This is a genomic window from Daejeonella lutea (assembly GCF_900168015.1).
Classification (GTDB): domain Bacteria; phylum Bacteroidota; class Bacteroidia; order Sphingobacteriales; family Sphingobacteriaceae; genus Daejeonella; species Daejeonella lutea.
The window spans coordinates 800,960-858,630 of sequence record NZ_FUYR01000002.1 but is presented as its reverse complement, the minus strand read 5'-3'; the positions used below and the strand labels follow the sequence as shown (position 1 = coordinate 858,630).

Here is a 57,671-nt window from a genome sequence, read left to right as displayed (position 1 = left end):
TATTTTTACGAGTTTGATAATCTTTGGGGTGTTTATTGATATAGTCGGCTACGAAAGGAAGAAACATTGCAAATGTTTTTCCACTCCCCGTCGGGGCATTTAACAATCCCGAGTAACCCTTCAGAAATGCCCGCTCCATTTCCTTTTGGAAAGGAAACTGCTCCCACTGCTTATAGTTAAACCAATCGGAAATTATCTGCTGTCCCGGAGTCATGCTGATTACAAACCTGAAGAGGGAGAAATAGTTTTTAATAAAAAACCCCGCACGTGCGGGGTTTCGATTATTTCAGACTGATGAAATCAGCCATTATCTGGAGACTTTCGTCCCGGATGAAATCGATGTCGTCTTTAGGTTTCGGTTCACCCTTCTTAAGTGGTGCTAAACCTTTAGCAGCACGTCGTTGATTCTCCCTGGCCAAAGTCTTAGCTTCCTGTTCATCACGCTCTTTCTTTAGCTGCGCTTCGTTCAAGGTGATTGTGGTCTCAGCATCGCGTCTGGCATACTCTGCGATATCCTCTTTAAGATTTTTAAATTCCAGCGAAGACTGCATACGCTGGTCATGTAAAGTTTTGAGCTTTTGTTTCGCTGAATTCAGATTAGTTACGGCTGCATAATTACTTGGCGCAATGGTATCCCATGGTAGTGCTCTTGGTTCAGAGCTTTCTCCATACTTATCTTTTGGAAAAACTGTTGGAAACTCAATATCTGGCATTACACCCCTATGCTGAGTACTGCTTCCATTTACACGATAAAATTTCGCCATCGTTAGATTGATCTGCCCAAACTCTGGAACTACCCCACTATTTGGCCTCACCGTAACTCCACCACCACCATTGTTATTATTAGCAGTTTGTGCTGCTTTAAGCATTAATTTATCAGCCGGACCGATAACCCGCTCCATGTTTATGCCTTGCTGCACCGTACCTTTTCCATAGGTTTGGTTACCTATGATAATCCCTCTGCCATAATCCTGGATTGCACCAGCAAATATTTCGGAAGCTGAGGCACTGAAGCGGTCGACCATGACGCCCAAGGGACCTGACCATGCTACAGATGAATCCTCGTCTTCATCCACTTCGATCTTATTTCTACGATCTCGAACCTGAACAACCGGCCCCTTTGGAATAAACAATCCCGTTAAGCTTATTGCTTCCGGAAGAGAACCACCACCATTGCTGCGAAGGTCAAGGATTACGGCGTCGACGTTTTCTTTCTTAAGACTATCTAAAAGGATGCGAACGTCACGTGTAGTACTCTTATAATTTTTATCTCCGGCCTGCATCGCCCTGAAATCAGCGTAAAAAGCTGGCAGTTGGATAATTCCGATTTTGTGCGTTTTACCACCAGAAGTTACAGTTTTAATTATACGCTTTGCTGACTGATCCTCAAGGATTACCTTATCCCTGACGAGCTTAACAATTTTCGGCGCTGAAGACAATTCCTGCCCAGCTGGGATAATTTTCAGTCGGACGGTTGTACCTTTTGGACCTTTAATCTTCGTCACCGTTACATCAAGTCTCCACCCGATGACATCTACAAACTCACCATCATTGCCCTGAGCTACCGCAATTATACGGTCGCCAACCTCAAGTGTTTTTGCTTTAAACGCAGGACCGCCTGGAATAATCTCGGCAATTTTTACCACCTCATTTTCCAATTGAAGACGGGCACCAATGCCTTCAAAAGTACGGGCCAGGTCTTCATTAAAATCCTGAGCCCTTGTCGGGACGAAATAACTTGTATGGGTTTCTACCGAACCAGTTAACGAATTCATGAAAATTTGGAATACGTCCTGATTATTAAATTTCGACGACGTTGATGTCAGATTCTCATATCGTTTCCTGATCGTTTCATTAATTTTTGCCGGATCAGTTCCAGTAATTTTAAGATTTAAAAGTTCATACTTGATTTTCTTTGACCACAGATCATCTGACTCGGCTTGAGATTTCAGCCAAGGCATTTTTTCACGATCATACGTATATGTGTCGTTGGATGCAAAATCAAACTTTTTGTCAATTTGCTTCAAAGCAAAGCTAACACGATCATTATATCTCTTCTGATATATGTTGAATATGTAGAATGGCACACTGAGGTCGCCAGTACGCACATCATCATCAAGCGTGTTTCTATATTTTTCAAAATCGACTATATCGCTCTGTAGAAAGTAATTCCTGCCGGGATCCAGTGATTTAAGAAAATCATCAAAAACTAATGAGGAAATCTCATCGTTGATCTGCACTTTTTTGTAATGAAAGTTTTCTATCAGTTCGACAACTGATTTTGCTTCTACTGATTGCTGAATATCCGGTTTCAAGTCGTTAGGTGAAACTACGGTAGTTATACGCGGATCAGCCTGACAAGCTAAAGCAGCTACAAGAAGAAACGCCAGTGATATTTTTTTTAACATCTCTTTAAATGATTTAAAATCCATTGCAGAATAAAAGGTATCTAATTTGGTACCAAATTTTAAATATAACCACGGTAAATATCGATTTGATATTGCATCCGTGTAACATGTTTGTGTAATGTACAAATTGCGGGTAAAACAGAGAAGCAGGTTGTAAATAAATCCCCCAAATTATTTAGGATTACTATTTAAAATAGCGTCTTTCAAAACTGTAAACTCCGATAATGCAGAGCTTGCAGCACTTTTATTGCCCATTGCTGCGTAAACCTTTGACAGGTCACTCTTTATTTCAACCAACTTAAACCGATATTTGTTTGATATCGAAAGTTGCTCAGCTTCACGCAAATCTGTCAGTGCCAGCTGATGATCGCCGATTGACATTTTAACATGTCCAAGACTGACTAAAGAATTCACAATACCAGATGAGTTATTCATTTTCCTGGCTACCATATTAGACTGGATATAAAACCACTTCGCCTCGGAAAACCGCTTTTGCTGAGCAAAAATTTCAGCTAGCTGGTCATAAGTACGCATAGACCCAATTTTGTCGTGAAGCTTGTATGCGAATAGCGGCAAAGCCTTATTCATGAGGATTGCCTCAGCTTCTTTATATTTCTTTTGAGCTGTCCATATGCTAGCCAGATTAAGGTAGGCCTCACCCAAATAGCGGTTATTACGAACGGCAAGCGCTTCATCCACTATGAGTTGATTGTACTTTAAAGCCTCATTCAAATCTTCTTTATATTTATAAATTCTTGCAAGACTGAAATAGTTCTTAACGACCGCCGGCTTGTTGACAAGTTCCGTATTTATCTTTAGTGCATCGTTAAAAAACATGATCGCCTTATTCAGATTCCCATCCACTGCAGCATTAGTACCCAGAGAACTTAATATTTCTGCCTCTGCCTTCCGATCCCCTAGGTTCCTGTATAACATTAACAACTGATCATCTGCTGTTAAGGAATCCTGCTTAAGAGACCCGTTGTAAATGCCGGCTGAAATTGGGAATGCTGGCAAAGGGTTATCAGAAGATTTCAGTAATTCTTTAAACTGCAATGCGTTAATATAATCCCGCAATGCTTCAGGATTAGCCGGCACAGCTGCTTTTTTAACTTGAATTTTAAGAGAATCATAAACTGAGGTAGGAGCAACCACACTCCAATGGTCAATTCCTGCCAAACTCGCATTATTCACTGAGGCTTTGCCAGAAAAACTGTTAGCCGAAAGTACAATAGCCAAAAAAGCCAGGAATTTTAGTTTCATTTAAAAAAGATTTTTGGTCAGTAAGTGGGAATTTAATCCTCTCAATTTCAGTATTATACTGAATATCAAACGTACGAAGAATTTTAAAATTATGAATAGGAGAAAAATCAGCTAAAAACTGACACTTCTTTGTCATAAGAGGCCCACACCATATACGGGTGCGAATCACAATGATAAATCTCTCCTGACGAAGTTATTCCGATTATGCCCGCAAATCCCTCATAGGGCTTAAGTTCTTCGAAAGATTTCTTTGCCGCCGCCTCCAGACTCATACCATCAGTTACCCGCGTAACTATTTTTACTGAGAGGCCCCCGCTAACAATATCTTCACCAACGCCTGTACATGAAATACCTGCATGAGCGTTGGCGAAATTACCGGCAACTGTTGCTGAATCACTAACCCGTCCCGGGATCTCAAATCCCTTACCTCCTGTTGATGTAGCTGCGGCGATATTTCCTTCCTTATCAAGAGCAACGCACCCTACAGTACCAAGACCGATAGAGGCATTTAATTTTTCTTCATATTCCATTCGTCGTTGCGGAGTTTCAGGATTAAAATATTCAAATCCATTTTGTCTAGCATAGTCTAGAGCACCGCTTCCACTCAAAACACGGTCTTCTTCCACCATTAACTTCTCGGCAACCCTTACCGCATTTTTTACATCCTCAATATTTATGACACCGGAAAATTTCTCAGTTTTACCATCCATTATACTTGCACTAAGCCTGATCTTTCCATCACTCTGGATCTGAGAACCAAGGCCGGCATTAAAAAGATCACAATCCTCCAAAAGCGAAACGGCATATATCGACGTTTCTAATGCTGTATGACGCTCAAGGTACTGATAGGATTTCTGCACTATTTCAGAAAGAGCTTCCTGTTTAGCTTGTTTTACCTCCTGATTTGTGTGAGATTCACTAAAAAATCCGCCGTGTATGATAATCTTTTGTTCCATCAATTATCGTAATCTTTAACTTTCAAAAACACGCCGTCTTCGACTTTCAGAGCTTTCTTGATCTCCAATTCGTGCTTTTCCAAATCATATTTATCGAAAAGCGACATTACATGAACACGCAATCCGTCAATGGAAACGGGAGATCCTATTTCAACATCATAAATGCTCGTTTCGCTGATATGGCGGCCATCGACAAGGATAGTTAAACCTGAGCCAATTGCTTCTAAACAATTTCCGTCAGTAATTAATAAACCGGCATCCTCACCCAAACCAATTCCTAACATGCCAGGATTGCTGGCGACGGCATAAAATAGCCTGCCTATCCGACCTCTTTGCACAAAATGGGTATCCACTATTACTGAATCCACAAAACCTAAACCGGCTGTTATCTGAACCTCGCCTTTTACAAGCGCCTCGCTACTGCTTCCCCGGTAAATCATATTTGTTGAGGAGGCAGCCGCGCCCGCAGAAGTGCCCGCTATGAGAAAATTGTCTTCCTGATAGCGCCTTTTTAAAATCTGTAAAAATGGCGTTCCTCCGAAAATCGAACTCAATCGAAGCTGATCGCCACCAGTGAACATCACAACATCTGCGTTGCTTATTCTTTCAAGGTATTCTTTATTGGCTGCGTCTGTACGTGACCTGATATCCAGGACGTTGACATTATTTACTTGAAGCTGTTTAAAGGATTTAATATACTCAGTCCCAACAATATCAGGTATTTGCGATGCGGTTGTAATTACTTCCACCACCGAGTTTTCTGCTTTGTCTGATTCGACAATTACACGTCTTAAAATCCCCTGTTCAAAGAACTTGATGTAGTGGGGATGGCTGATGTTTTCGTTATAGTTAAGCGAACTTCCCAGATCTACTGCACCACCAATAATAACGAGTTTGCCCTTTGGAACCATAGTAATTACATAAATGTCAACGAAAACCTAAATATATATTGAGGGTATAATAAGTTTAAACATTACTTATTAAACTTTTCCACATATTCCTTTTATAGATATTGTTTGTAAGAGATAAATCTCCACTTCTCCGACTCGCTGTAAAGTTTTCACAGAATTCGGTAAGTTCATGAAACTTTATATCTTGACACTGGTTTTCATACTTATTCAACTCCAACAACCATTCCAACAAATGAATTGCGTGCAAACTTCGACGAGTCAATACGCGAAAATCATCCATTTCAGAGCGTATGGTTGTCTGAATTGTTTATTTTAACCTACAACATAAACTATCACAACATAAAGAAGCGGGATTACCGGCAGGGCAAATTCATCATCCAAAAACAAGATTTAAAAATGAAAATATTAGGCATACAGGTTTTAAAGGGTCCAAACATCTGGTCGACACGCCGCAAAAAATTAATACAAATGCGCCTCGATCTTGAAGAGATGGAACAGCGTCCAACTAACAAGATCGAAGGCTTCCGCGAACGAATTGAAAAACTAATTCCCAGCTTGTACACCCATCGTTGTTCGCCTGGTCATGAGGGAGGTTTTTTCGAGCGTATCGACGAAGGCACCTGGATGGGGCATGTTATTGAACATATCGCTCTTGAATTACAGACCCTTGCAGGCATGGAAACTGGTTTTGGAAGAACCCGTGAAACGAAAACTCCGGGGACTTACAATGTAGTGTTTAATTATATCGAAGAAAAAGTTGGTGTCTATGCCGCTGAAGCGTCGGTAAAGATTGCCCAGGCAATAGTGGATGGCTCTGAATACGATATCGAAAATGATATCATGACAATGAAAAAAATGCGGGAGAGGGAGCGTTTCGGCCCAAGTACTGCATCTATAGTTGATGAAGCGGTAGCCCGTAACATTCCGTTTATCCGCTTAAACAGCAGTTCACTTGTCCAACTCGGATACGGTAAGAACCAGGTTAGGTTTCGTGCTACAATGACCGACAAAACCAGCAGTATAGCCGTTGACCTTGCGGGGAATAAGGATGAGACCAAACGAATTTTAACAGAACAGGCAATTCCTGTCGCAAAGGGTTCTACCATTTCATCACTAGAAGAATTAGATGAAGCCCTAGACAAGATCGGTTTCCCGCTGGTGTTTAAGCCCCTCAATGGAAATCATGGAAAAGGTGCGACTATCAATGTAAAAACTCGTGAAGAAGCATCGGCAGCGTTCGCTTATGCTCAGAAGTACTCACACCGTGTTATCGTCGAACGATTTATTACCGGCCACGACTTCCGCGTTTTGGTTATAGATAATCGGATGGTCGCTGCAGCCCAGCGCGTGCCTGCTCACGTTGTTGGTGATGGCAAGCACACCATCCAACAGCTTATTGACACCGAAAACAGTGACCCACGTCGCGGATACGGACACGAAAATGTTCTTACAGAAATTACAGTCGACCGCGATACACTTGATCTTCTTGAAAAAAGAGAATACACACTTGAAAGCATTCCTCCGCAAAAAGAGATCGTTTACCTAAAGTCTACCGCGAACCTGAGCACTGGCGGAACTTCTATCGACGTAACTGATCTCGTCCATCCACAGAACGTATTCATGTGCGAGCGTATAGCAAGGGTTATCGGCCTTGATATATGCGGGATAGATATCATGGCACAAAATCTAACCGAGTTGCTTACTGACAATGGGGGTGTTGTGCTTGAGGTAAATGCTGCACCAGGTTTCAGAATGCACCTTGCTCCGAGCGAAGGTTTGCCAAGAAATGTTGCTGCTCCGGTAATTGATATGCTTTACCCTCCCGGCAAATCTGCCAGGATTCCGATTATATCAATAACTGGCACCAACGGTAAAACCACTACCACACGCTTGATCGCTCACATTGTAAAAAACAACGGATACAGGGTTGGATATACTACTTCAGATGGGGTCTATATCCAAAATTCCATGCTGCTAAAAGGCGATACCACGGGCCCCTTGAGCGCGGAATTTGTGTTGAAGGATCCTACCGTGGAGTTTGCTGTTCTTGAGACCGCTCGGGGCGGAATTTTACGTTCAGGCCTGGGGTTTGGCCACTGTGATATTGGTGTAATAACAAATATCCAGGAAGACCATCTGGGCATATCTGATATACATACACTCGAGGACCTTGCAAGGGTAAAAGAGGTCGTAATTAAATCGATCAAGAATGAAGGTTGGGCAATTTTAAATGCAGATAACAAGTACTGCGTTAAAATTGGAAAGGATATTCACTGTAATCTCGCCTACTTTACCCTTGATGAAAAAAACCCTGAAGTTCGGGAACATTGTCGTAAAGGTGGTATCGCAGCCGTTTACGAAAACGGTTATATCACAATCAAGAAAGGCGACTGGAAAATAAGAATAGAAAAGGTTACTCATATCCCAATTACCTTCAACGGTACGGTAAGTTTCATGACCCAAAATGCACTTGCTGCCAGTCTCGCTGCATTTGTTTGGGGATTCAAGATTGAAGACATTCGTCTTTCGCTTGAAACATTCATTCCCTCAGCAGCGCACACTCCGGGCCGGATGAATGTTTTTAAAACCAAAGAATTTAAGATTTTAATAGATCATGCCCACAATCCCGATGGCATGAGAGGAATAAAGCAATTCGTCGAGACCCTGGACATCACCAGGAGCATTGGAATAATTTCAGGGACGGGTGACAGACGGGATGACGATATCAAAGAAATAGGCAGGATTTCTGCTCAAATGTTTGATGAAATCGTTATTTGTCAGGAGAAATACATGCGAGGTAGGACACAGGAAAATATCATTTCACTGCTGACAGATGGCTTGAAGGAAGTTAAACCAGATATTAGCATACTCGTGCTAAACAAAGGCAATGAAGCCTTCGAACATACAATGAAAAATGCGCCAGCAGGTTCACTTGTATCTATTATTTCTGATTCAATATCCAATGCAATCGAACTTGTACAGAATTTCCAGGACAAAGAAATTGGGATGTAAATTTGCTTAACAAAATGGCAACAATACCTCCTTTAGCAGAACGAATGCGTCCCGAAGATCTGGACGACTATGTGGGTCAAAAACATCTTGTCGGAAAGGACGCGATCCTCAGACTTGCTATTGAAAACGGGAACCTTCCGTCACTGATATTATGGGGGCCGCCGGGTGTGGGTAAAACCACTCTTGCATTTATCATATCAAGGCAATTGAACCGGCCTTTTTTTAGCCTTAGTGCTATCAATTCCGGTGTAAAAGATATTCGCGAGGTGATTGAGAAAGCCTCAAAACTGAAAGATGAAAACGAGAACTTACCGATACTTTTTATTGATGAGATCCATCGTTTTTCGAAATCTCAACAAGATTCTTTACTTGGCGCAGTTGAAAGGGGGCTCGTCACACTAATTGGGGCGACTACCGAAAATCCCTCCTTTGAAGTCATCTCAGCTTTGCTTTCCAGAAGCCAGGTCTATATTCTCCAAAACTTGTCGGAAGATGACCTTGTAGAGCTTTTGAACAAAGCACTCAAGGAGGACGTGTATTTGAATAAAAAAAAGGTCACGATTAAAGAGCATGAAGCGCTGTTGCGGCTTTCAGGTGGAGATGCGAGGAAATTGTTAAACGTGCTGGATTTGGTTATTAATGCTGTGAATGAGCCCGATGTGGTAATTACCAATGAATTGGTTCTCAAACATATTCAGCAGAATATGGCCATTTATGACAAGGCTGGGGAACAGCATTATGATATAATATCCGCTTTCATCAAATCGATCCGGGGAAGTGATCCAAATGCAGCGGTGTATTGGCTTGCCAGGATGATCGCTGGTGGAGAAGACCCTCTATTCATCGCCAGGCGATTACTCATCTTAGCTTCAGAGGATATCGGAAATGCAAATCCAAATGCACTGCTTCTGGCAAATAGCTGCTTCCAGGCAGTGAATGTAATAGGTTTTCCAGAATCCAGGATCATCTTATCTCAAACGGTTACTTACCTCGCATCTTCACCAAAAAGCAATGCCAGCTACGAGGCAATTGGCAAGGCTCAGGACCTGGTTTCGCGGACTGGCGACCAGTCCGTTCCGTTACATCTCCGGAATGCCCCAACCAAGCTGATGAAGAATATAGGCTATGGCAAAGAATACGAATATTCACATGCTCATGAAAACAACTTCTCGGCACAGGAATATATGCCTGAAAAACTAAGCGGAACTTTACTTTATGATCCGGGAAAAAATGCCGCCGAAGAAAAACTAAGGGAGCGACTCAGAACGCTCTGGAAAGGAAAATATAAGTATTAATCGCCGACACGAACTTCTAATCAGTAGACATCGTCTGATTTTCCCATTTAACCTTGTAAAGACATAGAATTTTCCTACTTTTCCTCTATGACTTTAATTTTCTTATCTCAGCAATGGAAAGCTTTCTGGAGATCACAAAATAAAGGCAAAAGTATAGCTATGAGGATTGTTATGGGCATCCTTGTTGCCTATCTCTTGCTGAATGTTTTGGTTGTAGCGTTTTTCATGGACAAGATCCTGATGAAAACATTTCCCGGGCAAGACCCACTCCAAACTTTCAACAGCTTTATACTCTATTATTTTTTGATGGACCTGATCATGCGTTTCCAACTTCAGGAATTGCCCACCTTAAGTATCAGGCCTTATTTACATCTTCCGATCAGCAAGAATCAGATTGCAAACTACCTGTCGCTTACCTCGCTGGCTACCGCTTTTAATCTGACTCCATTCCTGCTAACCATTCCTTTCCTTGTTAAAGTTTTGATTCCCCAATATGGCGTGGGGGCATTCTGGTCGTACATCCTGGCAATTTTCGCTTTAACGATGCATAACCATTTTTTTAGTCTTTGGCTTAAGCGTAAAGTTAATCTGAACGCTTACTGGATGCTCGGGTTCTTTGCTCTGCTCCTTCTCGTCTGGGCGCTGGAGTTTTATTTTAAGGTGATATCGATTTCGAATGTTTCGAAAGAGCTTTTCAGCGCGGTAATTAAGAATTTCCTTTTATCCCCGATGCTTCTCGGTATCGGCTTGGCGGCATTTCTGACAAATCATAATTACTTAAAAAGTAACTTATATCTTGAGGAATTAGAAACGTCCAAAACTTCTGCTAAGTCAAGTACCGAAATACCATATCTTAATAGATTTGGTTTAGTGGGTGATCTTGCTGCGAATGAATTAAAGCTCATTCTGAGAAATAAACGTCCGCGTTCAGTTTTGGTGATGTGCTTGATGTTTATGCTTTATGGACTCATATTTTACAACAACCCCAAATACGATGGGTATGGACATATCGTATTTTGCGGGATGTTTATGACTGGAATCTTCATCATCAACTACGGGCAGTTTATGTTTAGCTGGCAAAGTGCTCATTTCGATGGAATACTAACAAGCAGGATACAAGCAGAAGATTTTTTCAAGTCTAAGTTTTTAATATTTGATGTTCTGTCAACTTTTTGCTTTCTCCTGACTATACCCTACGTGTATTTCGGCTGGAAAGTAATTATCGTCCATTTAATAATGTACGTCTGGAACCTGGGTGTGAACACGATTCTGGTACTTTACTTTGCCAATCAGAATTACAAACGGATAGATTTGAGTAAAGGTGGCAGCTTCAATTGGGAAGGCGTGGGGGCCTCCCAATGGATACTCTCAATACCGTTATTGATTACACCATTCCTGATCTATTTACCGCTTAGTTATTTTGATTATCCTAAAATAGGCTTAGCAGCAATCGCTATTATCGGTATGATATTTATTTTTAGCCGGGAGTTTTGGCTTAATAAATTAGTTGCCATATTTAATACAAAGCGTTACACCATTGCTGAGGGATTTAGAAAAGAATAACATGATTGAAATTAAAGATTTACAAAAAGTATATAATGGCGTACGGGTAGTTAATATCCCGGAACTGAATATCCGCACCGGAGAAACCATAGGCCTGATCGGTAACAATGGGGCAGGCAAGACCACGTTATTTAGAATGATGCTGGATCTGATACGTCCTGACAAAGGGGTGATTTTGTCTAAGGAAAAAGATGTAGCTCAATCAAACGACTGGAAAAATTACACAACGTCATATTTGGACGAAGGTTTTCTTATCGATTATCTTACACCAGAAGAATATTTTTATTTCACCGGCAGTCTGTTTAAACTTAGTAAAGCGCACGTCGATTCGGAGCTTACTAATTATTCAGAATTTTTTAATGGAGAAATTCTGAATCGTGGTAAGTACATACGTGATCTTTCAAAGGGGAACCAGGCAAAAGTTGGGGTTGTTGCCAGTCTGATGCCGGAACCGGAGCTGCTGATGCTCGATGAACCTTTTGCTAACATCGACCCAAGTACACAGATCAGACTTAAAAATATGGTTAAGGAACTGGGCACTAAGAAGAGGATTACAACGATCATCTCCAGCCACGACCTCAATCATGTAACAGATGTATGTGAACGAATACTTTTGATGGAGAAGGGGAAAATTATCAAGGACATTGCAACTAACTCAAACACCTTAAAGGAGTTGGAAGAATATTTTTCTGTATTATCTTAATATCTGATGAATTTAGATTTAACAGGCAAGCGAGCATTAGTATGTGGAAGCACTCAGGGAATTGGTAAAGCCGCGGCGATTGAACTGGCTTTGCTTGGGGCGCAAATAACACTGCTGGCGCGCAATGAAGAAAGGCTAAAGACTGTTCTTAATGATATACCTGCAAGAGGAGATGTGAGACATGATTACCTCGTGGCGGATTTTTCGAACCCCGACCTTGTAAAGTCTGTAGTTGAGTGTTATGTGAATACTAATCGAGTAGAAATTTTAGTAAATAATACCGGAGGACCACCAGCCGGCGCAGCTTCAGACGCTAAATTAGACGAATATTTATCCGCTTTTAATATCCATCTTATCTGTAACCAAATTTTAGTTCAGGCTGTGATGCCGTGCATGAAGCAAGCCGGCTACGGAAGAATCATAAACGTTATTTCTACGTCTGTAAAAACACCTCTAAAAGGTCTGGGTGTTTCTAACACGATCAGGGGTGCCGTAGCAAGTTGGGCAAAAACCATTGCCGCGGAATTGGGACCTTTTGGAATTACAGTAAACAATGTTTTGCCAGGATATACACTCACCAGCCGCTTTGAGTCATTACGAAGCAGTAAATCAGAAAAAGAAGAAAAATCGGAAGCAGAGATAGAAAAGGAAATGGTTAGTGACATTCCTGCTGGGAGAATTGCAGAAGCATCCGAAATAGGTGCCGCAATCGCTTTCCTAGCAAGTCCGGCAGCATCATATATAAATGGCATAAACCTTCCAGTAGATGGGGGGAAAACGCCATGTCTTTAATCCAGATTTCTATGGTCACAAGCAGAAGTTATTTACTTGGTATTCTTTTCCCATTAAGTCTTCTTGTGATACCGCACGAGAAGGGCATGCAGCCTCGAATTGGTCTTCAGAAGATTGACACAACTTCAAGTTTAGTAGCAGAAGGGGCCACCCCCAGGCTCATTTCGAGTCAGTTTAGTTTTACTGAAGGGCCAGCGGTTGACAAGTTTGGAAATATTTTCTTTACCGATCAGCCCAATGACAAGATCTGGAAATTTGATATCAGGGGCGAATTATCTGTTTTCCTTGATAAAACAGGGCGTTCTAACGGAATGTATTTCGATAAAAAAGGCAACCTGATCACGGCTGCGGATGAAAACAATCAATTTTGGTCGATCAGCCCGGATAAGAAGGTGACAGTGCTGCTCGATAATTATAACGGTCAACGTTTCAATGGCCCCAATGATCTCTGGATAGATAAAAAGGGAGGGATCTTTTTCACGGACCCTTATTATCAGCGCCCTTATTGGCAAAGAAAAAAGCCAGATATGGCTGATGAGCGGCTCTATTATCTGCCGAAAGGCAAAAAAGCAGCCGTGGTTGTAGACAGCAATCTGGTAAGGCCAAATGGGATAATTGGCTCTGCAGACGGCAAAAATTTGTTCGTGTCGGATATAAATGACAGGAAAACCTATAAGTATGACATTTCTAAAAATGGGAATTTAAAGAACAGGCGCTTGTTTGTTTCTATGGGTTCGGACGGAATGACACTTGATAATAAAGGCAATCTTTACCTTACCGGCCAGGGAGTAACGGTATTTGATCCCGATGGAAAGAAAATCTTGAATATTCCTCTACCTGGATGGACTGCAAATGTGTGTTTTGGTGGAATAAACAGAGATCTGCTATTTATAACATCAAGCAAATCAGTTTACACCCTTCAAATGAACGTTAAGGGCATAAACTAAATCATCGAAAATTTTAAGCAAAAAAAAGCATCCGCCAAAAGACGGATGCTTTTTAGGTTTAAGTTCTTTATTCAGCTGCAGCTTCTACTACTTCACCTTTGATATAGATTACCTTTACTGGCGTTTTAGCATTAGACTTAATTGTCAGGCCTTTGCTGAACGGAGCAAGAGCGGCCGCGTTATACGTAACGGTAATTGTTCCGGTTTTTCCTTTAAGTACTGGAGTGTTGGTATACTTAGGCACAGTACATCCACAAACACTTTCAATGTTGTTGATAATTAACGGCTCATCACCAATATTGGTGAATTTAAACTCCACACTAACTGGTTTACCCTGAGGGATTTTACCGAAATCGTAGGTTTCCTTTTCAAATTTAAATTCTGCCTGAGCATCCACCCTGAAGGCAGCAACGGCTGCAAATAAAAAGACAACTCCGCAAAGAATGATTAGTTTTTTCATGTGTATTTAGTTTGTTTTTAAAGGCTATGAAGCTATCATGAGCATAATTCCCTTGTTGGTGAACGCTATGCACATGATGGTTTCATGTTTGTTTTGGTTTGTTTTTTAATTGGTTACTAGAATAAATGTATCACTATTCTATACAAAATATTCTAATTAATCAAATTTACATATTTCGCCCGTCGCTGATAATGAATTAGTAAATGATAATCAAATTGTTACGACGACAGTAATACATAACGAACAGTAAGTAAAACTATTATTCAAATTGAAAGTTTATTAGGCGACACATTTTTTACAATGAAATTAAATTTACTAGTGCTTTCGGCGGTCGCCGTAATATTCAGTTCGTCTTGTCGAAAGCTTGAATACAGTCCTAATCAAAAATTCGACAAGAATACCCCACGAAATATAAATGCGGAGAATCTTAAAAGAATACAAAGTACACCCGGCGATGATACGATCCGATTTGTTCTTAGTGGTGATTCCCAGGCCGCATATGATGATCTTAAGCCGTTTGTTAATAAGGTAAATGCCACACCTGGAATTGATTTTGTTATTCTCAACGGAGATATATCTGATTTTGGCCTCCTCCAGGAATTCAAATGGATAGAGAGTTACTATTCAAAGTTGAACGCTCCCTACCTGGCGGTAATTGGGAATCATGATCATTCTGCGAACGGTGTGTATGTGTATCAAACGATGTATAGCGAGCAACTAGATTTCAGCTTCGTATATAAAGGAGTAAAATTTGTATGCCATAATACAAATAGCAGGGAGTATAAATTTAATGGCACAGTTCCAGACCTGAATTTTCTTAAAACTCAATTTCAACCTGAAGCAGGAATAAAAGGTTATTTTGCTATAGCCCATGTGCCTCCTACCAGTGGAGATTTTGATGAAAAGCTATTTACAGACTACGGTAAGATTTTGACTGATAACGGAAAAGTGTACGCCGTTCTAAATGCACATATAGACAAGGAAACCATCCAATTCCCCTACTCCCCGAACCTCCCAATAATAACCACTAATACCCTATACAACCGACACTTTCTTGTTGTTGAAGTGGTAAATAATAACTTCAAATTTTATGACGTCGAATTCTAGAAAGGGATATATTTTATTATTTGCGATCCTCTGTTTCGCGAAAGTCAATGCTAATGCACAAAAGTTCCTCATTCCACGCACTGCCATGATTCAGCGAGCAGGAAGCATTGGTTATAATGCCTTTGGAGTAGGGTACAATTTGTTTGGAAACAAAAGAGGAAGCCTCGATCTGGCCTGGGGGTACGTTCCGGAATCAAAAGGTGGAAGACAGGATATTTTTGCAGCAAAGTTTGCTTACAGACCCTTAAAAATTAAGCTTAACGATTTTGGAATGTTATATGTAGCTAACCCAGGGGTATTTGTCACCCATCACCCCGGAGGTAAGTTTCACACTACGTTAAATAAGGATCAATATCCAGCCGGTTACTATTGGTGGTCTTCTGCTGTGAGGTTCCATATTTCTGCAAGTACTGAACTCAGGATAAACACTCCAAAGAGTTTAGTAAGAACCGGAGTCGAACAAATGGCGGTTTATAGCGAGTTTAATACAAATGAACTATACGCGGTCAGCTGGTTTAAAAATCGGGATCATTTACCTTTTAGAGATATTTTTAAGCTTGGATTCGGGGTTAAGGCTTATTTCTAGATTAAAATCCCACTCCAAAGCCCAGCGAAATTCTGCTATACCTATATTCCTCGTTAAGGACAGAGTTAATTTTGCCCAGGGCATCAAAAGTCGTTGTGAGTATTGATGCTCTTTGATGTTTAAAGCCAGCCATGAAATTTAATCGCGCTTTGCTTTTGGATTTTATCCTTAATCCGATCGATGGATTAATAACAGCCCCTCCTTTGTAGCCTTTCCCTTCCGGTTTATTATTCAACAAAGGAATTCCATAGCCGGCACTGAAACTCAAAAACGGCTTAAGATTTTTATCTTGAAACGGCATCCATTTTACACCTATTTGAAGCGGTAGAATGGTCAATTGTTTGTAGATATCCGCGCCAACTGTTATTCCTGCTTCGGAAAAAAATTTATCTACCCGAACACCATTAAATACCTGAACAGCGGGTACCGGCGATACCTTTTCGCCTGCGAGCAATCCTATATCTGCCTGCAAGGTATATGGATATTTTTGACTTCTGGCTTCTGAAATAAATACCACTAAAAAGATGAAAAGCGCTCTATAGAACATATTCCTAATTTGCGGTTAAATCAAGGTGGCTTAACAATTTGAGATTAGAAGCATTTGTATAGTCATACTGGTAAATACCGTCAGCACCTGTCACAATCAAGGACTTCGGACCCGCAATTACATCAGTAGCTTTGAGGTTTTGAATGAACGACAACTGGTTTTGACCAATCGTTTTTGGGTCAGAGCTGTTAAAGGCTTTAAGTCCGTTTTTACCTTCACATATAAATAAGTTGTTATCGGATATAGTCAGGCCATGTGGATTCAACATGGGGAACGAAGAAACAAGGACAGGCTTTGTCGGATCTTCAATATCAATAACGTCCAGAACGTTCGTTCCAAGTCTGCAGAAATTACCTGAGCGGAGGGTAACATAGGCATACTTTCCTTGCACGATCACAGGATCACAACTTGTAAGATGCTGATAGGTAGCTAATTTAAGGGGTTTTGAGGGCTCAATCGCATTGTAAATGTGCATCCCGGTAGTCGAACCGATAAATAATTTATTCTGGTACGGAAAAATTGTTTCTATCCCACCACCCAGATTGATAGTATTTATATACACTGGTGCTTTCGGGGATGAGACGTTAAATAATTTAAGACTGTTGGTGGTAACCGTGTACAAGCTGCTATTCATCAGAGTAAAGCGGGCCATTGATCCTCCAGTGCCGTAGCTTTGACTTGCAAAAGCTGCCGAAGCACCAAAACTATCAAAGAACATAGGTTCACCTTTAGCACCATCTGTGATTTGATGAGTAATCACCTCGGTTACGATTGTGTCTTTATATCCCTGTATTAGTCCCTTCTCTTTATTAATATATTGATGATCAAAAACGTTCTCCACCCTATTGACAAGACTAATTTTCGTCGGATTTGAAATGTCAAATGCCAGCAGGTCAACATAACTGTCTGCATACAAAATGTTGGTGTTTACGGCAAGGTCTATATTTCCAGGTATATTGATGAAGTTTAGAAAGCGAGGAGATGCAGGATCGGTGTTATCTATAACATGAATTCCCTTTGTTACTTCATTTATAAATAGGTAGTTGCCATAAATATAGATTTTCCCCGGAACTGACATTTCGTGGGGTTTGTCCATGCTTATAGCTTGCTTTCGTAAGTCTGAAACCGATAAATAAAACGGTGTTAACCGATGGTAAGTTCTTGTTCGAACGACTTCGTCCTTACACGAAGAAATACATAACACAAAAATAAAGGAAAGCAGGGTGCCGAATATTTTCATTGCCAATTAGTTTAGGTCTATAAAATAATACGGGCTAAGTCGGGAAAGCGCAACAGGTATCGGATAAAAAAGAAGTGAGGTTATAGAAAACTATATCCACAGCAGAGCTATACGATGGTGAATCGTATTTCTCAAATTCAAAAATTAAAAATCAAAATCTCCGGTCTGGCTTCTTATCTTCTGATATTCGTACACCAATGGTTCGACCGTATAGTTCAGTACCGTCAAGTTCATCTATGGCTTGTTGTCCGGCAGCATCATCTTCAATTTCAACAAAACCAAAGCCTTTGCTACGGCCGCTTTGTTTATCGATGATGAGTTTAACTGAAGTCAATTCACCGTACTTTTCAAAAAGCTCTCTAAGCTCTTTTTCGTCTACTTTAAAAGGTAGGCCTCCTACGAAAATATTCATATGCTTATAATTGGGTGTGTGTTAAGCTTATTCTGTTTTATGTTTATAGTAGGGATGTTGATCCACTCGCGTAATTTCGGGTTTGCCTATTGAATTTAACATTCTTCTGGCACTAACCAAAGTTCTGGCCTCGAAATCTCCATAATTAGCTGAACCACTTACCATACTGTTTATCCGAACTAGTCCCGCCGACTGGATAAATTGTCCCTCTCCTATATACAACGCAGTATGAGTGATCCGCATATTTTTTTTGTCGCCTGCAAAAAACAACAGATCTCCGGGTTTAAGATTTTTGAGACACTTGGCAATATTCACTGTGTCAGCTTCATAAATGTCCACTTTTTCACCTACAAGTGCTTGTTGCGACGCGTCCCGGGGGAGCACGACCCCATTGAGGAAATAACTCGTTTTGGTGAACCCACTGCAGTCCACACCTTTTGTCGAAGTACCTCCCCATAGGTAAGGAACGCCGAGCATTGTGCGTGCTGATTTCAATATTTGGTCAGCACTAGGGTTCGGTCTTTTTTCCCACTGTGAGAACGATTGGGCTGTGCTCATAGGTATGTAGGCTGTTCTTTTGTCCGGAAAAGCAACTTTATAAAAACCATTCGCTGTACCCAGTAGCTGCAGAATGTTACCGGAGACCAAATCAGAAATTGGTGATGAAGTTTCTGAAGGATCAGAAAATGCCTGACCATAAATGTCTGTATAAACAATTTTATCCGATGATTGCCATGCTTCGAATTCTGCTTTCGTCATGGCAGTTATCCCGGCAGTTTCTGAATATGACAGATAATTATCCGGGGTCCGGACAAAGTAGTAACCGCGTTCTTTTTTCAAAATTTTAACAGGTGTACCAAGAATAGATTGAGTAGCCATTTCCGCGGAGTGGCTTGGTGCATACCGGTTATTGCTGACAGAAAGGTTTGCAACCCCATAGATCTTTTCACCCAGATCCTTCGAGGGAAGCACTTCTCCGTTTACTTTTACCGAGATTCCCTGCGTACTTAATAAGTTTTTTAATTCAGTAATTGCTTCCGGCCTGCTTACCTCAACCGTGTATGCCAGCGGCTCATTTGTCTGCATCTTAATCTGAAAATATTCAGTTCTTTTGTCTGGAGCGTATTTCTTTTGAACCTGTGTGGCGAGTTCAGTTACTTTTTTAATGATTGTGGAATCAGCCAGACCAGCACGAGATTCGGATCCCAGGATTAAAAATAGTGCTATATAAAAAATAATCTTCTTCATAGGTTATAAATTGGATTGTTCCAGGGTTGAAATGCGATATAAGTAGACAACCTGACGAAACTATAATTACTTATTAAGTATAAAATTAAGCAAAGAATATTAGAAGAATCGTAACAAAAGCATTCTGGAACCACTAAAGCGAAACCAACCATTCCATAGAAGAAGGTATTTCAAATTGATACCCAAGCTCTTTTTCTATTCGTGGGCAGGTAATAATCTTCCACTTATTTTTCTCCAAGATAAAACCAGGCCTCGGCAAACCTTCCACTTCAGCAGCTAGTGTATAAAATTCTGCCTTTGTGGGATGAAGCGGAGCGCAGGCATTGTAAATACCGGAGGCTAATTTATTTTTGATTAATGTGTTAATAATGCCGACGGCATCATTAAGATGAATCAAATTAATGGGTGCGAGTCCATTAGGAATATTGCTTTTGCCGGCAAAAAATCGACCAGGCATCCGATCCGGGCCGATAAGGCCAGCAAGCCTGAGGCTGATTAGATTAACATGTTGATTGGCTAACAACAGCTCAGTATCAACCATCAATATTCCCGAGTCAGATTCTGGCTGAACCTTCACGCGTTCATCAACCTCATCGTTATTATCCGCATATACTGAGGTGGAACTAATCAAAATCACGCGTGATATATTACTAGAAGGCAATTGCTTACAAACGAATTGAATCATTTGCTGGTAATTCTCAAATCCATTTGGATCCTTTCTTCCAGGTGGAATGGTGATAATTAATGTCTCGGTATCAAAGAATTTTCCTAGATCAGGTATTTGCCCAGCAACGGAGAACTGTACTAAATACGGGTCAATTCCTTCGTCACGGAAGACTTCCAGCTTTGATTCGGACGTAGTTGTTGCCTTCACGGTAAAACCGCTGAAAATCAAGCTTTTTGCGAGGGGCAATCCAAGCCAACCACAGCCTAACAAACTAATATCACCTTTATTTTCCATTTTGAATTTTGCCAAAATTAAACTCTTTCAGTTAAGTTTTACTTTTGGCACTGACTTTGAATTTATGCTGACAGAAATAAATTTAAAATCATGAAAACTACAAAGATTAAAATAGCAATACTTGGATTAGGGATCGCAACATCAGCAATGGTATTACAAAGTTGTGCATCAGCTACTAAAACTCAAAAAGGAGCTGTAATCGGTGCGGCGGCGGGTGGTACTATTGGTGCGATCATTGGTAAAAAAGCAGGTAACACTGCAGTGGGCGCAATCATTGGTGGTGCGGTCGGAGGAACAGCCGGAGCTGTAATTGGCCGTAGGATGGATCGCCAGGCTGAAGAGATTAAACAAACCGTTCCAAACGCTGAAGTAATCCGTGAGGGTGAAGGTATTATTGTGAAATTTGATTCAGGAATTTTATTTGACGTGGATCAGGCTGCACTTAAGTCTGCTGCGAGATCAAACATTGAAAGCCTTGCAACTTCATTGAAAAATAATCCACAAACAAATATCCTGATTGTAGGACATACTGATGCAACTGGTACTGATGCTTACAATTATAAATTATCTGAAAGACGTGCTGCAGCAGTAAAATCATATGCTGTTAGCCAGGGTATTTCTGCATCCCGATTGACAACTGAAGGTCGTGGAGAAACTGAGCCAATTTCTGATAACACAACTGATTCGGGAAAAGCACAGAATCGTCGTGTTGAGATAGTAATAGTAGCTAATGAAGCTATGAAAGCTGAAGCTAGAACAAGCGGACAATAAAAACCAATTATATATCTGTAGACCCTGTCCGATAGCCGGACAGGGTTTTTTTGTGACCTTGAAATTATAGTAGAGATCATATTTTCCGTAAATTTGCATATGTTCAAACGGATTGCAGTCTTATCCTTACTCCTGTTGTACCTTTGTACCACTGTTGGATTTGCTATGAGCCTGCATTTCTGCGGTACAAAGATTTCTAACATCCGCATAAATCAAAGTGCTAAGAAGCCTTGTTGTTCTAATGAAAATGAGGCTAAGCCGGATAAATGCTGTAAAGACAAGCATCTCAAAATAAAAGTCTCGGATCAGCAGCAAACTATTCAATCAGCAAAAGTTCCTGCGGCTAGCAATGTTGATCTTTTCCTTCTTCCTGCCGAAGATACGTTTCCACTTGACCGGACCGCTTCCAGGCATTTTTCGCGATCAGTGTTTCGCGGACCACCCCCCACGTCAGGAATTTCACTAAACCTTCGTTATTGTAACTTCCGAATTTGATCTTATTGAATTTTTAGCACAAGCCTGATTAACAGGATAATTCGTTCAATTCAATTAAGAAAATTCATGAAAAGATATATTATATATGCTGTTACAGCGATTTTATCGTTCGCAACTAGCGCAAATGCACAATTCATTAAGGCAGATGTACAAGTAAGTGGTTTAACATGCTCCATGTGCCAGCTTGCAACCGAAAAGGCCTTGAAAACCCTCGACTTTGTTAGTGACATTAAGCCTGATCTAAACAAAAACGTTTATATCCTCACCTTTAAAAAAGACAAGAATGTAAACCTTGATCAGATAAAAAGCAAAGTTAAAGGAGCTGGCTTTTCGGTAAGTAAACTTGTTGCAACTGTTAACTTCAATGATGTTAAAGTAAGCAATAATACGCAGTACAAATTTCTCGGAAATACTTTACATTTTGTGAATGTACCTTCCAGGAATCTCAACGGAACAACCCGGATCACTCTTCTCGACAAAGGTTTTATTCCGGACAACACATTTAAAAAGAACACTGTGGAGATTAAAGCTCCAGGCTATAAAACGGGGCAAGTCGGTGGTGTTAGGGTTTATCACGTTACCATTTAAGGTGAAAAAGTTCCTTTTGTTTTTATGTGTTATTTCAATGCTAAGTGAAGGATTGACGGCACAGGAGCTTTACGTGTCTACCGAACCCGCGAGTAATATGCCTAAAAATTCCATCGGCCTGCGCTTAACTTCAGAGGTGATGCCAGGATCAGATTTAGGCTTTAGACTGGTTCCCGAAGTGATGGTAGGCATTACGAAAAATCTTATGGGGCATGCGATACTGTATATTTCCGACATCCATCAAAAAAAACAAAAGGTTGAGGGTTTTGGGGTTTACGGCAAGTACAGGTTTCTGTCCATTGACAGCCTGCAGCGGCATTTCAGAATGGCTGCTTACGGTCGATATTCATCAATCAATAATCCAACCTACACCCTGACGGATTTTTCCCCGAATTCCAGTTCGTACTCCTTTCAGGCTATCGACGAAATCAACCTGGAAGGCGACAATAGCGGAGTGCAGGGAGGACTTGTCGCCACCCAGTTAATCCATAAATTAGCGCTTTCTGCGTCGGTAAATTATAATCGTGCATTCAATAACCGCGGCGGTAATGAACTATTAGCCGGACAGGCAACCGAAGCACTTGGTTACACGTTTTCCACTGGTTATTTAACATATCCTAAAGTTTATACCAGTTATGAGCAACCAAACATTAATGTTTACATGGAATTTCTGGGTAAAACCAATCTTGTTGATTCAAAAAGTTTCCTGGAGGCCGCTCCGGCACTTCAAGTGATTCTGAACAGCAGAACAAGAATTGATGTTTCAAAACGTATCGAGATCTATGGGAATATGGCCAGGATGACAAAAAATATGTGGCTATTCCGGATAGAACACAACTTATTTAATGTCTTCTAGTTAAAAATGGTAGGCTGTCAGGCCTACCATTTTTTTCTGTCCTTTGTGCTCGTGATATGTGCAAGGTGATGGTCGCCATGCCATGCATACATACACACAACTTCTTTTAGCTTTGATTCCTTCTTATTTACGGGATGATAATAAGTCCGTTCAAGATCCTCGGCACTTAGTGAGCTGAGGAAACTTACCCATCTTCCATGCAGCGAATCAAGCAAATTTAGTGACAAATTTATGTCTCCGTGCATCGCTTCTTCACATTCAGCCCATTTAACTTCATCATAAGGTTTAATGGTTGGACTTTGTTCAGTTAGGGCAAGTTTACAACGTACGTACGCATTGATGTGGCTATCAGGTATATGGTGAATAACCTGACGAATGGTCCACCCTCCTTCACGGTATGGAGTATCGAGCTGAGCATCTGTTAAGCCTTTTACAGCCTCACGCAGTTTACCCGGCAAAGAACTTATTCTTTCGATAGCATTCGCAAGTTCGCCGACATCGTTAGTATACACAAATTTTCCATTGGGGTATTTTAATTGTTCCATAATATTCTTCATAGCATCAAACCATAAATGCTGTCATTTTTAGCGCATGAAAACCGAGTTCATAATCACCAATTATTTGCCAATACTGCTCGGCTTCATAAATATCCAGTCCTTTTGAAAGTAGCATCCAGGCTATATTTTGATCAATGAAGACCTGATTTCGAGAATCTGAATCAGTGCCCAAAAATTTCCATGAATTATTATTTCTTACGATTGACCATATTCCACCTGCATCCCCCACTACCCTGATCGTGACAACAGTTCCCTCAGGGGCGCTTTTTGTTCTATAATGAAAGGGGAGAGCGAGCATACTAATGTTAAGGAAGGGGTTGTATAATTCATGATCCAATATTGACTTTGCTCCGACAGCTAGTCGAATTTGCTGTTGATGATGCCATCGTTCTGTATACTCCCGGCATACATCAAACCAATTTTGAGATTCATCCTCTCCTGCCCAGGAGACAGGAAAAAGTGCAGGTGCTTTAAGATCAAGCGTTTTTAAGTAGTCGTAAAACTGATCTTGTGCAACTGACATTTGACTAACAAGAACTTGCGGACTTACCCTCTTATATGCTTCCACCCATTCAGCATTAAGCGTATTTAAAAAATTCAAAAGATCCTGGTAGGACAAAATTTCCGGAGCATGCCCAAAATAATCATCACGCCCTGATGACACACGGCGAAGAGCTGTGTCTAACAGGTGCGCGGCAATATCTTTTACAGTCCATTTTTTACATATAGTAGGACTGTTCCATTGGGCCGGCGACAAATCTTCCATGAGTTCAATCAAAGAACCATTAAGTTTCGGGAAAAGGTGCAATACTTCTATCATGGAAAGCTATACGCAGTTTATCAAAGTTTACGTTCGCGATCAAAATTAAAAATTGAGTTCGGGATGTTTGTCGTTAAACCCGGTTGCAATCTGATATGCTCTTGCGATTTGCAACAGCTTCCCTTCACCAAAAAGCTGACCCGTGAACGTAATACTTCCTGGAAGCCCGTTTCTGAAGCCATTGGGAAGCACAACACAAGGATGACCGCTGAGGTTTGTAACCCTTAGATTCAATCCAAAAGCTGGGGCGATAAAGGCATCAAAATCCTTCATTTTTTGATTAAGCTGCTCGATCAGTAAGGTTCTTGCCCGGTTAGCTTGTATATATTCAACCGCAGGAATAAATCTCGACGCACGTAGAGCATTCGGCCGGGCACCTTTATTTTGATTGACCATCATATCTTCCCGGTTTGTCAGAGTCAGTTCATCAAAGGCAGCGCCAGCTTCGGCAGATAAGGCAATACTCATTTCAACATATGGAAGAGCAGGCATTTCAAATGGTACGAGTATAGCGCCCAGCTCCGTTAATTTCACCAGTGTCAAACTGTCGTTCAGTGAGTTAGCACTTTTCCTTGAAAACTCAGATTTGATATATCCGATACGAACCCCCTTGAGCGTCCCTGAACCTCCCGACGAATAATTAAATGGAGCAGGGATCACACTCAGATCTTTTCCATCGGGCCCATGTATCGTCTTAAAGACTATGGCACAATCTTCAACATTGCGCGCGATTGGTCCAAGTTTGTCCATGCTCCAGCTTAAAGCCATTGCTCCATATTTGCTTATTCTGCCGAAAGTCGGACGCAAGCCGGTCGTGCCACACTCCGCCGAAGGCGAAACAATAGATCCATAGGTCTCTGATCCTATCGCGAAAGGGAGGCATCCTGCAGCTACAGCAGAAGCAGATCCCGCTGAAGAGCCGCTGGAACCACGTTTTATATCCCAAGGATTTTTTGTCTTTCCCCCAAACCAAACATCCCCCTGAGCCAATTCACCTAATGTCATTTTTGCGATCAGTACTGCCCCTGCTTTTTCAAGAAATGTAATAACCGTCGCATCCGTCTCGATTGTCTGATCTTTGTATGGAACTGATCCCCACGTTGTTTTATAATCCTTCGTGGCGAGCAAATCTTTTGCGCCAAAGGGTATACCGTGAAGAACGCCCCGGTACTTTCCTGCAGCAATCTCTGCGTCAACTTTGCGGGCTTGGGTCATGGCCCGCATTTCAGTGATTGTAATGGTGTGCTCAAGAATAGGATCGTATTTTCTCAAGCGGTCAATAAAGAACTGTGTTAATTCAACGGACGAGATTTGTTTCGTGCGAATCAAATGTGCTAGCTGCGGAATTGTTTTGTAAGCGAGTTCGTCATTTTTACCTTCTAATTTAAAGGTAGAAGGAACAGCGGTTTTGAAACCGCTTATTTTATCCGGAAATTCATATCCTGCCGGGAGGGGATTGAAATTCAAGGCAGGTGCTACTGCATTAGGCATTTTCAGCTTTCGCAGCTCACCGTAATTCTTTCGGCGGGTTTCAAGGGTTTCAAGCATTGAATCTGCCTCGGCATCCGTAAATTCGAGACCAATGATTTTCTGAGCATTTTTGACCATAGCAATGGTGATTTTTTGCTCATCGACTTGGCGACTAATAAATCCTCCAAGGAAAAAACTAGATACACATGACAAACCGATAATACTATTTCTTAGCCTATTAAGTTTGATATAGTTGCGTTTCTTGTTCATGTATTAAACTTAATAAAAGAAACAGTAAATTAACACGCTATAAATAACGAGATGTTCAAATATTTTTTTTCAATAATGATTTTGGCTGTTCTCAGCCACACACTTCCTGCTCAAACAATCAAGACAGGAGTTTTGGTGATAGGCAATACCGCACCCGGCTTTGCAGCATCGATACAATCCGCGCGTTCGGGGGCTAAAACTGCATTTTTAACTCAATCAAGTGCGATCAGCCCTGAACTGACGAGTGAAGATCTATTATACCTGGAAAAAGTTCACAACCATTACCAAGGAAAAAATAAAAAGAAACCCGGGGCGAAAGATAGTGTTGCAGCATTTGATCTCAACATGAAAAAAGATCAATATGGCAAAATGATTAAAGGCATCAGCGACACTACAAAAAATTTGACGGTTATTTTGAATAGCCCGCTGGAAAAGATAGAAAAGGACGGTAAGGGTTGGGAAATCAGATTAAAAAACGGACAGAAAATTAAGACGGATGTTGTTGTTGATGCAACTGAAAATCTTTTCATAGCGTCTATACTGCGAATTGATGCAAATAAAACCATGCTTAATCCTGTTGCAGACCCCTTTAACACCAAGTTGTATCGCAGTACCGTAGCAACAGCATATACAGGAACGGCCAACTCCAAAACAATTTTGCCTGTTTCGATGGGAGCATTTCTGCCCGCCGGAGTTGAAAATTTTATTATCATTCCTAAAAGCACGGCCGGATTCAGGCCTGTGAACATGTCGGTTGGTCAAGCGGCGGGAACTATCGCTTCTTATTGTGCATTTTTCAAGACCACCACAAAGAATATTAATGTGAGAGCAGTCCAGACTGAGTTGCTAACTTTTGATGCGCACCTAATTCCTTTGTCAGATATACAGCCAGACGATCCGAATTTTCAAGCTTTCCAGCGGATGGCACTTAGCGGACTATTAAAGCCTGCTATAACAAAAGTAGGTGAACATAATGTGATAAAGTTCGATACTGCCGGCACTTTTTCATCAGAACAATTGCGGGCTCCTATGAGAGAATTCTACTCGAGAAGCCAGTTGTGGTTTGCTGATAACAAGAAAGATGTTATGACAATTGAAGATGCTATTAGTCTTTTTATGTTCACCGCTACCCGGGGTAACGAACTGTCGAAAGAAATTGAAGAGGGGTGGAAGGAGAGCTTTAAGTTCGAAAGTAAGTTCGATTTAAAAAGGCCAATAACGAGAAAAGAATTTGCCATTCTTGCCGACCAATACCTGCTTCCATTTAAAACCAGGGTTGATTTTGCCGGAAATCTCCTTAGCTAAACACCTGATGATTTTAATCGAAATCGAACTGTAATTATGAAGAGCATGAGATATATATTATGTATTTGCGGAGCAATTATATTTAGCAGTTCGCTTTTTGGACAGGGTATGACGGATGAAATGATCAAGGGACATATGATCGCAGACTGGGAACGGGCAAAAGTTTATACCAAAGAATATCTGGATGCTATGCCGGAAGAAGGAATGGGCTTCAAACCAACGCCGGATGTGAGAAGTTTTTCTGAACAAATGCTGCATATGTCCCAGGGCACAATAGGACTAATTGTTAGTGGCACTGGTGCTACGCCAATATTTCAAGGAAAAGCTCTTGAGAAAATGGATGAATTAAAGACAAAATCTGCATTGACTCAGGTGGTAATGCAGGCCTACGATTTTGCCATCGAATCCATCAAAAATCTTGATGCCTCAAGACTTAGCAATATTGTCCGACGTGGAAATTATGATGCTACCCAATATGGCTGGCTCAATAAAGCTTTTGAGCATCAAACTCATCACCGGGCACAGGCAACTATTTATCTGAGGTTAAAAGGGATCAAACCTCCCAATGAGAAATTATTTTAAAGCTTAGGCAAGGCGATAAATTTTTGCCGAATTAGTGCTTTACTATCCTTAATGAACTAATTTTTCTCATCCTATAGCAGTTGATCGCCGTTTCGCCCAGTTTATTGATCAATTTATAGTTGACAATTGCACCAACAGCGGCTCCGATAACAGGAATCAACTGAGCCATCTTTGCGAGATCGATGTAATCTCTGTATTCCTGCTGAAAAGTTCGCCAATCAAATTCATCCACGTCGTCCGGCAGGGTACGCTGATAGTACTCCCAGTTTTCCATTTGCTTAAAAACTTCGTTTCGACCCTGCTGACTTGAAAACGCTAGTTGAAAAACATGGAGAATGTAAAGTCTCTCCTTATAATTTTTCACATCGTGACCGTAAATCGAGGCGATATCAAACAGGAGCTTAACTTTAATCCCGATGAGAAGCGGGAAATCAGCGAGTCCAAGAAGTATTCCGCCTGCTCCCGTCACTGCGCCTTCCGCCGAAGCGGCTTTTCTGTAAAATTCTATACGTTCCCTGACCAATGCCTCCCTGAGCTGTAAAGAACTATCTTTCCGGGGCTCTTTGGTTGTGTGTTTTGCACCAAAAAGCACTGCCTTCACCATTTTTTCAATTGCTACGGTAATTGCGTGATGAACCCTCTCAGGAATCCATTTATTGATCCTGTTTTGGAGACTTTTTGCAGCATAATTAAACAAGGATGGCTTTTTCCTGATTTTCAGCTTCCAAATTTCAAGATCGCGATAGGCTTGCTGTTCGTAAGGGGTCATGGTGGATTAACAGATATATTGTGGTTTTGTGATGAAGTTAGTAAAATCGAGTAAAGAACACGGAACAAAGGCTGACACGTACAATGATAGTTACCAGAGTCATTCATAATGAGCAATTACCCGTTCTTTGCTCCGTGCGCTTTGTTCTCACTCATTTCTATCTTATCTTGCATCCAACTAACCTATAGCTATGCTTAAATTTTACTCTTTTATCGCGTGTTTATTCCTTATAAACAGCGTGTACTCACAAGTTTCACCTAAAGAACATTTCGGATTTGATATTGGTGATGATTATCAGCTGACTACAAACACACAGACTGAGGCGTATTTCAAAAAACTCGCCGCAAGTGATCGCGTTGATTTGGTAGAAATTGGCAAGACCGAAGAAGGAAGATCACAGTATATGCTGATCATTTCCTCTCCTGAAAACTTAAAAAAACTAGCACGGTATAAAGAGATTTCTCAAAAACTAGCTCATGCAGAAGGACTGAGCGAACAGGAGGCAAAAGCGCTGTCGGATGAGGGCAAGGCCGTGGTTTGGATCGATGGCGGATTGCATGCCACTGAAACCTTAGGAATTCATCAGCTCATCGAAACTGCGTGGCAATTGACAAACAGAACCGATGCCGAAACAATGCGAATTCTAGAAAATACAATTATTTTAATGACACACGCTAATCCGGACGGACATGAGCTTGTTAGCAATTGGTATTTAAGGGAGAAGGAACCTGCAAAACGAAGTCTGCAGGGACTTCCTCGTTTGTATGAAAAATATGCTGGTCACGATAATAACCGTGACTTCTTTATGCTTAACCTCAAAGAAAGCCAGAATATCGCGAATCAATTATTTATTGAATGGTTGCCACAGATCATGTACAACCACCATCAGGCTGGCCCTCCCGGATCAATAGTGGCTGGGGCGCCGTACCGCGATCCGTTTAACTATGTTTTCGATCCTATTATCATGACAAGCATTGATGCGCTGGGTGCAGCTATGAACAACAGACTCAATGCTGAAAACAAACCCGGTTACACGCAAAAATATGGTTCTGTTTATTCAACTTGGTATAATGGCGGATTACGGACAACTACATATTTCCATAATATTATCGGACTTCTCACGGAAACTGTTGGCGGCCCAACTCCCTCGGAAATTCCATTAGTCCCCTACCGTCTGATACCAAACGGAGGAACAACTTTCCCAGTAACGCCTCAAAAATGGCATTTCCGACAGTCAATTGATTATTCCGTGTCCATGAATTATGCCGTATTAAACTATGCACAACGATATCGGGATGAACTGCTGTTCAATATCTATCGTATGGGAAAAAATTCCATAGATCGTGGCAGCAAGGATTATTGGGCTCTGTCTCCAAGTAAAATCGATGCGATTAATCTTGCGTACCAGAAAGAATCCAAAATGGCACGTACCCCAACGCAGTTGCCAACCAGATATTACGACAGCGTCATGCTTGATAAAAAAAACCGTGACCCCCGGGGATATATAATCTCTGCAAATCAAGATGATTTTCCAACAGCCATTAAGTTTGTGAATGCTTTGATAAGGACAGGTGTGCTTGTTCACAGAGCGACTGATAATTTTACGGTTGCAGGCAAGAATTATCCTAAAGGTTCATATGTGATTAAAACTGCCCAGGCATTCAGGCCTCATGTTATTGATATGTTTGAACCGCAGGATCACCCTAACGATTTTAAATACGAAGGCGGTCCGCCTGTAGCCCCATATGATGCTGCAGGCTGGACACTCGCTTATTTAATGAATGTTAGATTTGATCGCATCCTGGATGATTTTCAGGGCCCGTTCCAGCGTTTACCTTATGGCGAACTACAAAAGCTTGAAATAAAGCTCCTGGCCGCTGCCAATGGATATTTTATAAATGGCCAGTCTAATAATGCTTTCAAAGCTGTGAACGAGCTGCTGAATGCAGGACAGATTGTTTCACGAATTAACAGCGGATCAGAAGCGGGCGATTTCTACATACCATCCACTGAAAAGAGCAAAGTTATCCTTAAAAGTCAAATTGCGAGTCCGGGTCTGGAAGTAAGAAGTGCTTCAGCAACACCCCGAAATACGACAAAGATTTCAGGCCTTCGTATTGCATTATGGGATACGTACGGTGGCTCTATGTCGGCCGGATGGGTAAGATTTCTGATGGAGCAATATAATTTCAAAGCTTCGATCTTATATCCTCAGGAGATCGACGCCGGTGATCTAAATTCTAAATATGATGTAATAATTTTCGTCACTGGAGCAATTCCGGCTTATAACCCCCAGCTTGTTAGTACGGCTGGGTCTGTGCCAAATTTGGAGAATATTCCTGAAGAATATAAAAAGCAAACTGGTCGTATAACTGCCGACAAATCCATACCACAAATTAAGAAATTCATGGAGAATGGCGGTAAAATCGTCACCATTGGTAGCAGCACTAACATTGCCTACCACCTTGGCTTGCCGGTTAAGAATCATTTGGTTGAAATTGGCACGAACGGTAAGGATATAAGATTGGCTCCTGAAAAGTATTATGTGCCTGGCAGCGTATTAAAAGTCAAAGTTGATAATTCTCAGCCAGCAGCCTGGGGTATGCCTGAACAGGCTGATGTTTATTTTGATAACAGCCCGGTTTTCCGCGTCCAAACTGACGCAATAACGAAAGGCACGATCAAACCTCTTATGTGGTTTTCTGAAGCTAAATCGCTACGCAGCGGTTGGGCATGGGGACAAGAATATTTACAGGATGGCGTGACCGCCTTCGAAGCACCTATCGGCAGAGGCAAGTTGTATGCCTTTGGTCCGGAAATTACTTTCAGGGCTCAAACTCATGGAACTTTTAAATTGCTTTTTAACCAGCTTTATGGCAATTAAATATTTAACAATTATTTTGCTGCTTCTAGGCACGAATAGCCTGGCTCAGGCAAATAAAACGTTTTTCAATGAACTTAAATCCAGGAAAGGAAAAACGTTTCATGGCAGGGTTATTTACATGCCCGATACTGTCACAAAAAACGATTTCTGGGGCAAAAACCTACAGTTTACAGTATCTAAAGTAAACAACGAGATAAGAATGCCATTTATAGTCGGCGAAAACAGATCGCGCACGTGGGTCTTACGCAAGACGCCTGACGGACTGGAATTAAAACACGATCACCGACATGAAGATGGGAAGCCAGATACTATAACTAATTATGGAGGGACGGCCGACAAAATCCTGAGCAGTGACCTAACCCAGTACTTTCCGGCTGATAAATTTACTGCGGCGCTTATCCCGGCCGCTGCTGGCAATCGTTGGACCCTTCAATTTAGTGCCGACAAGAAAAAATTTTTTTATATCCTCGAAAGAGATAATATCCTTCGTTTCAAAGCAGAATTTAGTTTATAACCATAAATAAGATTATGAAAAGACTCTTAGTTGTTTTTTTCCTGTTAAGTAGTGCTGCTGTTTTCGCTCAGCAATTGGGACCGTTAACAGTGGACAAAATCATGCGTGACCCTAAATGGATGGGTGTTGCACCTACTAACATCCAATGGGATGAAAACAGCAAGACCATTTACTTCAATTGGAATCCCCAAAAGATGGAGAATGATGGTCTTTTCCAGATATCTACACTGAAAAAAAATCCCGAGAAAGTTGGAGACGACATTCGCAGAAACCTGGAGCGGGGTACTCTTACGTACTCACGCGACCGTTCGAAAATCCTGTTCGAACGAAACGGAGACATTGTTGTAAAAAACATCCTAAATGGACTAGAAACCGCACTAGTTACAACAGTTGAACGTGAAGCTAATGCAGCCTTCAGTAAAGACGAAAGCAAAGTAATTTTCCAGCGCGGAGATAACCTCTATAGCGTAGGGATTGACAAGGGCAACTTCATACAGTTAAGCAACTTCACCCGGACCAGAAGCCGACCAGCAGCGCCAGTGACTAAACAGGACGAGTGGCTTAGAAAAGATCAGCTTAACGAGTTTGATATAATTAAGAAAAAAGATGCTGATCGGAACAATGCCGAGAAAAAAAGTAAAGAGGACGCCGTGAAACGCCCGAAAGAATTTTATCTGGATGAACGCAGTACAGTCAATTCGATTAGAATAAGTCCTGATGAAAGGTATATCGTCTTCAGAGTTTCTAAAAATCCGGAGGGGAACAAAAATATTATCGTTCCAAACTATGTTACGGCCTCCGGCTACACCGAGGATATCAATGGAAGAACAAAAGTGGGAAATACGCTTCCAACTTTTGAGAGCTATGTTTATGATATTACAAGGGATTCCATTTACCTGATCTCCACAAAAGAGATACCCGGCATCAAAGATCTGCCTGATTATGTAAAAGATTATCCTGAGCAGCTTGCAGAGCGCACCAAAAAAAATGAAGACAGGAAAGTGTCTATATCAGGCCCATTCTGGAATTCGGACGGATCAAACGCGGTAGTAACGGTTACTTCCTTGGATAACAAAGATCGATGGATCATGAAACTTGATCCTGGTAGTGGTAGGTTGTCTCTATTAGACCGTCAGCGCGATGAAGCTTGGATTGGCGGCCCGGGCATCAATTCGTTTAATGGTGGTAGCCTCGGCTGGATCGACAATAATACCTTCTATTTTCAGAGCGAAGCAAGTGGCTATTCTCACCTATACACTGTCAATGTTAACACAAATCTAAAAAAGCAATTAACTGCAGGTAAATTTGAAGTCCAAACTCTACGACTATCGAATGATAAGAAAAGTTTTTATTTTACAGGTAATATAGAACATCCGGGTATCACGCATCTTTATCGAATACCCGTAGCTGGTGGTGAACCGGTTAAAATAACTTCTATGAGAGGGGGAAATGAAGTCTCCATCTCTCCTGACGAGAAGTGGCTGGCAATCCGCTACTCTTATGCGAATAAACCCTGGGAACTATTCCTCCAGGAAAATAAGCCCGGCGCAAAGGCTGAACAGATTACAAACTCCTTAAGCGAGGAATTTAAATCTTATCCGTGGAAAGATCCTGAATTGGTATCGTTCAAAAACCGTTTCGGTTCTGATGTATATGCCAGAATTTATAAGCCGCAGAAAGCTGATCCATCCAAGCCAGCAGTTCTGTTTGTACATGGAGCAGGATATCTTCAAAATGTTCACTATTGGTGGAGCCAGTATTTCCGGGAATATATGTTCAATAATTTACTGTCGGATATGGGCTACACAGTTATTGATGTTGATTATACCGGCAGTTCCGGCTATGGTAGGGACCACCGAACTGGGATTTATCGTCATATGGGTGGCAAAGATCTGAGTGATCATGTCGATGCTGTTAAGCTATTGGTTGAAAAGTACGGGGTAAATCCTGCAAATGTTGGATTATATGGCGGATCTTATGGAGGATTTATAACCTTGATGGGTTTATTTACCGAACCCGAGGTATTTAAGTCCGGCGCAGGCCTAAGATCTGTCACAGACTGGGCACATTATAACCATGGTTATACATCCAATATATTAAATGAACCGTACACTGATGAAAAATCCTACAAAAAAAGTTCCCCGATTTATTTCGCCGAAGGCTTAAAAGGGAATCTTCTTATGGCACATGGAATGGTTGATGTAAATGTAAATTTTCAGGACATTGTCAGATTATCGCAAAGACTCATTGAGCTAAAAAAAGACAATTGGGAACTCGCGGTTTATCCAGTTGAAGATCATGCGTTCACCGAACCGTCAAGCTGGACCGACGAATACAAACGTATATTAAAACTGTTTGAAACCACTTTAAAGACTAAATAACGTTAGTTTTTGAGGAGAAAGTAGGTGGGTTCCACCGAAAAAAAATGTGGAAAACTTATTTGAGATAAATAATGAAATTTTGTATTTTTATAACATAAAGGTTAATCAGCCTTGAAGCTAATTTATTTTACTCATCGTATAACGCATTTCAGACATGCAGTGATTGTACTCTGACTGGCGGATAAAAGCTTTAAGGATTTACAAGTTTTTAATTGTAATTTTTGGGGAAACGGTCAGATACCAAATATCTGACCGTTTTTTATTTGACTTTTATACAGGTAAATTTTTTGTGTCATCTGATATTGGAATTGTTTTTTAAGTACATTCGATTGTTATCCTGAGCAATTATGAACTTTCGTCAGACAACACTTTATTGCTTCCTATTAATTCCACTTCTCACTTCAGCTCAAACTTCACTTCAGCAAAATTCTGCTGAAATAAAACTTGGCATTAAGAAGTTGAACACTGTTGGTTCGGCACTTTACCTGGCTGCACACCCAGATGATGAAAATACAAGGTTGCTATCATACCTGGCCAAAGAAAAAAAGTTCAGAACCGGATATCTGTCTCTCACACGTGGAGATGGTGGTCAAAACCTCATAGGGAATGAACAATCAGAATTACTTGGCCTGATTCGTACACAAGAGCTATTGGCTGCACGGCGAACCGATGGCGCCGAACAGTTTTTCACCCGGGCAATTGATTTTGGTTTCTCCAAAAACCCCCAGGAAACATTCAAAATCTGGGATAAAGAATTAATTCTTAAGGACGCAGTGTGGGTAATCCGCAAATTTCGCCCCGACATAATCATTACTCGATTTCCTGAGGATGCCAGGGCCGGGCATGGCCAGCACTCCGCATCTGCGATTATTGCCAGGGAAGCATTTTCAGCTGCTGCGGATCCGAAACGATTCCCCGAACAGCTTAAACAAGTAGAGGTTTGGCAGGCGAAACGTATTGTATGGAACACAGCTAACTTTGGGGGTAACAATACCACTTCCGAGGATCAACTGAAACTAGATATTGGGATATTTAATCCTCTTTTAGGGAAAGACTACGGCGAAATCGCAGCCGAAAGCAGAACAAATCATAAAAGCCAGGGGTTTGGGAGTGCACGGCAGCGCGGTGAAGGAATCGAATATTTTGCTCCCGTAGCTGGCCAACCTGCAAGAATCGACCTTTTCGAGGATATAATCTCAGATTGGAAACGGGTAGAGGGTGGGGAAAGAATAGGAGAACTGATTAACATGGCTGAACACGATTTTAATATCGATAATCCGGCCGCATCAGTGCCTAATCTTGTAAGTATTCTAACGGCGCTGGAGAAACTAAAAGATACTCACTGGAGAACTCAAAAAGTTCAGGATGTGAAGGAATTGATCGCATCTGCAGCGGGGTTATGGTTTGAGAGCTGCTCATCGCAACCAATCCAGTCGCAAAATTCCATTGTTAACATTACATCTCAAATCCTGGTTCAGACAGACACCCCTATCCAACTTAAATCTGGAAATCCTGGAGACTCTTATACGCTTCTTAAAAAGGGCATAATTAAAAACATCAAGAGTGGGTCGGGTAAGGAAGGCACAACCAACCCCTACTGGTTAGCAGAAGAACATCCTCTCGGGATGTATACTATCCCCGACGAAGCGCTAATCGGATATCCTGAGAATCCGCCATTATTGCAAACTACTTTTACCTTTAATATTAATGGCAAAGACATCACCTATACCAGGCCAGTTGTCTACAAATATACTGATCAGGTAAGAGGGGAAATATATCAGCCTTTGGTAATTGCTCCGCCTGTTACTGCAACAATTACGGAAAAGGCATTCGTGTTTACCGGCAATGCTTCAAAAACAATTCAGGTGCAGTTAAAGGCGTTCAACACAAGCCCTACAAGAGGTACAGTCGTTCCAAAAGTCCCTCCAGGTTGGGATGTAAAACCCGCACAAATAAACTTCGACTTCATTTCCAGTGCCGAAGAAAAAACAATTCAATTTACAATTACCCCATTAGGGCGGATCGAAAGTGGTACACTTAGCCTAAGTGTAAATATTGGAACACAAATTTTTAACAGAGGGTATAAGGTTATTTCTTATGACCATATCCCACTCCAAACCATCTTCCCTCTAGCGGAGGCACGTGTTGAACGAATAGATCTCATTACAGGGGGTAAACGGATAGGATATATTGCCGGAGCAGGAGACCTTATCCCTGAAGCCCTTGAACAAATCGGTTATCAGGTGACAATACTTTCTGAAAACCAGATTCTGACCAGCAAATTGTCCGAGTATGACGCAATAATTGCTGGTGTACGGCTATATAATATCAACGACCATTTAAATATCATCCAGCCTAAGCTGATGGAATATGTTGATAATGGCGGAACGTTTGTCGTACAATATAACGTTAACAACCCCTTAAAAATCCAAAATATCGGCCCATACCCTTTCCGACTTTCGCGGGATCGGGTGACTGATGAAAATGCTCAAATTACATTGCTTGATAAAGAGCACGATGTATTGAATTATCCAAACAGAATCACCGAAAAAGATTTCGAAGGCTGGATTCAGGAAAGGGGGCTTTATTTTACATCGGACGCTGACCCAAAATATAGCCGAATTTTATCGACGAATGATCCAGGGGAGAAACCTAATGATGGCGCACTGATCGTAGCGGATTACGGAAAGGGGAGATTTGTCTATACATCTCTTGCATTTTTCAGGGAATTACCTGCCGGAATACCCGGTGCATATAGATTATTTGTAAATTTGATCACAAAAAACAAGACGAAGTAAATTATGGAAAATCATAAAGCTGAAAAAAGTTACAGTTCATATTATCTTATCCCAGCTGTGATCTGCGGTGTTTTAACGGGATGGCTAGTTACCGGTTCTGTTGGCTACACGATTCTTGGGGCTATTCTGGGGCTTCTTACAGCAGGTTTCTGGATGAATGTAGTTGTAAATAGAGGTGAAGAAGCCTGATCAGGAACTTCCTCCCTTTGCTAAAACCTGGAACCAGTTCTACTATCTGCTGGTAGTTTGGCTGGTTCTTCTTATTTCTTTTTTTTACTTCTTTACGAAAATTTTTGAATGAGTGGGCTTGATTGGGTAGTCCTCTTCACAACCCTCCTTATAATTGTCATTTACGGCGTTTATAAGAGCAGGGGCACCGACAATATGGACGGCTTTTTACTTGGAAATAAATCTTTTCCATGGTATTACGTCACTTTATCGGTAATGGCTACCCAGGCTAGTGCCATCACTTTTCTATCTGCTCCGGGGCTAGCTTTCTCGTCAGGGATGGCTTTTGTCCAGTTCTATTTCGGCTTGCCGCTTGCCATGATCGTGCTGTGTATTACATTTGTTCCGATTTTTCACCGGCTAAATATCTACACAGCCTACGAGTTTTTAGAATCTCGCTTCGATTTGAAAACGAGAGCTTTAACGGCATTTCTATTTCTGATACAGAGAGGTTTGTCCACGGGTATTTCAATTTATGCAGCATCTATCATCCTATCTACTGTACTTAATATTAATACTACATTCACCACCATTTTCATTGGAAGTGTTGTGATCCTTTATACGGTTTACGGAGGTACTAAGGCTGTATCCTACACGCAGCTATTACAGATGAGTGTTATCTTCTCTGGATTATTTATCGCTGGAGTTGTTGTCGTAAAACTTCTCCCCGAAACAGTTGGATTTGGAAAAGCCCTGCAAATTGCCGGAAAAATGGGCCGCACAAACGCTATAGATTTTACCTTTGACTGGAACAACCAATACACTGTTTGGAGCGGCTTAATCGGAGGATTTTTTCTTCAGTTGTCGTACTTCGGAACTGACCAAAGCCAAGTTGGCCGGTATTTGACAGGGTCATCAATTGGTCAAAGCAGGCTTGGGCTTCTGATGAATGGACTTGTTAAAATTCCAATGCAATTTCTTATCCTGCTTATAGGAGTACTGGTATTCGCTTTTTACCAATACCATCAGCCTCCAATTTTCTTTAACAGATACGAGTTGAGCAAGCTGGAGAAAAGTCAGTATGCCCCCGAGCTCACCCGAATAAAATCTGATTACACTGAAGCATTCAAAAATAAGCAGATCGAAGTTGACCGACTTGAAGCGGCACTTGACGCTAATGATGAAAAAGCAATAAATTCACAAAGGGTACTACTGCAGGCCGCAGACGAAAGAACCAAAGCCATTCGCAAGGAGGCTATGGACTTAATGATTAAAAACGATCCAAATGCCGATACGAACGACAACAATTATGTTTTTTTAAGTTTCGTAACCAAATATCTTCCGCAAGGTTTGATTGGTTTGCTGATAGCAATTGTTTTCCTGGCATCTATGGGCTCAACTGCCGGAGCATTAAACTCACTCGCTTCAACCACTGTAATTGATATTTATAAACGACTAATTAATACCGGGGACAGCGATGAGCAATACCTGTCAGTTTCCCGATGGTCAACTATTATTTGGGGAATATTTTGTCTCTTGATGGCGCTATATGCAAGTAAAATGGGAAACCTAATCGAAGCGGTGAATATCCTCGGTTCCCTTTTCTATGGTACGATCCTCGGCATATTCGTTGTGGCATTTTATCTCAAGAAGATTGGAGGTTCCGCAACATTTTGGGCAGCCATCATTACCGAAGTGATCGTTTTTGCCTGTTGGAAAGCTAATATAATGGCGTTCTTATGGTTAAATGTAGTTGGATGCCTTTTGGTTATGATCATTGCCCAGATCATTCAATTGGTCAATGGTAATCGTCCTAAAGTGCTGAGCACTTAAAATAAGAAACCCCCGCTTTTATGCGGGGGCTCCAACCTAAACCTTATCACAACGAACCCCTGTGGGGTTCTAATTAATAAACCAACAGAGATAAAAAAAGTTCTAAATATTTTTTAACTTTTTGGAATTCATAGTTTTCCAATAATATCCATCCAAAAGTAACAACCCGAGCAAAACATCTCCAATAAGAAAGCTCTCATAAGGGTTTTATCTGTCAATTCCGGATAAATTAAGTTTGGTTAGTACACTTTTGCTACTTGTGACCCGCAGGTCGTGTCCGGGCTATATTCATTTATCAAGGTCTGGGCACAATTGCTACGGTCAGCCTGCTTATACAATTCATCTTTCCCTTATCGTTGTAAATTTTAATATCCCACACATGGGTCTTACCTCCAATATGAATTGATTTACATACTCCTGTGACATATCCCGATTTTACAGGGCGAAGATGATTGGCATTCACTTCAAGTCCGACTCCAATATATTTTTCCCAATCAATAACCATACTGGAAGCGACACTGCCAAGAGTTTCAGCTAGCACAACAGAAGCACCCCCATGCAGTATCCCATACGGCTGATGTGTGCGTTCATTAACTGGCATTCTAGCCGTCACGAAATCTTCACCGATTTCCATAAACTCAATTCCCAGTAGGGCGCCAATATGATTTGTAGGCCTGCCATTTATTTCCGCTACATCATACTCCCTGAACCAGATCATAAGTATCGTTCTTCAATAATATTTCTGTGGTGATTCAAATGACCCGCCAAAATGTAGATCAAAGCAAGCACACTTATCGGCGATCCATTTGCACTGCTTACTCGGCCAATCTCATCTTCGTTTAACGATTTAACCAAATACATATTAGCCTTCCTAACAATTGCAAATTCATCAGCAAGACTATCTAATGTTCGATCGGCAAAACGAGCGTTCAATACATAGTCATCTTCTTCAAAACCCGGTAACGGAGTTTGATCATTTCTCGCAATCGTTAACAGCCGATAAGCCATAATACGTTCCGTATCGATAATATGCCCTACAAGTTCTTTAATAGTCCATTTCCCCTCAGCATATGCATATGAAGCTTTGTCTTGGGTAAGACCTTTTAAAAACGTTGTAAAAGAGTTGGCCTGGTGTTCAAGCTCAGCAATTACGTTGTCGCTAACGGTATCGATGTATTTTCCATAAAATGCTGCATATTCGTCAGCTCTCGGTCGCTTCATAGGTCATATTACTTTTTAAAACAATGCGAAATGTGGTTCCTTTTCCAATTTCTGAATCCTTAACAAAAATGTGTCCTTTATGATAGTTTTCAACTATTCTCTTGGTTAACGACAAACCAAGCCCCCAGCCGCGCTTGCGGGTGGTATACCCCGGCTGAAAAATTGTGTCAAATTTCAACCTTGGGATTCCCGAGCCAGTATCACATATATCGATAAATACCTGTTCTTTAACAAGGTTCTCCCGAATGTCTACTTTTATCATTCCAGGACCCTCAATTGCGTTAACAGCGTTCTTAAGAATATTCTCGATTACCCAGTCGAACAAGGGTACATTAATCAATGCCTCAACCTGATTGTCGCCGGCAAGGACGAATTCGATCTTATCAGTTACTCTCACGCGGTAATAGTTTATAAATTCTTCCACAACGTCATAAACAACGTGGTTGTGTAATATCGGCTTCGAGCCAATTTTTGAAAAACGGTCTGCAACGGTTTCCAAACGTTTCACGTCATTTTCCATTTCCATTATCAGTGGGTCGTCTTCGGAATTCACTCGTGTTCGAAGCAATTCAACCCAGGCCATTAAAGATGATATTGGAGTTCCAAGCTGGTGAGCGGTTTCTTTTGCCAGCCCCACCCAAACCTGGTCCTGCTCGGACTTTCTGGACGAACTGAAGACTCCATATGCAACAAGAAGAAATATCGCAATAACTGATAATTGTATATAAGGAAAGGCCTTTAATTGGGTAAGCAAGACTGAATCCTTATACCATACATACCACTTCCGAGAGTCCAACTCTAAGATTATCGGCTGCGGATGCTGATATTTCATCTTTTTGAGCTCCGAATCGAAATATTTTGGATCGTATTTCCTTTGAGCATCCTCCTTCAAATCTGTTTTGGTACTATCCAAGCCTCGCCAGGTAATGATGTTATCCGCTGAGTCTGCAACGATAGCCGGTACAGTCAAACTATCGCGCATGCTATATATAAATGTGATGTATTCATCATTTACATCGGGCATTGCAATAATATTTCTTGTACTTAAAGCCCAAAGTTGCGCTCTGGTCCGTTCAGCATCAGAAATTTTTCTCACGAGATAGTCGGTATACCAGAGCGAGGATCCTGCAATCACCACTGCAAAAGCGAGTAATATAAATTTCCACCGCCGTTTACGTTCGTAAGGATTCATAGGGAAGCAAATTACAAAAGGAAACGGAAAGTGTGATAGGATATTTTGGTAATCCCTATCTTTACCGCATGTCTGAGAATACCAAAAAAGTAAGAGTACGATTTGCTCCAAGTCCTACAGGTGGATTGCATCTTGGGGGTGTGAGAACTGTTTTGTTTAACTATTTATTTGCCCGACAACATAATGGAGATTTTGTTCTCAGAATTGAAGATACTGATCAGAATCGCTACGTAGAAGGTGCAGAACAATATATTATTGATTGCCTGAACTGGTGCGGCTTAAGTCCTGACGAAGGTCCGGTTAATGGCGGACCTTTTGCTCCCTACAGGCAGAGTGAACGTAAAGACAATTACAGGAAATATGCAGAGCAGTTAGTAAAAGATGGTTATGCCTATTATGCTTTTGACAGCACAGCAGAACTGGAGGAACAAAGACAGAAATTTCCAAACTTCCGATATGGGCACGAGAACAGGAGTCAGCTGCGGAATTCACTTAGCCTTTCAGAAGCTGAAACAGCGGATCTGATCAGCCAGGGAGTTCCCCATGTAGTTCGCATCAAAGTGTTACCTGGCGAGACCGTTCACTTCCATGACATGATCCGCGGCCATGTAAGCTTCGAAACCGATCTGGTTGATGACAAAGTTTTGCTCAAGGCAGATGGGATGCCAACCTATCATCTGGCAGTCGTTGTAGATGATTATCTTATGCAAATCAGCCACGCATTCCGTGGGGAAGAGTGGCTGCCTTCGGCACCAGTTCACATCCTTTTGTGGGAATATCTCGGGTGGAAGAAAGATATGCCTGAATGGGTGCATCTTCCCCTTATCCTTAAGCCGGATGGCAATGGAAAATTGAGTAAACGGGATGGAGACAGGCTGGGTTTCCCGGTATACGCAATGAATTGGACTGACCCCAAAACGGGCGAAATCACTAAGGGATTTCGAGAAATGGGATTTCTACCGCAAGCTTTTGTAAACATGCTTGCCTTACTCGGCTGGAATGATGGTACTGAGCAGGAGATCTTCAACCTTGACGAGCTTGTTGAGAAGTTCAGCATTGAAAGGGTAAGCAAGTCGGGTGCAAAGTTTGATATAGAAAAAGCCAAATGGTTCAGTCATGAATATATTAAGAATGCGGAGGTATCAGCTATTCGGTATCACATACAGGACGATCTGGAAAATCGTGGGGTAGTCGTAAAGAGTGAAGCATATCTAGATCAGGTGATCGGTTTAGTTAAGGATCGAATGACATATCTGCAGGATTTCTGGGAGCAGGCATCGTTTTTCTTCGAGGTACCGGGGCATTATGATCTCGATGCGGTAAAACCCAAATGGACAGAGGTAAAAACAGATTATTTCAATAAACTCATAGAAAACTATTCTGCATTCAGTGATGACCAGTGGAACCCTGCGGAGCTTGAAGTTTCATTCAAAGCCTTAGCTGAACAAAGTGGATTAAAAATTGGCGATGTAATGCTTCCATTCCGGATCATGCTCGTGGGCGGCAAATTTGGACCGGCAGTATTCGACATTGCATCTTCTCTTGGCAAAGTCGAAACCACCAGGCGAATCAAAAATGCCTTGATTGCTTTTGGTAGCTAAAATTGTTTAACAGGAAATCAAGAATAAAACGATAAAAATATAGTCCCCTTTTCGGTATTTTGTTTCTTAGTGCTTCTGCTTATATTTATTTGAAATAAGCATTAAATGGGAGCACTTAGCCAATTACAAAAAGCCGGTTTTTATTATCTGGTCCTTTCTATTTTCGTATTTTTTTCCTCAACGGGTTGCAAAAGTCCTGGTCAGTCGGTTGTGACCATGGGAGTTATTAACGCACACATCTGGACAGGCGACCCGGATCAGCCCTGGGCAGAGGCCATGGCAGTTCAGGGCGAAGAAATACTTCAAGTCGGAACAACAGCGGAAATAAAGAAATTATTTGGCGACAGTACCAAAGTTATTGATGCAGGTGGAAAGATGATCACCCCTGGATTCAACGATGCACATATTCACTTTATTGATGGTGGCTTTGGTCTTTCGTCGGTTCAACTTCGTGATGCCACAACCAAAGATGAATTCATCCGAAGGATTTCCAATTTTGCTAAAACCATACCGGCAGGGAACTGGATCATAGCAGGCGATTGGGATCATACACTTTGGGTTGGGGAACTTCCGAAAGCATCCTGGATTGATTCCGCAACACTGAATCATCCGGTGTTTGTTCAGCGGCTTGACGGACATATGGGTCTGGCAAATACCGCAGCAATGAAAATCTCGAATATTAGTGCGTCCACCAAAGACGTCGATGGGGGGACAATAACTCGCGAACCAAATGGAATGCCTGCAGGAATCTTTAAAGATAATGCGATGGCGCTTATATACAAAAATATCACGGAGCCCTCAGACGATCTTAAAGATCGGGCTCTCAACGCGGCGATGGATTATGTTGCAGAAAAGGGGGTAACTTCCATTCAGAATATGGGAACCTGGGGCGATCTGGAGGTTTTCAAACGTGCACATCAAAATAAAACCCTTAAAACCCGCGTATATGCGGCAGTACCTCTTTCAACGTGGAAGCAGCTAGCTGAGGAGGTTGATAAAAATGGACGCGGGGATAATTACCTGAAAATCGGGGGTTTGAAGGGTTTTGTTGATGGTTCCCTCGGGTCGCATACCGCAGCCTTTCAAAAAGCTTTCTCAGATACCCCGGCGGATAGCGGCTTCATGGTGACGACCACTGAAAAGCTCTATAGCTCAATATCATCTGCAGATAAAGCAGGTTTACAGCTTTTGATTCATTCTATTGGCGATAAAGCCATCCGTGAACTATTGGATATTTTTGAGCGCGTTGAAAAAGAAAACGGAAAAAAGGATCGTCGATTTCGCATTGAACACTTCCAGCATATTGCTCCGGTAGATTTCCCCCGAATTGCAAAATTAAATTTAGTGGCTAGCGTACAACCTTACCACGCAATCGATGATGGGCGCTGGGCAGAGAACTATATCGGACCTGAGCGGATTAAGACAACCTATGCATTTAAAAGTCTGTTAGATAACAAAGCAGTACTAGCATTCGGAAGCGACTGGTTCGTGGCTCCGCCGGCACCCTTGGAAGGAATTTACGCAGCCGTAACAAGGAGAACTATTGACGATAAAACTCCTGAGGGATGGGTGCCTGAGCAAAAGATAACAGTTGAACAGGCATTGAAAGCTTACACGTCCGGCGCTGCCTATGCTTCTTTTGACGAAGATAAAAAGGGCACTTTAAAGAAAGGTAAACTGGCTGATTTTGTAATTCTGGATGATGATATTACTAAAATTTCTCCTGAAAAGATCCGCGATGTAAAAGTTATTACCACTGTAGTAGGTGGTAAAATCACTTATCAAAGAGCCGGAAATTAAGGATAAACGCAAGTTTATTTTCAGGGTTAAAACAATGGTTGCTGCTCTGTGTTAAACCAAAACTAAATATATTCTTATGAGATGGTTAGGCAGACGCGGAAGCGGAAACATTGACGATCGCCGCGGCATGGGTGGCGGAGGTTTAGCCCTGGGTGGCGGCGGAATTCTGGTAGTGATATTAGGTTTGCTTTTTGGCCCTGAAGCGACACAGCTCTTAAGTCAGCTTCCGATAGGCGAGGCGACACAACAGGAAGGTAAAGTTGGCTCGCCCAGCGATGACGCGGGTAAGTTTGCAGACGTGGTATTAGCCGATACGGACGAGCTTTGGTCGGGAATTTTCAAAGAAAGAGGAAGTAATTATGAAGAACCAACTATCGTGCTTTTTGATAATTCTGTTTCGTCAGCCTGTGGATCAGCAAGTTCTGCTACAGGTCCTTTCTACTGCCCCACAGATCGGAAAGTGTATATCGATCTAACCTTTCAGGAAGAACTTAAAAACCGTTTCGGAGCAGGCGGTGATTTCCCAATGGCCTATGTTATAGCACATGAGGTCGGTCATCATGTTCAAAACTTACTGGGAACATCAGATAAGGTGCAAAGCATGCGTGGTCAGGTCAGCCAAGCGGAATATAACCGCCTGTCGGTTAAACTGGAACTACAGGCAGATTTTTATGCCGGAATCTATGCCAACTATATAAAAAACCTGCAGCAGGACGGCCAAAGTGTTTTGGAAGATGGAGATATTGAAGAAGCATTAACTGCAGCAAGCGCTATTGGTGATGACAGGCTTCAGAAACAATCTCAGGGTCATGTTGTGCCTGATTCATTTACACATGGCACATCGGCGCAGCGAATGAAATGGTTCAAAAAAGGATATGAAACAGGTGATGTAAGTCAGGGTGATACTTTCTCAAGTAGTGATCTCTAAAATTGATGGATCCATGGGCTGGATTCGACTTTAACAACATTATTTTTTGCCAAACACTACATCATTGTTTAGCGTGTAATTCCTCCGGCTAACATACCTGACCACGTTGCCAACAGGCCTATTATGATACTGACGGCTACATAGAGGAACGCTTCATGTGTGTGGCCACTCCTCATCAGCGTGATAGTTTCCAGCGAGAATGCAGAAAATGTAGTAAAACCACCTAGTATCCCGGTCATAAGGAATAATCTCCATTCATTCGAAATCCCTGACCGTTGTGCTAAACCGTAAACAATCCCAATCAGGAAACAGCCAATAATATTCACAGCTAGTGTTCCATAAGGAAAGTTGGGAAATGCTTTGGGTTGAATTAGCTGTGAAAGGAGGTACCGAGCAACACCTCCAATAAAGCTTCCAATACCAATGAATATTATTACCCGCATATCACCATGTATTAGACCTCACTCCTCAGAACTTCCAGTGGTGGCTTATTTAATATACCCCGACTATTAAACAATCCAATCAGAACTGTTAAACCAGAGATTATAGTAAACAATACCAGAACTGGCAGAATTTCTGGTGAGAAGTTCGTTTCAAAGCTAAATTTAGCAAGTCCCCAACTCGCGAGCAGTGATAAAATAATTCCTGCACCCGCTGCCAGAGCACCTAGGAAGAAATATTCCAAAGCCGTTATCACAAGAATCTGTCTGCGGCTGGCCCCCAGAGTTCTTAAAAGCACGCTTTCACGGATGCGCTGGTATTTGCTTATCAATACAGAAGCAATCAAGACTATTAATCCCGTAATTATACTGAATGCTGCCATAAAGCGAATAACAAAGCCCATTTTGGTGAGGATCTCATCAAGCACACTGAGCACAAGGCCAAGGTCTATCATGGAAATATTTGGGTAATTTTTTACTACTACACGCTGAAAATTCGCTGATATCTCGTTTGAAGGAACACGTGTCAGTAATACATGAAATTGGGGTGCTTCTTCTAATACCCCCTTAGGAAATATCAATAAGAAATTGGTTTGAATACGATTCCAGTCCACTTTACGAATGCTCCCGACAACCGTCTCAAGTGGTGCACCCTGAACGTTGAATGTTAACTTGTCACCGATTTTAACATCAATACGTTTGGCGAAACCCTCTTCCAGTGAAACAGATACGGCATTTGATCCCGAATAATTACCTGACCATTTCCCATCTATTATTTTTTCAGAATCACTAAGGCTATCGCGGTAGGTCACTCTATACTCACGTTCAAGAGCTCTTTGTGCACTCCATGCAGTAGTGTCTTTTTTGAAGCTGGAGGCATCCCGTCCTTTTATCGCCGTCATCCTCATGTTCACAATTGGCACTTCCTGGATAATTGGCAGATTCATCCTTTTGGTAAGATCGGAAACAGCTTGTCTTTGTTCACTCTGAATGTCGAATAAAACCATATTAGGTTGATTCTTACTTGACGACATGGTCACACGATTGATCAGGATATCCTGGACAAAGAATAAGGTGCATATAAACGCTGTTCCAAGACCTATTGAAACCACAAGAATTAGAGTCTGATTATTAGGACGGAATAAATTAGCGAATCCCTGGCGCCAAAGATAACTCCAGGAGGACGGAAAGAATTTCCTGGCCAGCCACATCATGGCGTAAGCCAAAGCAGAAAGTACAATAAAAGCAAACAACACGCCCCCGGTAAAATAAATGGTCTTTCTGATCGAGCCCATTTGCAAATAAGTGAAAGCAAACACGAACAGGACAATTATTGCATACACAAGCCATTTCACGGGATCCTTAAATAAGGAAGTTTCCTGAAAAGAAAGGCGGAGGGTGTTGAGAGGTGATATATTTCTTACCGAAACTAACGGCAGCAACGCAAACAAAACAGAGATGACTAAACCAAGCAGTAAACCTTGAGCTATGGCTGCCCATGAAATTGCCACAGTAATTTCCACTGGCAGGAAGTCCTTAAGAACCAGTGGCAAGAATTGCTGAATCAGGGTTCCCAAAACTGCACCTATCAAAGAACCAACCATCCCAATGCCAACGATTTGTATGAGATATATAATGAATGCTTGTTTTGAACTAGCCCCCAAACAGCGCAAAACCGCGATGGTATTTATCTTTTCTTTAATGTATATATGAATCGCGCTGGCAACCCCTATACATCCTAACAATAGAGCAACAAAACCGACAAGTGCAAGAAATTCCGTCATGTCTTCGAAGGAGCGCCCCGTATCTTCTTTCCGGGATTCTACCGTCTCCGCATCCATTTCAGCTTTTTCAAGCCGGGGTTCCAGCTTATCAGCTAAAACATCAACATTTACATTATCATCAAATCTATAATAGAAGTTGTAGTTGATCCTACTGCCTTTTTGAGACAAACCAGTTTGTTCCAGGTATCGCAAAGGGATGTAAACTACCGGGGCCACTGACGCCGAAAAACCAGTTTGACCAGGCGCTTTGTTCAGTATCCCGGCTATTTTGAACGTGAGTTCCCCAACCTTGACAGAGTCGCCTACATTTGAATCAAATTGCAGCATCAGTGTCTTATCTACAAGGGCCTCCTTCGCATCGCGGAAAGATCGACCCGCACTGGATGGGGTTGTTTCGATACTACCATAATACGGATATCCCCCTTTTAAAGCCCGCACGTTTACTAACCTTGTTCCCTGATTTTTTGGGAAAAATACCATGGATGCAAATGTTCTTTCTTCGGAACGCTCTGTACCCAACGTCATAAGCACCGGAAGAATGTCCTTCTTAACTGGCTTGTTGGTCTCGATGACCATATCTGCTCCAAGTAAGCCCTTGGCCTGAGTGTCAATATCCTGACGGAGGTTATATTCGAATGAATAAATTGCCACAAGCGCAGCAATGCCAAGAATTATTGATGATATAAAAAGAAAAAGGCGGGAACGACTTCTCCTGCTGTCTCTCCAAGCCATTAATACCAACCAACTAAAATTCAACGGCGACCTGGATATACCGGATTGTGCATTTTTATCTACCGGCATAATTGATTTTATCAGGTGTTTCGGTGGTAGTTAGTTCGTCGGAAATTAGTGATCCTCCCTTAACCCGTAATATTCGCTGAGTTTTAGCTGCTAGCTCGAGGTCATGCGTTACTAAAACCAGGGTGGTACCAGCTTCCTTGTTCAGGTCGAAGATCAGCTTTACCACTTTTTCGCTTGTCTCCGCATCAAGATTGCCGGTAGGTTCGTCAGCAAAAAGTATTTTCGGGGAGTTTGAAAAAGCCCTCGCAAGCGATACACGCTGTTGTTCCCCTCCTGAAAGCTGGCTGGGATAATGATGGCCCCTGTCGGCCAGACCCACCTTGTCTAGGAGGTCCGCCGCACGCGAACGGATATTCTTTTCTCCCCTCAGCTCCAAAGGAACCATTACGTTTTCAATAGCAGTCAAGGTTGGGAGCAATTGGAAATTCTGAAATATGAAACCCACATGCTGATTTCTCACCTGCGCACGCTGATCCTCACTTAAATTATTAAGCTTTATATGATTAAGTTCTACCATACCTGAACTTGATCGGTCCAGACCAGCACAAAGGCCAAGCAGTGTAGTCTTTCCGCTTCCTGATGGGCCTACAATTGACATCGTGGAACCCGATTCGAGTTCGAAGCTTATATCATTTAGGACGGTAAGTGTATTGCCGCCACTTTGATATGTTTTTGTGAGATTTTGAATGTTTAAGATAATATCCACGCGTAATTGCCTAATGTTATTTTATTTGAGTGCCTTTGCAAAATAAAGAATTTGAAAGTAGTGAGAGTGTGCGTATTGTAAAAATACTGCCCATGTTTGATCATATTTTCCGGAAGATGTTACACGCAGGGACTGTTCGGGAATAAGCATAATCTATAAAGCATAAATTGTAATTTTGCGTTCTATAAAAATAATTATGCACAAAAACATCTTCTGCCTGGCAATCTCACTATTTATTTTAACTTCTTGTGGTGGGAATTCGAACGATAAAACTGAAACTATCAAGAACGATAGTCAGAGCACATCACACAATGCTCAAACGAAGAACATCCTTTTTTTTGGAAACTCTCTGACCGCGGGTCTTGGTGTAGAGCCTGAGGAAGCATTTCCCGCCCTTATTGGTGATAAAATTGATTCTTTAAACCTCCCCTATAAAGTTACCAATGCTGGTTTAAGTGGTGAAACTACCGCTGCTGGAAAGGCGCGAATTAACTGGATCCTTAAACAAAAAGTTGATGTTTTTGTCCTGGAACTTGGTGCGAATGATGGGCTCCGAGGTATCCCTGTTTCCGAAACGGAAAAAAACCTCCAGGCTATTGTCGACCAGGTAAAAATTAAATATCCGGATGCAAAACTAGTCATGACTGGCATGCAGGTTCCACCAAATATGGGCTCGAAGTATGCGACGGATTTCAGTATCATCTTCAAAAAGATTGCTGATAAAAACAATATGGCCCTGGTGCCCTTTCTGTTGGAAAATGTGGGTGGTGTGTCTAAACTGAATCAGGGTGACGGTATACATCCCACACCTGAGGGGCACAAGATTTTAGCTGAGAATGTTTGGGCCGTTCTAAAAGATGTACTTTAATTATCGCCTCTCGGTACGCATGATAATCCTATATATCTATGAAATCATTAAAGACGATACAAAAAGAAAGGCCCCGTTCTAACCCCGGGACCTTCCAACCAATCAACTAAACTAAAATTTAATTTTTAATACGGCTCTGTTCTGCTTCCAGGCCTGTCGAGCGCCGGCGTTCAGGTTTTATTTCACTTTTACCGAATCGGTAAGTAAAAGTTACCCTCCCTATACGGGTTTCATTCTTCTGTACCAGGTTGTAATTGAGGCCCTCGTAAGCACTTGAGATCTTTTGCTCTCTAGTATCGAATATATCACTCAGCGCCAGCTTGATATTAGCCTTTTTCTTCATAAAAGACTTACTTAGTCCCAGATCCAATCCGTATTGAGAACTGATTTTCAAAGTACCGTATTCCAGCGGCGAAGTATAATCACCGTTAAGTTCTCCCGTTATGGATGGACTGATTATGAATTTATGTTGTGAATTTAACTGCAGAACAACCCTTCCGGAATTGAGCTCCTGTCCTCTAAGATTTGGTGAGCGGAAACCCATATAGAATACCGAGGTGTTATTACTCGTGCTCCACCATTTACTAAGCGATATCGGCGCATTTAAGTTCATGCTGTAATTGATCTGCTTGTCCAGATTCTCATTAGTTTGGAACAAAGCCTTCTTAGCCGTATCAGGAAGCAAAACCTGAGTTATAACGTCTCTGGTCAGGCTGTAATTAAATGTAAGGCTGTATGTTTTCTTGTAGTTGTAACTTAATTCGAAATTGTTCGTGTACTGAGGATTTAGGAAGGGGTTACCTTGATTATAAGTATACTGATCAAGGAAGAACATAAACGGATTAAGAGCATCGTAACTAGGGCGGTCGATTCTCCGGCTATAGGAAACTCCTAAATCGTGATTTTTTGAAAGCGTTTGATTTATGAAAACGCTGGGAAAAATATCTATGTAACTACGCTTTACCTCTTTTGCCGTGGTGATGGAATTACCATTAGAGTTCGTTTGTTCAGCTCTCAAACCTAACTGGACACTTGTAGATTTATATTGTTTGTTAAGGTTTAGATACCCTGCATTAACGTTTTCATCATAAATAAACTGGTTGCTTCTTCCCGGATCATTTTGCCAGGTATTATTAAGAAGCCTTTCGAATTGGAAATCATTGTCCGTTTTCACCCAGCTGCTTTTCAAACCCGCTTCCATCTTCATAGTTTTACTGAATGGCATTGAATAATCCAGTTTTACTGCCTTGATGTTAATGATCGAAGGGGTATTATTCTGTATAAAAGAAGGTGCTGTTACCGACCCGTTGGCATTGTAAAAATGATTGTCGTACAGAGTATTTTCATTGCCTTTATATCTTGAATAATCGAGGTCAATAGACAACTCTTTTCCAGCGGTATCAAGGATTGTTTTGTAATTGGCGTTATAAGCCATGCTTCTATACCTGCTGCTTGCATCATTTATAGCGATAACCGAGGAATCCGTTTGAGTAAATGAACGCCCTATCAGCGTGGTGTTATTATACAGTTCCGATCCGGAATTTAAATAGCCATTAACAAGGAAACCAAGGGTATTCTTTTTATCGATGAAAATGTCAAGTCCTGCTTTGAAGTTGTTGTTGTCATTATCTCGGATGAAACTACCGGTCTGACCAAAGTATGTTGTCACATTTGAACCCGACACAATCCGGTCGATGATCATATTCTGACCCTGCTCGCGGGTTGAGTAGTTATAGTTTCCGAACAAATTTATATTCTTATTGCGATGGTTTAGCGATAAGCCCCCATTTCCACGATAATTGTCACCCATTCCTGCTCCCGCAGTTAAGGTACCATTAGTCCCCACGGTATTGCTCTTTTTGGTTTTGATGTTAATTATACCTGAATTACCTGCCGCGTCGTATTTAGCCGATGGGTTAGTTATTAATTCAATAGTTTCGATCTGCGAGCTCGGCATATTGCGAAGCATATTTGCCACATCCGCGCTGCTCATGTAAGTCTGCTTACCGTCAAGCATAACCAAAACGCCTTGTTTACCCTGCATGGCTATATTGTCATTTTGATCCAGAGTAACGCCAGGAGCTCTTTGTAATACTTCGAGGGCGGTCGAGCCCGTTGCAACACTGCTGCTTTCGACATTCACTACAAGACGGTCAATTTTTCGTTCAATAAATGGCTTAACAGCTCGGACAGTTACCTCTCCCAGCATTTTATTATCCCGCATAACGGAAATTTCACCCAGATCTTTGGCAGGACTTGCTTCAGTTATTGTAAAGTCCTTGGTTTTTAGCTTTCGGTATCCCACCATGCTGACGCTAACATTATAATTTCCCGCAGAAAGATTTTCAAACAAGAAGCTTCCGTCAAGGCCGCTAACGGCAGTTCTAACGAGCGCCGAATCCGATGCGTTTAGCAGGCTGATTGTGGCGAAATCGAGAGGCTTTTTTGTTTCATCCAGAACCCTGCCTTTTATTTTTGCTGCGCTTATTCGGGTCTGTGCACTAACTGTCAGAACAGAGAAAATGGTTAGAAAAATGAATGTTATCGTAAAGTACTTGTGTTTCATAATGACATCTTAAAAATAAACTCGATGAGCATTTAGCTCGTTTTTAAAAGCAAACTCCGAAGGAATTCCCTTTTTCGATCTATTGTTAAGACGACAGCAAAATAAATTGGTTACAGTAAGGTGAGGAATTTAAGACCAACGCCGCATTTAAGACGACGAACAAGTGGAGTTCCCAGACCTATTGGACGAGTTCACATGGGAAGTTGATAACAAACTCAGTCCCATTATTCACCTCGGAGCTAAGGCTGATAGTTATTGCGTGATAATCGGCAATGCTTTTAACTATTGAAAGGCCGAGGCCGTAGCCACCAGCTTCCTCAGATTTGTTAGCTTTTTTGAATCGATTGAAAATCGTGCCTATATCCTCGTCAGGAATCCCGATACCCGTGTCACTGATCGTTATGGCACACCCACCATCGGCCATCATCTTGTCCGAAATGCGGATAGTACCATTTTGCTTGTTATAGCGGATAGCGTTATTAATAAGATTGTACATCAACTGAAATATAAGATCCCGGTTTATGGCTTTTAGAACAATGTTCTTTGAGATATCAACTTCCATTGTTATTTCTTTATCGTTAAGCCGGTGACTAATCTCCTCCTGAATATCGTCAAAGAGCTCATACATGGAGATAGATTCGTTTTTGCTAAACTGGTCGTTCTCAATCCTCGAAATAAGCAAGAGCGAATGGACAATACGCTTAAGGCGGTTCAAGGTTCTCTGCATTCCTATCAGACGTTCCTGAACCATTTCGCCTACCTCAGGCTCGCCCATCAGATTCTCGATCTTATTCTGAAGAATTCCGATAGGCGTCATAAGCTCATGTGACGCGTTTGCGGTAAACTCACGCTCTTTTTCAAAAGCTTCGTGAATCTGTTGCATCAGGTTAATGAGTGAAGTGTCGAGATAACTAAAATCGGTTGTTGTCGTTCTTATCGGGACGGAGTTTTCATTGAAAGGAAATTTCCGATTACTGATCTTTGTGCGGATGATTTTACCTAATGGGCGCAGGAGAAAACGAGTATAGAAAAGGTCGATGATAAGGGTGAAAAGAATTAGTCCAAGAAGAACGTAGGTTGCAATCTTTTGCAAGGGCCGGTTATACTGATCAATAGTCGCAATCGTTTTGCCTACTTCCATTAAATACTTTTTTTCACCTGCAAGAAAAGCATGGGTTAGAACGCGATAATTTAAGGTATCGCTTTCTATGATCCGTTCAGCCGTGAAAATAGTATCAGACTCATCAACCATTTCAGTCGGTTCCAATGAAATATATTCTTCTGCAAGCATGGTATAGCTACCATAACTCTCTTTGCCTTGTAAATAAGTATTGACACCATTTTTAGTAACAACCTCCAGTACCTTTTGCTTTTGCTGGAGAAGATATGAATCAGTGTAGTCACGGGCTATTCCACCTATGAGGTACGGCAGAGTAAATACAAAAAGCAATACGACAGCAAGCTTCGATAGTGTAACGAATAAAGTTAGCTTGCTTATAAGTTTCACTAATGCTTTCTTATTTTATAACCCACACCCCTAACGGTCTCCAGCCATTCGACCGGGCCATAAGCGCTAAGCTTTTTACGGATGTTTTTTATATGAACATCAATATAGTTAGAATCGTAATCATCATCTGCAAAAGATCCCCAAATATGTTCGCTCAATTGCATGCGAGTTAAGACCCGATTTTTGTGAAGGAGAAGGTAGCTAAGAAGGTCAAATTCTTTTCTGGTAAGTTCCACTTCGCGCTGGGAATGGCTAACAATTCTCTTTTGAAGATCAATGGCAAACTCTCCTAAGGTGATTTCCTGGGTATTAAGATTAAATTTTCTCCTGGAGATGGCTTGCATTCTGGATTGAAGTTCTAATAGAGAGAACGGCTTCGGCAGATAGTCATCAGCACCCAGGTCAAGGCCAATAATACGATCCTCGATGTTTCCCCTGGCTGTAAGAATAATATAGGCCGCATCGGGATTAAGTTTCTTTGCTTCCTGCAGGACTTTCAAACCATCCAGATCAGGTAATCCCAGATCCAGAAGAATGAAATCATAAGGATTCATTCCAAGCATTTCTAGGCCTTTACGGGCATTATGTGCCAGATCACAGATATAAAAAGCTTTCTTTAGGAATGCCTCGATCTCATATGCGAGGGTTTTTTCGTCTTCTATCAGCAGTACTTTCACAATCAGAATTGATAATATAAACTCAAATTAAAAAATGAGCGCGGCTTTCTGTTGGTTGCGGAAATATTTCTTCCCAGGAACGAAAGCTGATATCCTGCTTCCATTAAATAGTGACTTCGGTTATATCCTAAAAGGAGAGTACCGCTATAAGAAAGCATATCAAAAGTACTTGCAGAACGTGTCAGGGTAGTATATTCAGGAAATCTTGGACCACCTTGCATTGGTCCCTGGTTATCTCGCCTGACGATGTACTCTTCCAGGTACTGAACAGTACCACTCGCGATTTCAAAACCTGGCTCAAACGAAATATAATCTTTATCACTTAAAATACTGCCAAGATTAAACGATTTAGAGTTGTTCAAGGTTAAAAAAACATCGTTCGAAGTCCCAAACGCATAATAGGTACTCAAAGCAGATTTTAAAAAGTTCCAGTCGTAAATCACAGACGCACTCAAAGTATTTTCGTTTGTGGCCTGCAATAAGGGTGAGTTTTTTGCAAAGAAAGATCTGGTGTAACCAAAGGAACCAGTTAAGCTCTTTGCAAGTTCTGCCTCATAGCCAGCCGATAAGTCAACTTCTGCAAGCATAGGCTGACCATAAGTTAAGAGACGATACCCGCTGGCAGAAAAGTAAATTCCATTTGCAAGCCTGTATGAACCGTTGGTGAGTAAGTAAGGAAGTCTTTCTTCGGCGGTTTGTCCGTAATAATTAGCGTTATTCCCATAAATGGCGGCAACAGTCAATGATGGGCTTCTCACTGCGGAAGTAGTACTCCGCAAAGTTGTATCCTGTGCAAAGAGAGACGTGCCAATAAATAACGCAAAAAGTGATAGAAAAGTAAGTTTCACTTTCATGGAAGGCTCAAATGAGAATGCTAAAAACGATGACCCCCGTACCCTTTTTTAGGTGCTTTCATCGGCGGTCTTCTGATCCCACGATCAGGAACTGGTTGTGGTTTTAACTTAGGAATGGATCTCGGTACTTGCTTTATAGAACGCCTTTGAGCCTCTTTCAGCCTTTCGTCCTGCACATCCTGAGGCGGTTTTTCGGGCTGCTCCTGCCGCTTTCCTTCGGGTCTTTTTCTTGCAGTGGAATCCTGGAACATCGGCAATATCACTTCGGCCAACTCACGTCTTAACGGTTTATCCATATCACCATTTGCTGCCGTTAACGTTAACGGCATTATCGCAGCAAAAAGAGCAACGAAAGCGATATGACAAAAATTTAAACGACTCATCCCTTACAAAAATAAAGAAAGTTTGCCTCAAAATGAGGCAAACAATCATTATGGTATTTCAGATTATTATATATGATAGAAGCATTTAGAATATTAAGTTCCACGGAACCGGTTCTTATCGCGAACATTAACCTTCTAACGCTGGATTTCCTATCTCAAAAAGCCAAATAACTGATCTCGATTAATTATATATACGAGATTATGATATAAAGGTCGAGTGCAAACATGAAGGAAAAATGAATTTTCAGAATTATTTTCAATCGTTAGTGATCGACCCAGCTTAAAGGAAGGTCGTGCCTGAAGGCGAAACTAGGGAGTGAGTTGGTGCTAAAGTTTTATCTCGAGCGTTTCCACCTTAAATGCTTGCTTAACTGGCCGGATCGGCCTATCATACACTTCACTCAAAACCCTCACGAAACACCCGCCGTAATAAAATATGAGCGCGGAATAAAAGACAAATAACATGATCAGTACCATCGAGCCTGAAGCACCGTACAACATGCTGATATTGCTGTTTATTAATAAAAACCCCAGGATCCATTTACCAATTGTAAATAATATTGCCGTGAAAAATCCACTAACAAGCGCAATTTTCCATTTTGGACGTCCAACGGTAAGAAAACGGAAAAGGCAGGCAAACCAGATGCTTACAAAAATTACAAACACCAGTTCATTAAGAACTCTGTTTAAAAATAATCCTCCGGTGCCCCAAAGTTCATCAATATAATTGCCAAGAACAGCCTGCCAACCTTCCAGGAATAACCCAGCAAAAAAGAGAATGCCAGCGAGAAAAATGATAATTAAAGACCTGAGACGGTATTTTAAACGAAATATAAACCCTGAATGCGGCCTAATGCGAATATCCCAAATC

Annotated in this window: 51 protein-coding genes (2 of these 51 running past the window's edge); 24 read left to right on the top strand and 27 right to left on the bottom strand. The window is 41.5% G+C overall.

The genetic code is table 11. From position 1 onward, the window contains the following. The 5 genes from B5X60_RS12925 to B5X60_RS12905 form a co-directional block, all read right to left on the bottom strand. On the bottom strand, positions 1–214 hold the 5' portion of the coding sequence (locus B5X60_RS12925; RefSeq protein WP_079703100.1) for a ligase-associated DNA damage response DEXH box helicase. Its footprint begins 2,291 nt before the window's first position; 214 of the gene's 2,505 nt are visible here — the first part of the coding sequence; it begins with the start codon at positions 212–214; its stop codon lies off the left edge, out of view. Between the two features lie 67 nt (positions 215–281). Beyond that, positions 282–2,408: a carboxy terminal-processing peptidase gene (locus tag B5X60_RS12920; protein WP_245803518.1), complete on the bottom strand. Its 2,127-nt coding sequence runs from the start codon at positions 2,406–2,408 to the stop codon at positions 282–284. A 171-nt stretch (positions 2,409–2,579) separates the two neighbouring features. After that, entirely contained in the window at positions 2,580–3,671 is a 1,092-nt protein-coding gene (locus B5X60_RS12915) for a tetratricopeptide repeat protein (RefSeq protein WP_079703098.1), read from the bottom strand. A gap of 107 nt (positions 3,672–3,778) precedes the next feature. Continuing rightward, entirely contained in the window at positions 3,779–4,627 is an 849-nt protein-coding gene (locus B5X60_RS12910; RefSeq protein ID WP_079703097.1) for an isoaspartyl peptidase/L-asparaginase, read from the bottom strand. Continuing rightward, complete coding sequence (locus B5X60_RS12905; RefSeq protein WP_079703096.1) at positions 4,627–5,538, bottom strand: cyanophycinase; 912 nt, start codon at positions 5,536–5,538, stop codon at positions 4,627–4,629. Before B5X60_RS12905 ends, B5X60_RS12910 begins: the two co-directional genes overlap by 1 nt. A gap of 396 nt (positions 5,539–5,934) precedes the next feature. Here B5X60_RS12905 and cphA point away from each other — a divergent pair, with 396 nt between their 5' ends. From cphA to B5X60_RS12875, 6 genes are all read left to right on the top strand, one after another. Next, on the top strand, positions 5,935–8,550 hold the full coding sequence (cphA, locus tag B5X60_RS12900; RefSeq protein ID WP_079703267.1) for a cyanophycin synthetase: 2,616 nt from the start codon (positions 5,935–5,937) through the stop codon (positions 8,548–8,550). Positions 8,551–8,564: 14 nt separating this feature from the next. Continuing rightward, positions 8,565–9,845 (top strand): replication-associated recombination protein A, encoded by a 1,281-nt coding sequence (locus B5X60_RS12895; protein WP_079703095.1) that lies wholly within the window; start codon positions 8,565–8,567, stop codon positions 9,843–9,845. An 87-nt stretch (positions 9,846–9,932) separates the two neighbouring features. Then, the gene (locus B5X60_RS12890) at positions 9,933–11,408 is read left to right on the top strand and encodes a DUF5687 family protein (protein ID WP_079703094.1); all 1,476 of its coding nucleotides are present in this window, start codon (positions 9,933–9,935) and stop codon (positions 11,406–11,408) included. Between the two features lies 1 nt (position 11,409). Further along, positions 11,410–12,111 carry an ABC transporter ATP-binding protein gene (locus tag B5X60_RS12885; protein WP_079703093.1) on the top strand — a complete coding sequence of 234 codons (702 nt, stop codon included), beginning with the start codon at positions 11,410–11,412 and terminating at the stop codon, positions 12,109–12,111. Positions 12,112–12,117: 6 nt separating this feature from the next. Beyond that, the gene (locus B5X60_RS12880) at positions 12,118–12,903 is read left to right on the top strand and encodes an SDR family oxidoreductase (protein ID WP_079703092.1); all 786 of its coding nucleotides are present in this window, start codon (positions 12,118–12,120) and stop codon (positions 12,901–12,903) included. An 11-nt stretch (positions 12,904–12,914) separates the two neighbouring features. Further along, positions 12,915–13,850 (top strand): SMP-30/gluconolactonase/LRE family protein, encoded by a 936-nt coding sequence (locus B5X60_RS12875; protein WP_079703091.1) that lies wholly within the window; start codon positions 12,915–12,917, stop codon positions 13,848–13,850. A gap of 67 nt (positions 13,851–13,917) precedes the next feature. Here the strand turns inward: B5X60_RS12875 and B5X60_RS12870 are convergent, their stop codons facing one another. Beyond that, the gene (locus tag B5X60_RS12870; RefSeq protein ID WP_079703090.1) at positions 13,918–14,310 is read right to left on the bottom strand and encodes a DUF1573 domain-containing protein; all 393 of its coding nucleotides are present in this window, start codon (positions 14,308–14,310) and stop codon (positions 13,918–13,920) included. Positions 14,311–14,610: 300 nt separating this feature from the next. Between B5X60_RS12870 and B5X60_RS12865 the strand changes: the two genes are divergently transcribed. Together B5X60_RS12865 and B5X60_RS12860 are read left to right on the top strand one after the other, a co-directional pair. Then, entirely contained in the window at positions 14,611–15,417 is an 807-nt protein-coding gene (locus tag B5X60_RS12865; protein ID WP_079703089.1) for a metallophosphoesterase family protein, read from the top strand. After that, a complete protein-coding gene (locus B5X60_RS12860) occupies positions 15,401–16,003 on the top strand; it encodes a hypothetical protein (RefSeq protein WP_245803517.1) in 603 nt (200 codons plus the stop codon). Before B5X60_RS12865 ends, B5X60_RS12860 begins: the two co-directional genes overlap by 17 nt. A 1-nt stretch (position 16,004) precedes the next feature. Here B5X60_RS12860 and B5X60_RS12855 read toward each other — a convergent pair whose 3' ends face one another. The 5 genes from B5X60_RS12855 to B5X60_RS12835 form a co-directional block, all read right to left on the bottom strand. After that, positions 16,005–16,550 carry a hypothetical protein gene (locus tag B5X60_RS12855; RefSeq protein ID WP_079703088.1) on the bottom strand — a complete coding sequence of 182 codons (546 nt, stop codon included), beginning with the start codon at positions 16,548–16,550 and terminating at the stop codon, positions 16,005–16,007. 4 nt (positions 16,551–16,554) lie between these two features. Continuing rightward, positions 16,555–17,646 carry an LVIVD repeat-containing protein gene (locus B5X60_RS12850; protein WP_221406246.1) on the bottom strand — a complete coding sequence of 364 codons (1,092 nt, stop codon included), beginning with the start codon at positions 17,644–17,646 and terminating at the stop codon, positions 16,555–16,557. A 295-nt stretch (positions 17,647–17,941) separates the two neighbouring features. After that, positions 17,942–18,202: an RNA recognition motif domain-containing protein gene (locus tag B5X60_RS12845; protein WP_079703086.1), complete on the bottom strand. Its 261-nt coding sequence runs from the start codon at positions 18,200–18,202 to the stop codon at positions 17,942–17,944. Between the two features lie 27 nt (positions 18,203–18,229). After that, positions 18,230–19,450 carry a C40 family peptidase gene (locus B5X60_RS12840; RefSeq protein WP_079703085.1) on the bottom strand — a complete coding sequence of 407 codons (1,221 nt, stop codon included), beginning with the start codon at positions 19,448–19,450 and terminating at the stop codon, positions 18,230–18,232. A 133-nt stretch (positions 19,451–19,583) separates the two neighbouring features. Next, positions 19,584–20,411, bottom strand: coding sequence for an SDR family oxidoreductase (locus B5X60_RS12835; protein ID WP_079703084.1), 828 nt, complete (start codon positions 20,409–20,411; stop codon positions 19,584–19,586). A gap of 90 nt (positions 20,412–20,501) precedes the next feature. Between B5X60_RS12835 and B5X60_RS12830 the strand changes: the two genes are divergently transcribed. The 4 genes from B5X60_RS12830 (at position 20,502) to B5X60_RS12815 (ending at position 23,121) form a co-directional block, all read left to right on the top strand. Next, positions 20,502–21,182, top strand: coding sequence for an OmpA family protein (locus B5X60_RS12830; RefSeq protein WP_079703083.1), 681 nt, complete (start codon positions 20,502–20,504; stop codon positions 21,180–21,182). Positions 21,183–21,281: 99 nt separating this feature from the next. Then, a complete protein-coding gene (locus B5X60_RS18665; protein ID WP_079703082.1) occupies positions 21,282–21,677 on the top strand; it encodes an HYC_CC_PP family protein in 396 nt (131 codons plus the stop codon). Between the two features lie 66 nt (positions 21,678–21,743). Further along, entirely contained in the window at positions 21,744–22,265 is a 522-nt protein-coding gene (locus B5X60_RS12820) for a heavy-metal-associated domain-containing protein (RefSeq protein WP_079703081.1), read from the top strand. A 1-nt stretch (position 22,266) separates the two neighbouring features. Then, the gene (locus tag B5X60_RS12815; RefSeq protein WP_139377467.1) at positions 22,267–23,121 is read left to right on the top strand and encodes a hypothetical protein; all 855 of its coding nucleotides are present in this window, start codon (positions 22,267–22,269) and stop codon (positions 23,119–23,121) included. A gap of 23 nt (positions 23,122–23,144) precedes the next feature. On the opposite strand, the gene B5X60_RS12810 is transcribed toward B5X60_RS12815, so the two are convergent. Genes B5X60_RS12810 through B5X60_RS12800 form a run of 3 tightly spaced genes read right to left on the bottom strand, consistent with a single transcriptional unit; the run spans position 23,145 to position 26,238 of the window. After that, entirely contained in the window at positions 23,145–23,678 is a 534-nt protein-coding gene (locus B5X60_RS12810; RefSeq protein WP_221406245.1) for a YfiT family bacillithiol transferase, read from the bottom strand. A 4-nt stretch (positions 23,679–23,682) separates the two neighbouring features. After that, complete coding sequence (locus B5X60_RS12805; protein ID WP_079703079.1) at positions 23,683–24,498, bottom strand: maleylpyruvate isomerase family mycothiol-dependent enzyme; 816 nt, start codon at positions 24,496–24,498, stop codon at positions 23,683–23,685. Between the two features lie 45 nt (positions 24,499–24,543). Further along, complete coding sequence (locus tag B5X60_RS12800; protein WP_079703078.1) at positions 24,544–26,238, bottom strand: amidase; 1,695 nt, start codon at positions 26,236–26,238, stop codon at positions 24,544–24,546. A 51-nt stretch (positions 26,239–26,289) separates the two neighbouring features. Between B5X60_RS12800 and B5X60_RS12795 the strand changes: the two genes are divergently transcribed. Next, positions 26,290–27,543: an FAD-dependent oxidoreductase gene (locus tag B5X60_RS12795; RefSeq protein WP_079703077.1), complete on the top strand. Its 1,254-nt coding sequence runs from the start codon at positions 26,290–26,292 to the stop codon at positions 27,541–27,543. A 45-nt stretch (positions 27,544–27,588) separates the two neighbouring features. Next, positions 27,589–28,125 carry a DinB family protein gene (locus B5X60_RS12790; RefSeq protein WP_170878448.1) on the top strand — a complete coding sequence of 179 codons (537 nt, stop codon included), beginning with the start codon at positions 27,589–27,591 and terminating at the stop codon, positions 28,123–28,125. 31 nt (positions 28,126–28,156) lie between these two features. Here B5X60_RS12790 and B5X60_RS12785 read toward each other — a convergent pair whose 3' ends face one another. Further along, the gene (locus B5X60_RS12785; RefSeq protein ID WP_079703075.1) at positions 28,157–28,894 is read right to left on the bottom strand and encodes an EcsC family protein; all 738 of its coding nucleotides are present in this window, start codon (positions 28,892–28,894) and stop codon (positions 28,157–28,159) included. Between the two features lie 190 nt (positions 28,895–29,084). On the opposite strand from B5X60_RS12785, the gene B5X60_RS12780 reads away from it, so the two are divergent. From B5X60_RS12780 to B5X60_RS12755, 6 genes are all read left to right on the top strand, one after another. Beyond that, a complete protein-coding gene (locus B5X60_RS12780; RefSeq protein ID WP_079703074.1) occupies positions 29,085–31,778 on the top strand; it encodes a M14 family metallopeptidase in 2,694 nt (897 codons plus the stop codon). After that, entirely contained in the window at positions 31,768–32,292 is a 525-nt protein-coding gene (locus tag B5X60_RS12775; protein ID WP_079703073.1) for a hypothetical protein, read from the top strand. Before B5X60_RS12780 ends, B5X60_RS12775 begins: the two co-directional genes overlap by 11 nt. A 14-nt stretch (positions 32,293–32,306) precedes the next feature. Further along, the gene (locus B5X60_RS12770) at positions 32,307–34,673 is read left to right on the top strand and encodes a S9 family peptidase (RefSeq protein ID WP_079703072.1); all 2,367 of its coding nucleotides are present in this window, start codon (positions 32,307–32,309) and stop codon (positions 34,671–34,673) included. A gap of 347 nt (positions 34,674–35,020) precedes the next feature. After that, positions 35,021–37,471, top strand: a complete 2,451-nt coding sequence (locus tag B5X60_RS12765) for a PIG-L family deacetylase (protein ID WP_079703071.1) — start codon at positions 35,021–35,023, stop codon at positions 37,469–37,471. 3 nt (positions 37,472–37,474) lie between these two features. Further along, positions 37,475–37,660: a hypothetical protein gene (locus tag B5X60_RS12760; protein WP_079703070.1), complete on the top strand. Its 186-nt coding sequence runs from the start codon at positions 37,475–37,477 to the stop codon at positions 37,658–37,660. A 108-nt stretch (positions 37,661–37,768) separates the two neighbouring features. Continuing rightward, complete coding sequence (locus tag B5X60_RS12755; RefSeq protein WP_079703069.1) at positions 37,769–39,472, top strand: sodium:solute symporter; 1,704 nt, start codon at positions 37,769–37,771, stop codon at positions 39,470–39,472. Between the two features lie 295 nt (positions 39,473–39,767). On the opposite strand, the gene B5X60_RS12750 is transcribed toward B5X60_RS12755, so the two are convergent. From B5X60_RS12750 to B5X60_RS12740, 3 genes are read right to left on the bottom strand one after another with little or no spacing between them, the layout of a single operon-like run. Then, entirely contained in the window at positions 39,768–40,190 is a 423-nt protein-coding gene (locus B5X60_RS12750; protein WP_079703068.1) for a hotdog fold thioesterase, read from the bottom strand. After that, positions 40,187–40,693: a DinB family protein gene (locus B5X60_RS12745; RefSeq protein ID WP_079703067.1), complete on the bottom strand. Its 507-nt coding sequence runs from the start codon at positions 40,691–40,693 to the stop codon at positions 40,187–40,189. The genes B5X60_RS12750 and B5X60_RS12745 overlap by 4 nt, the downstream gene beginning before the upstream one ends. After that, entirely contained in the window at positions 40,674–41,885 is a 1,212-nt protein-coding gene (locus tag B5X60_RS12740; RefSeq protein WP_079703066.1) for a sensor histidine kinase, read from the bottom strand. Before B5X60_RS12740 ends, B5X60_RS12745 begins: the two co-directional genes overlap by 20 nt. Before the next feature lie 68 nt (positions 41,886–41,953). Between B5X60_RS12740 and gltX the strand changes: the two genes are divergently transcribed. The 3 genes from gltX to ypfJ all read left to right on the top strand — a co-directional run bounded on the left by gltX (position 41,954) and on the right by ypfJ (position 46,214). Beyond that, positions 41,954–43,486 carry a glutamate--tRNA ligase gene (gene gltX, locus B5X60_RS12735; protein WP_079703065.1) on the top strand — a complete coding sequence of 511 codons (1,533 nt, stop codon included), beginning with the start codon at positions 41,954–41,956 and terminating at the stop codon, positions 43,484–43,486. 105 nt (positions 43,487–43,591) lie between these two features. Further along, positions 43,592–45,286, top strand: a complete 1,695-nt coding sequence (locus tag B5X60_RS12730) for an amidohydrolase (protein ID WP_079703064.1) — start codon at positions 43,592–43,594, stop codon at positions 45,284–45,286. 76 nt (positions 45,287–45,362) lie between these two features. Then, a complete protein-coding gene (gene ypfJ, locus B5X60_RS12725; RefSeq protein WP_079703063.1) occupies positions 45,363–46,214 on the top strand; it encodes a KPN_02809 family neutral zinc metallopeptidase in 852 nt (283 codons plus the stop codon). Between the two features lie 68 nt (positions 46,215–46,282). Here the strand turns inward: ypfJ and crcB are convergent, their stop codons facing one another. Genes crcB through B5X60_RS12710 form a run of 3 tightly spaced genes read right to left on the bottom strand, consistent with a single transcriptional unit; the run spans position 46,283 to position 49,945 of the window. Further along, a complete protein-coding gene (gene crcB, locus B5X60_RS12720) occupies positions 46,283–46,657 on the bottom strand; it encodes a fluoride efflux transporter CrcB (RefSeq protein WP_079703062.1) in 375 nt (124 codons plus the stop codon). A gap of 11 nt (positions 46,658–46,668) precedes the next feature. Further along, complete coding sequence (locus B5X60_RS12715; RefSeq protein WP_221406244.1) at positions 46,669–49,239, bottom strand: ABC transporter permease; 2,571 nt, start codon at positions 49,237–49,239, stop codon at positions 46,669–46,671. Further along, on the bottom strand, positions 49,226–49,945 hold the full coding sequence (locus B5X60_RS12710; RefSeq protein WP_079703060.1) for an ABC transporter ATP-binding protein: 720 nt from the start codon (positions 49,943–49,945) through the stop codon (positions 49,226–49,228). The genes B5X60_RS12715 and B5X60_RS12710 overlap by 14 nt, the downstream gene beginning before the upstream one ends. Before the next feature lie 196 nt (positions 49,946–50,141). Here B5X60_RS12710 and B5X60_RS12705 point away from each other — a divergent pair, with 196 nt between their 5' ends. After that, positions 50,142–50,813, top strand: a complete 672-nt coding sequence (locus tag B5X60_RS12705; protein WP_079703059.1) for an arylesterase — start codon at positions 50,142–50,144, stop codon at positions 50,811–50,813. Between the two features lie 118 nt (positions 50,814–50,931). Here B5X60_RS12705 and B5X60_RS12700 read toward each other — a convergent pair whose 3' ends face one another. The 6 genes from B5X60_RS12700 to B5X60_RS12675 form a co-directional block, all read right to left on the bottom strand. Continuing rightward, a complete protein-coding gene (locus B5X60_RS12700; RefSeq protein WP_079703058.1) occupies positions 50,932–53,379 on the bottom strand; it encodes a TonB-dependent receptor domain-containing protein in 2,448 nt (815 codons plus the stop codon). A 178-nt stretch (positions 53,380–53,557) separates the two neighbouring features. Beyond that, positions 53,558–54,886, bottom strand: a complete 1,329-nt coding sequence (locus tag B5X60_RS12695; protein WP_079703057.1) for a sensor histidine kinase — start codon at positions 54,884–54,886, stop codon at positions 53,558–53,560. Next, positions 54,886–55,563 (bottom strand): response regulator transcription factor, encoded by a 678-nt coding sequence (locus B5X60_RS12690; RefSeq protein ID WP_079703056.1) that lies wholly within the window; start codon positions 55,561–55,563, stop codon positions 54,886–54,888. Before B5X60_RS12690 ends, B5X60_RS12695 begins: the two co-directional genes overlap by 1 nt. 2 nt (positions 55,564–55,565) lie before the next feature. Continuing rightward, a complete protein-coding gene (locus B5X60_RS12685; RefSeq protein ID WP_079703055.1) occupies positions 55,566–56,417 on the bottom strand; it encodes a hypothetical protein in 852 nt (283 codons plus the stop codon). A gap of 20 nt (positions 56,418–56,437) precedes the next feature. Next, positions 56,438–56,800 (bottom strand): hypothetical protein, encoded by a 363-nt coding sequence (locus B5X60_RS12680; RefSeq protein WP_079703054.1) that lies wholly within the window; start codon positions 56,798–56,800, stop codon positions 56,438–56,440. Positions 56,801–57,127: 327 nt separating this feature from the next. Continuing rightward, positions 57,128–57,671: the 3' portion of a YihY/virulence factor BrkB family protein gene (locus tag B5X60_RS12675; protein ID WP_139377466.1), read on the bottom strand. The gene runs 389 nt beyond the window's last position; the window shows 544 of its 933 coding nt (coding positions 390–933); the start codon falls outside the window, past its right edge; the stop codon is at positions 57,128–57,130.

Excerpts from the sequence above, each read along its gene's own strand:
- B5X60_RS12920 (WP_245803518.1), bottom strand. The coding sequence starts at position 2,408 with ATGTTAAAAAAAATATCACTGGCGTTTCTTCTTGTAGCTGCTTTAGCT.
- B5X60_RS12915 (WP_079703098.1), bottom strand. The coding sequence starts at position 3,671 with ATGAAACTAAAATTCCTGGCTTTTTTGGCTATTGTACTTTCGGCTAAC.
- B5X60_RS12910 (WP_079703097.1), bottom strand. The coding sequence starts at position 4,627 with ATGGAACAAAAGATTATCATACACGGCGGATTTTTTAGTGAATCTCAC.
- B5X60_RS12905 (WP_079703096.1), bottom strand. The coding sequence starts at position 5,538 with ATGGTTCCAAAGGGCAAACTCGTTATTATTGGTGGTGCAGTAGATCTG.
- cphA (WP_079703267.1), top strand. The coding sequence starts at position 5,935 with ATGAAAATATTAGGCATACAGGTTTTAAAGGGTCCAAACATCTGGTCG.
- B5X60_RS12895 (WP_079703095.1), top strand. The coding sequence starts at position 8,565 with ATGGCAACAATACCTCCTTTAGCAGAACGAATGCGTCCCGAAGATCTG.
- B5X60_RS12890 (WP_079703094.1), top strand. The coding sequence starts at position 9,933 with ATGACTTTAATTTTCTTATCTCAGCAATGGAAAGCTTTCTGGAGATCA.
- B5X60_RS12885 (WP_079703093.1), top strand. The coding sequence starts at position 11,410 with ATGATTGAAATTAAAGATTTACAAAAAGTATATAATGGCGTACGGGTA.
- B5X60_RS12880 (WP_079703092.1), top strand. The coding sequence starts at position 12,118 with ATGAATTTAGATTTAACAGGCAAGCGAGCATTAGTATGTGGAAGCACT.
- B5X60_RS12875 (WP_079703091.1), top strand. The coding sequence starts at position 12,915 with ATGGTCACAAGCAGAAGTTATTTACTTGGTATTCTTTTCCCATTAAGT.
- B5X60_RS12870 (WP_079703090.1), bottom strand. The coding sequence starts at position 14,310 with ATGAAAAAACTAATCATTCTTTGCGGAGTTGTCTTTTTATTTGCAGCC.
- B5X60_RS12865 (WP_079703089.1), top strand. The coding sequence starts at position 14,611 with ATGAAATTAAATTTACTAGTGCTTTCGGCGGTCGCCGTAATATTCAGT.
- B5X60_RS12860 (WP_245803517.1), top strand. The coding sequence starts at position 15,401 with ATGACGTCGAATTCTAGAAAGGGATATATTTTATTATTTGCGATCCTC.
- B5X60_RS12855 (WP_079703088.1), bottom strand. The coding sequence starts at position 16,550 with ATGTTCTATAGAGCGCTTTTCATCTTTTTAGTGGTATTTATTTCAGAA.
- B5X60_RS12850 (WP_221406246.1), bottom strand. The coding sequence starts at position 17,646 with ATGGACAAACCCCACGAAATGTCAGTTCCGGGGAAAATCTATATTTAT.
- B5X60_RS12845 (WP_079703086.1), bottom strand. The coding sequence starts at position 18,202 with ATGAATATTTTCGTAGGAGGCCTACCTTTTAAAGTAGACGAAAAAGAG.
- B5X60_RS12840 (WP_079703085.1), bottom strand. The coding sequence starts at position 19,450 with ATGAAGAAGATTATTTTTTATATAGCACTATTTTTAATCCTGGGATCC.
- B5X60_RS12835 (WP_079703084.1), bottom strand. The coding sequence starts at position 20,411 with ATGGAAAATAAAGGTGATATTAGTTTGTTAGGCTGTGGTTGGCTTGGA.
- B5X60_RS12830 (WP_079703083.1), top strand. The coding sequence starts at position 20,502 with ATGAAAACTACAAAGATTAAAATAGCAATACTTGGATTAGGGATCGCA.
- B5X60_RS18665 (WP_079703082.1), top strand. The coding sequence starts at position 21,282 with ATGTTCAAACGGATTGCAGTCTTATCCTTACTCCTGTTGTACCTTTGT.
- B5X60_RS12820 (WP_079703081.1), top strand. The coding sequence starts at position 21,744 with ATGAAAAGATATATTATATATGCTGTTACAGCGATTTTATCGTTCGCA.
- B5X60_RS12810 (WP_221406245.1), bottom strand. The coding sequence starts at position 23,678 with ATGAAGAATATTATGGAACAATTAAAATACCCCAATGGAAAATTTGTG.
- B5X60_RS12805 (WP_079703079.1), bottom strand. The coding sequence starts at position 24,498 with ATGATAGAAGTATTGCACCTTTTCCCGAAACTTAATGGTTCTTTGATT.
- B5X60_RS12800 (WP_079703078.1), bottom strand. The coding sequence starts at position 26,238 with ATGAACAAGAAACGCAACTATATCAAACTTAATAGGCTAAGAAATAGT.
- B5X60_RS12795 (WP_079703077.1), top strand. The coding sequence starts at position 26,290 with ATGTTCAAATATTTTTTTTCAATAATGATTTTGGCTGTTCTCAGCCAC.
- B5X60_RS12790 (WP_170878448.1), top strand. The coding sequence starts at position 27,589 with ATGAGATATATATTATGTATTTGCGGAGCAATTATATTTAGCAGTTCG.
- B5X60_RS12785 (WP_079703075.1), bottom strand. The coding sequence starts at position 28,894 with ATGACCCCTTACGAACAGCAAGCCTATCGCGATCTTGAAATTTGGAAG.
- B5X60_RS12780 (WP_079703074.1), top strand. The coding sequence starts at position 29,085 with ATGCTTAAATTTTACTCTTTTATCGCGTGTTTATTCCTTATAAACAGC.
- B5X60_RS12775 (WP_079703073.1), top strand. The coding sequence starts at position 31,768 with ATGGCAATTAAATATTTAACAATTATTTTGCTGCTTCTAGGCACGAAT.
- B5X60_RS12770 (WP_079703072.1), top strand. The coding sequence starts at position 32,307 with ATGAAAAGACTCTTAGTTGTTTTTTTCCTGTTAAGTAGTGCTGCTGTT.
- B5X60_RS12765 (WP_079703071.1), top strand. The coding sequence starts at position 35,021 with ATGAACTTTCGTCAGACAACACTTTATTGCTTCCTATTAATTCCACTT.
- B5X60_RS12760 (WP_079703070.1), top strand. The coding sequence starts at position 37,475 with ATGGAAAATCATAAAGCTGAAAAAAGTTACAGTTCATATTATCTTATC.
- B5X60_RS12755 (WP_079703069.1), top strand. The coding sequence starts at position 37,769 with ATGAGTGGGCTTGATTGGGTAGTCCTCTTCACAACCCTCCTTATAATT.
- B5X60_RS12750 (WP_079703068.1), bottom strand. The coding sequence starts at position 40,190 with ATGATCTGGTTCAGGGAGTATGATGTAGCGGAAATAAATGGCAGGCCT.
- B5X60_RS12745 (WP_079703067.1), bottom strand. The coding sequence starts at position 40,693 with ATGAAGCGACCGAGAGCTGACGAATATGCAGCATTTTATGGAAAATAC.
- B5X60_RS12740 (WP_079703066.1), bottom strand. The coding sequence starts at position 41,885 with ATGAATCCTTACGAACGTAAACGGCGGTGGAAATTTATATTACTCGCT.
- gltX (WP_079703065.1), top strand. The coding sequence starts at position 41,954 with ATGTCTGAGAATACCAAAAAAGTAAGAGTACGATTTGCTCCAAGTCCT.
- B5X60_RS12730 (WP_079703064.1), top strand. The coding sequence starts at position 43,592 with ATGGGAGCACTTAGCCAATTACAAAAAGCCGGTTTTTATTATCTGGTC.
- ypfJ (WP_079703063.1), top strand. The coding sequence starts at position 45,363 with ATGAGATGGTTAGGCAGACGCGGAAGCGGAAACATTGACGATCGCCGC.
- crcB (WP_079703062.1), bottom strand. The coding sequence starts at position 46,657 with ATGCGGGTAATAATATTCATTGGTATTGGAAGCTTTATTGGAGGTGTT.
- B5X60_RS12715 (WP_221406244.1), bottom strand. The coding sequence starts at position 49,239 with ATGCCGGTAGATAAAAATGCACAATCCGGTATATCCAGGTCGCCGTTG.
- B5X60_RS12705 (WP_079703059.1), top strand. The coding sequence starts at position 50,142 with ATGCACAAAAACATCTTCTGCCTGGCAATCTCACTATTTATTTTAACT.
- B5X60_RS12700 (WP_079703058.1), bottom strand. The coding sequence starts at position 53,379 with ATGAAACACAAGTACTTTACGATAACATTCATTTTTCTAACCATTTTC.
- B5X60_RS12685 (WP_079703055.1), bottom strand. The coding sequence starts at position 56,417 with ATGAAAGTGAAACTTACTTTTCTATCACTTTTTGCGTTATTTATTGGC.
- B5X60_RS12680 (WP_079703054.1), bottom strand. The coding sequence starts at position 56,800 with ATGAGTCGTTTAAATTTTTGTCATATCGCTTTCGTTGCTCTTTTTGCT.